This window comes from Kordiimonas sediminis, assembly GCF_014656395.1.
Classification (GTDB): domain Bacteria; phylum Pseudomonadota; class Alphaproteobacteria; order Sphingomonadales; family Kordiimonadaceae; genus Kordiimonas_A; species Kordiimonas_A sediminis.
On sequence record NZ_BNCI01000001.1, the window covers coordinates 634,388 to 692,058 of the forward strand.

A 57,671-nucleotide genomic window follows, 5' to 3' on the forward strand; every position below is an offset into this window, starting at 1 on the left:
CAGCCTTGTGTCGCTTGCCGGAATGCGGCAATTGATCGACAGTGACTGCAACATCTATCTATCACCAGAACCCTTTGATCATGCCAAACTGATGGTTGTTGACAAAAGCTGGGTCCTGTTTGGCTCCAGCAATTGGGATGCCCGTTCGCTACGGCTGAATTTTGAATTTAATGTTGAATGTTACGGTGGTGTGTTTGCAGAGACCATGGATAACATCGCAGCAGCCAGAATTCAGGAAAGTACAAAACTGGACCTTAAGTCCTTGAAGAAAAGGCCAGGCTGGAAACGCATGCTTGGCAGGGTTTTATGGCTTGCCAGTCCCTATCTATAATCTCGCATCCTGACTGCGCCGTATCATACGTCAGCGACCACTTGGTAAATATAAAAAGGAGTGATAGGCTGCATCCATGCACCCCATACGCGCACTAGCATGAGTAAACGGGTGCCGTGGGGGAGTAAGTATATCATGGGACTGTATGAAAATCATATTCTGCCAAAGGTGATCAATTTCACCTGCGGACTGAAGCCAATCCGGTATCAGCGCAAGAAAGTCGTCCCGCACGCATCAGGAAAAGTCCTGGAAATCGGCATGGGAACCGGACTTAACATGCCCTATTATACCAAAGACAGCGTTGAGAGAATTTTTGGCCTGGAACCTAATCTGAAGTCCAGAGAGCTGGCTGAAGCCCCCATTCGAGACGCGGGTATTCCTGTCGACATGATTGGCTTGGACGGTCAGGACATCCCCCTTGATGACAACAGTGTCGATACGGTTGTTTTAACGTATACCTTATGCACCATACCGGACGCCGAGCGTGCAATGCGCGAGATGCGCCGCGTTTTAAAACCCGGTGGACGTTTGCTGTTCTCTGAACACGGCAAGGCGCCAGATGAAGCCGTCAGGAAATGGCAGGACCGTATCAATCCTGTCTGGAAAGCCCTGGCAGGTGGGTGCAATCTAAACCGGGACATACCAAGCCTGATTATCGCCGGGGGCTTTTCGATGGAAAAACTGGACCAGCAATATATTCCCGGCCCGAAATTCGCAAACTACACTTATTGGGGATCTGCAACATGATCAAAGCATACCTTTCTAAATCATTTTCTGTCCTTCTTTCCATTATTCTGATTACAGGTTTTGCCGTCACCAGTCTGCAGGCAGACGACAAAGAAGCGGTCCAGACACTGTATCTTGTTCGCCATGCCGAGAAAGTTGCGGACGGCTCACGGGACCCTGCACTAACTAAACTGGGCCAAACCCGTGCCAAATGGTTGGCGATGTATTTTGCCGGCAAAAAACTGGATGCTGTTTACAGCAGCAACACTACACGGACACGGGAAACAGCTGCCCCCACAGCAGAGCTCAAAAATCTGACTATTGAACTATATAACCCGGCTGACCTAAAAGGCATTGCGCAAACGGTGACTAAGGCCGGTCACACGGCGCTTATTGTCGGGCACAGCAACACCACCCCAATTCTGGCAAACCATTTGACAGGGGCGGTTCTTGAAGAGCTGGATGAGCGTACTTATTCCCTGATCTTTGTTGTCACACGATACAGTGACGGCACAGCAGGCATCAGAATTGATGAAAGCCAGCCATAAAGACAACCGTGCAACCGCGTTTACAGTGTCTCGACCATCTGGGCCGCTTATCTGCGGCCTTATGCGTATCGCAGATCAACGATGACAGCTAAGCTCCGAAAATATACAGGCGGACGGTCTCTGATTTGCCTAGCTCTCTGCCTGGTTTTTCCGCCCCGTCTATCTGCTGGCCCACCATCAGACATGCCACAGCCCTGCCTCACAGGTATTGTTTCAACTGTAATATCCGGGGACAGACTGGTACTTGACGGCAAAACCGTTCAACTGTTGGACATAAAGGCGCCAGAGTATCATGAACCTGATACCGCCTATACAACATGGCCCCACGGCGCCCAGTCAAGAGCTGCGCTGGCTGACATCACAAACGGGAAAACCGTCACCGCGCTCTGTCATGAAAAAGCATTGTTGCCAGACGGCACGCCTGTGGTCTCTCTCTTCACCGAGGACGATACCGGGAACACTGTCCATATTCAGCAGTTTCTGATCAAGAGCGGCCATGCTTTCGTCTGGCCATCCTCAAGAAATCAGGTGCAACTCGCCGTCCTCTACAGGCTGGAAGAAGAAGCACGATTGCAGAAGAAAGGCCTGTGGGCCTCAGAGCACTACCATCCCCGACAAGTACCAGATGACTTTCTGCAAGCGGGGCGTTTTATGCTGGTGCATGGCACCGTTCAGTCCAGCCAAACGGTAAAAGCGACCCATTATCTGAATTTTGGGGCAGACTGGCGCAAGGATTTCACCGCGGAACTTCCCAGAAGGATTTGGCAGGACATTCCAGACGGCGAGTCGTTCACAGGAAAAAATATCGAGGTACGCGGCTGGGTTGACCTGCGTGGAGGCCCCCGCATTCTGGTGCGCAACCCCTATCAAATACGATTACTGAATCAACCGGCGAACATTGAAGCAAAACCGGACTAGGACAAGCTAACCATCAATACGACGGAACATTCACATTCAGCAGAGCATCTTTCAGTTTTCTCAGGGCCTGATTCTCCAGTTGTCGGACCCGTTCCTTGGAAACCCCCAGACGTTCACCCAGCGCAGACAATGTCTGGGTTTCATCACATAACCGTCTATTTTCGATGATATAGCTTTCCCGTTCATTCAAACTGGACATGGCCTTTTCAAGCATCTGTTTTACCTTTGATGCATCCATGCTTTTTTCAATGATTTCATCCGGACGCGGTGCGTCTGATACCAGCAAATCCTGCCATTCCTGTGTGCGCTCACCCGCAATCATTGTGTTGAGGGAGCTGTCGACGCCGGACAAGCGGCCATCCATCATTTCCACATCCAGCACCCGAACGCCAATTTCCGACGCAACTTTCTGTCGGTCTTCCAAGGACATAGGGGCATCCTTATGCAGGCCCAGTTTTGTCTTCAACCTGCGCAGATTGAAAAACAGCGCCTTGTGGGCGGCTGTTGTGCCAGTGCGGACAATCGACCAGTTCCGTAGCACATAATCCTGGATTGATGCCCGAACCCACCAGGTAGCATAGGTGGAAAAACGGACGTCTCTTGCTGGATCAAACCGGCGGGCCGCTTCGAGAAGACCAACCGTACCTTCCTGAATCAAGTCGGCCTGCGGCAATCCATAATGCCGAAACTTTCTGGCAATCGAAATGGATAATCGAAGATATGCCTCGGTTAAATCCTTCAAGGCTTGTGGGTCGCCGTAATCATGCCAACGCGTCGCAAGATCCAGTTCCCGTTCCTTTGTTAGCAAATCGGTATTCATCGCATGCCGGACAACTTTGCGCTCATACCCATTCAGTGCGTTGTGTGCTGTCATACCCATTCCCACCCATCCTTTATATTGCGTGAAATGTACCTTATGGATTTCTTACGGACGCAACAGGTTAACGGATTATTAACAAGTCCAACAATTATTACTGATATAGTCAAGTATAAAGTTTCATTGGGAAAATAAAAAAGCCCACAGCAACGCTATGGGCTTTAAAACAGTAAATCTGCTTGGATCAGGCTTAGGCAGCCAGTTCCTTTTCAAGACGTGTGATCGCAGCTGCTTCATCAATATCTTCTACGGCAGCGACTTCACGGGCAAGACGGCCCAGTGCTGCTTCATAGATCTGACGCTCGCTGTAGGATTGCTCTGGCTGATCATCACCGCGGTGCAAGTCACGAACAACTTCTGCAATAGAAACCAGATCACCACTGTTGATCTTTGCTTCATATTCCTGGGCACGACGGCTCCACATTGTTCTTTTAACTTTGGCTTTGCCTTTCAGCGTAGTGAATGCCTGCTGCATAGTTGATTCGTTAGAAAGACGACGCATGCCGCTACCTTCTGCCTTATTGATTGGCACACGAAGAGTCATACGCTCTTTCTCAAAACGAATAACGTACAGCTCAAGCTTCAGGCCAGCAATTTCCTGAGCTTCAATTTCAGTGATACGGCCAACGCCGTGCTTGGGATAAACAATATAATCATCTACAGCGAAAGTCATTTTTTTAGATTGTTTTGCCATACCTGGTATAAATCCTTTTTGGTCCTGCTAGCCATCCCTCTGGAACGATGGCGTCATACAAACTGTCCCTAATTGCTGACAGTAAAAGGCGAACTGAATCGTGCACTCATTGACATGAGGCAGGAAGAAGTTCACCTTTAGGCATATCGTGACTGTGCCGCCGGAAAATCGGGCACATCACGCGCTTATGGGATACACCATAACATATTTTACGTGTTTATTACAGCCCTGTTGCCATAATTTTTTCTAACTCCACTGGGGTCATGCTGTTTCACCCAAAGTCATCAGGCAACAAAAAAAGCCGGGGAAAACCCGGCTTTTCGATAATACTTGATTTATCAATCAGTTAGTCGCCTGAACCTGGATTTTCAGACAGTAGCTCTTTCTTGCCTTCTTTGTCTTTCCAGTCATCCGCATCATCAGGCTGCGTACCCTTAACGGTAATATTTGGCCAGGTTTCAGAAAATTTCGTGTTAATTTCCAGCCATTCTTCAAGACCATCTTCTGTATCAGGAAGAATCGCTTCTGCTGGGCATTCAGGCTCACACACACCACAATCGATACACTCGTTCGGATTGATCACGAGCATATTTTCGCCTTCATAGAAGCAGTCAACAGGACATACTTCGACACAATCCATATATTTACAGTTAATGCAGGCTTCCGTGACCACGTATGTCATGGGTGTCTCCTCTTGGATTTCTACTGGAAATCACATTCCAAAAATTTTTAGTACTATATGCCCAATAGTGGGCATGCTGGCAACGATTTTTCTAATTAATACCGACTTATTCCCTTGATCTTAGTTTGTCGAATGCGCGTCGGTCAGCTTTGGTGGGTCTGCCCATCCCCTTTGGGCGTGCCGGTGCCTTTCCAGTGGCACCCTCTTCCGCCTCTGATGACGCCGTCGGCGGGGCAAGGTCTTCAAACAACAGGGCTGCTTCTGACGCAGGACCCCGCCGCACACCCAGATCAAGGATTTTAATCACGCGTATATGCCCGGCTTTCGGGAAGGTAAGTACATCGCCAACCCGCACAGTAGCGCTGGCTTTGGCGATAATTGTACCATTGATACGGATTTTCCGCCCTTTGCATTCCTTGGTCGCAATCGAACGGGTTTTAAAAAAACGGGCGAACCACAGCCATTTATCCAGCCGTATTTGTTCGCCCGCTTCAGACATATGTCTGTCCTATTTTTTTGAACTGGACAGAGATTCTTTCAACCCGGCAAGAGCTGCGAACGGAGAATCAGGGTCCATTTGCTTTTCTTTCTTGGGTGGACGCGCCTTATAGCTTGTCGCTTGCTTCGGACCTCGTGACTGACCTTTGGCGCCTTTGCGCTGTTTATTAGCCGGACCCGGTTTACGACCGCGATCAGCAGCGTCTGGTGCAGGCCGTCTTTTTGGTGACCAGCGGAAGAAGTAGCGTTCCACCAGCTCAGGTGTTGCCGCCTCATCCGTTGACGCATCCTCAGCCTCGGTCGAAGCTTCACCGGCCTCTACCGCTGGCTCGGACGCCTCTTCTGGTGCCTCTTCTGCAGTTACCTGTGCCGGCGCATCCTCTGCAACTGCGGCATCAGTTGCTGGTGTCGGCTCGGTAGCCTCAGTCTCTGCAGCCGCTACCTCTTCAGTAGAAGCCTCTGTCGCAGCAGCTTCCTCAGCAACAGGTGCAGGCTTAGCATTTTCTACCTGACGTGCCTCATAGCTATAGCCAATTGCAGACATGACAGCGGCAAAGTCTTCACCAGACAGCCCCACAAGGCCCATAATTTCTGGTGTTACTTCAAACCAGTCACCCCCTTGACCAAGCGGGCGTACCGTATCCGCCAGACGTTCTGACATATCCATACGCACTGCTTTTTTGCCAGCAAGGCGGAACCCTGCGAGCGCGTAAAAATCGCGCGGTGCATTGCGGTCCGCATCGGTCCAAACCATTCCAGGTGTTGGAATGTCAGGAAGATCTGTCAGATCATTGTCCATCGCCCACATCATCAGGCGCAGCTCAGTTGCATGCGGCTTCAGAATCAGCGGCATGTAAAGGTTTGCTGCACCAATACGGATACCAAAACGGCGTAACCCCTTGCGGGCTTCCTGATCCAACTGGCGTAATTCCTTGGCAACCTTGGCGCGCGGCAATACGCCGTAATGTTCAACAAGTTGATAGGCAACCCCGCGCGTAATGCCGGAAAGCGCTTCCGCTCCTTCAGGGGCTTCAATCTCGCCGTTCAGTTCCTGAGCAAGACGTACAAGCGGTTCCAGCTTTTCAGCGATGCGCGTATCCAGCCATTCCTGAGCGCGCGTCAGCACCAGTTCCGCATTCTCACCGTCTAGAAGCGTGTTCGCTGCCAGCTTGACCCGCGGCGCCAAAAAGGCACCGGTTTTATGGATCGTTGCAATAACAGTATCGTCCCACATCATTTTTGGAAAGGCGAGACCGTCTTCAAAATTCAGGGTAACGTTTTTATGGCCAATGTTATTAAACAACTTCGCCCGACGGGTGATCTCTGCCTTCAGGGCTGATTCAGCCGCTGACTTGAGAGTTTTCTGGTCGTCCCGAGCTGCTCCTGCCTCAACCTGAAAGGAGAAGCCTTTAAGCTCGCCAATTGTGTGGCCTTCTACTGCCACCTGATTAGTATCATTATCGATGCTCACGCTGAGTGTGTCCCTTTGCCTGAGCGAGCGCATGAGGACCGCCGTCCGGCGATCCACAAATCTCTGTGTTAACTTTTCATGCAATGCATCAGACAATTTGTCTTCTACACCACGCGTTACATGTGCCCAATGGGCAGCATCCTCCAGCCACCTGCTTCGGTGGGAAATATAGGTCCACACGCGAATACTGGCAATCCGGGTCGCCAAGGTATCTATATCACCGTGGGTGTTGTCAAGACGCTTTACCTGCGAAGCAATCCAGTCATGAGAGATCGTTCCAGATTTACCACACAGTTCGGTAAACAGACGGCGCAGCATAGCATGATGATCGTTTACCGAAAGTTTCCTGAAATCCGGCACACTGCAGACATCCCACAAGGTCTGAACATCCGACGGATTAACCACAAGGTCTTGAATTTCCGTATCTTTTGACAATGCAACAAGTGCTGCCATATCAACAGCATCACGCGTACGGTGAAGACCCGGCAGCGTTGCCGGCATTTCCAAAGACCGGATCAAGCGGGGGATAGTGGCAAAATCCAGCCGATTATTACGCCACTGAATATTTTTTACGGAATCAAAAGCATGCTCTTCAATTGCTTCAATCATTTCGCCAGGCATGGGTTCAGAATCACCCCCAAGTGTCGAAAAACTTCCATCCCTTTTATAGCGTCCGGCACGACCTGCGATCTGCCCTGCCTCTGCTGCCGTTAAATTTCGAAAAACCCGACCATCAAATTTGGACAATCCCGCGAAAGCCACGTGATCAATGTCCATATTCAGGCCCATGCCGATTGCATCGGTTGCAACCAGATATTCAACCTCACCACTTTGATACATTTCGACCTGGGCATTTCGGGTACGGGGGCTTAAGGCACCCATAACAATTGCGACACCGCCTTTTTGCCGACGCATCAATTCAGCCAAACCGTACACATCCGCAGAGGAAAAACCAACGATGGCACTGCGCCGCGCTAGTCTGGACAACTTTTTAGGACGACTATAAGAAAGGTTGGAAAATCGTGGTCTGGTAAGGACTTCCACATCTGGAACAAGCCTTCTGATCACAGCTTCCATGGTCGAAGATCCGAGAAGCAGCGTTTCGTAGCGCCCGCGGGTATGTAGCAAATGCTCCGTAAACACATGCCCTCTTTGCAGATCGGCTGCCATCTGCACCTCATCCAGGGCCACAAATTCTACATTTGCCTGCCGGGGCATGGCTTCTGCCGTGCAAAGAAAATATCTGGCACCTTCTGGTACGATTCGTTCTTCGCCGGTTAAAAGCGCAACTTGCCGTTTTCCCTTCACCGCTACGACGCGGTCATAGACTTCCCGTGCAAGAAGCCTGAGCGGAAACCCCATGACCCCGCTGGTGTAGGCCAGCATCCTCTCAACCGCATAGTGGGTCTTGCCAGTATTGGTGGGCCCAAGCACGGCCTTTACTTTACTCATGGATCACTTTGTCTCTGCTCATTCAAGGGCTATACAGCTACTTCAACCAGCGTACGCACAGGCTGCCTTGCTACTTTACGTCTAACACCTCCTTCATATAGGCCACATACCTGCCCCGCACTAGATTTAATCTTATTTTTGCATGCCTGACGCAGGGCAATAACGGTGACAATCAAAAACAGTCCCCAAAAAAATACGGTAAAGTATTGATATTATTATAAGTCCTTTATCAATACTTACGAATACATTGTCGGTTTCAGATAATTTTCGGGTCGTATTTCCCTGAATTTTGCTGATTCTGCGTGCCCCTGAGGACCAAAGATAAAAACAACTTTTTAGCACAACTTTATATCGGGTGACCAATTTCACCCGCCAGTCAAAGACTATGTCGAAAGTTTTTTGCGCGGGACAGGGCAGGAGGCCCTTGGAAACTACCCAGCAGCAGTACGCCCACGTTTTGTCAAACCCTGAAACACATGGATTAAGCCTCGCCTCAACCAGAACTACCCATAGCTTGAGATGTGACCGGCCCAAAACCTAATCTTTCCGCGGTTTTCAGCCACAAAGAGTCTTGACCAACGTGCGCTTTTCGCCTATACGGCGCGCTTACACCCGCTGTTGGGTGTAGCTGATCGAAAGATTCCCGGAAATAATTCCGGCAGAAAAACAAGGATAATGATCATGGCTCGCGTATGTGAACTAACTGGCAAGCGTGTAATGACTGGTAACAACGTGTCTCACGCACACAATAAAACCCGTCGTCGCTTCCTGCCAAACCTGACTAAAGCTACATTGATTTCTGACACACTTGGTCGTTCTGTCAGCCTGCGTATTTCAACACAGGCACTGCGCTCTGTTGAGCACAATGACGGTCTTGACAACTTCCTTCTGAAAGCTCGCGACGCGAACCTTTCTGCTGCGGCGCTGAAGCTGAAGAAAGAAATCAAAAAGAAAAAAGAAGCAGCTGCATAAGCAAGTTTCTTACACTACAGAATTCAGACGTCGCAATCACACCAGTTGCGGCGTCTTTTTATTTGGGCGTTACACCGTCCGGAGCATAGTCAAAAATCATCAGGAGCGTTCGCTGTAGCCTGCTCAGATTATTATCGGACATTAGATACAGACGCACACGGCCATCCGCCAGCACCTCGATATCCAGCCCTTCCATATTATCGACAGTTATTGGGCTTTCCAAAGTCGCCACATCTTCACCAACCAGTGTAGCACCGGGTAAGATTGTCTCTGCTGGAATACGTTGCAGCTTGGCCCCCGCACCTTCCACCAATGAGAATCGACGCAATAATACAAGTATGTCGCCACTGGGTAATGTTTTGGCATCGGTCGGGTAAAAGTTCTGCGGCGGCTTGAACCATAAATTGTCTGATGTACGGTCCGATTTTAAAATCCATGCCTTTAACCGTCCTTTGATATCTTTTGCCCGCTCTGCAAACGCAAGAATTGAATTTCCGCCGAACCAGGTCATCGCTTCAACACCGCCGTTTGGCGTCAAACCCCTGAAATCAACAGCAGAGGAGATATCAGAAGTGAAAGCCCACCCGCCAGGTTCCGTCACCTGTTCGAATCTGTGAAACTGCTCATACCCTACAAGGTAACCATAAGGTAACTTCAGCACACTTTCGATGTCGGTCACCTTTTTCATATCATTGTCATACTTCCTTGGAACCTGCCACGTCAGTGTCGCGTTTGAAAACGGTTCCTCAGCATCAGCATCAAAAGATGCCTGAAGCCATAACCCGAGGTCACTAACCGATATAATACCGCGCTGCGTTTTCAGGAACGTTGAAAATCCGCCAAACTGATGATGATCGGACGTAAGGGACCAGCCCTGAATATATTTAAGTTGCCCCAAACTACTTTGTGATAAGTCATCTTCATTCAGCGGAACAGGGTCAGCAAATACCTGTAATTTTTGGTCAAAATCCTTGGTTACAGAAGCTTTTCTGTCCTGTTCTGAAATCATACCTTCGGGCATAGCTGAGGCAGCTGTCACACATAGAAAAATAGCTGCAGCAGTGATGGTTAGTCTGGCAATTAGTCTTCGCATTGACCCCCCCACTGAAATGAACCTATCGGCGCATAGCCCCGCGCGGCGTTGGCAAAGTATCTTCAAACAACCCTGCAAGCTGTTCTGTCATCGCACCACCAAGCTGTTCGGCATCCAATATAGTCACTGCTCGCTTGTAATAGCGTGTAACGTCATGGCCAATGCCAATGGCGATCAATTCCACAGGGGATTTATTCTCGATCCAGCCAATAACCTGCCGCAGGTGGTTTTCCAGATAGGTGCCCGAGTTCACTGACAGCGTACTATCGTCCACAGGTGCACCGTCGGAGATCACCATCAAAATACGGCGCTCTTCCGGGCGGGCAATAAGACGGTTGTGCGCCCACAAAAGCGCCTCGCCATCAATATTCTCTTTCAAAAGGCCTTCCCGCATCATCAATCCAAGGTTTCTGCGCGCCCGGCGCCACGGTGCATCCCCTGTTTTATAGATAATGTGCCGTAAATCGTTCAGGCGCCCCGGGTTTTTCGGCCTTCCAGCCTGCAACCACTTTTCCCGACAGGAGCCGCCTTTCCAGGCCTTGGTAGTAAACCCGAGGATTTCCACCTTCACACCGCACCGTTCCAGGGTTCTAGCCAATATGTCTGCGGAAATTGCGGCAATGGATATCGGCCGGCCGCGCATGGAGCCGGAATTGTCCAAGAGCAGCGTAACAACCGTATCTTTGAAATCTGTATCAGATTCGAGTTTATAAGACAGGGGCTGCGTTGGGCTGGTCACAACCCGTGCGAGCCTGCCAGCATCCAGCACCCCTTCTTCCAGATCGAAATTCCAGTGCCGGCGCTGCTGTGCCAACAGGCGCCGCTGCAACCGGTTGGCAAGCTTGGATACCGCCCCTGTCAGGTGGGCCATCTGCTGATCCAGATATTTGCGCAGGCGCTCCAGCTCTTCAGCTTCGCACAGGTCCTCCGCCTTGACGATTTCGTCGAACTCTTCGGTAAAGATGCTGTAAAACGGCGTATCCGTCAGGGCTTCGAGCGGTCTGTTCGGACGCCACGGGATGGTCCCTTCGCTGTCACTGTCGCCCGCTTCGGCTTCGGTATCATCAAAGTCTTCTACCGCTGCCTCTGAAGACAGGTCATCCTCTGCCGTTTCCTGATCAGACTGTTCCGACCCTTCTGCGCCGCTTGAATCTTCGCTTTCGTCCTGCCCTTCACCCGGGTCAGTCTCAGATCCAGCGTCTCCGGATGCGTCGTCTTCGGACCCTTCATTTTCTTCCCGGTCCATATCCTTACCGGGGTCAGAGCCAATTAGTTCCGCAATCATAGACCGTGTGACAACGGCCAGCCCCCGCTGGTCTCCGGTCTTTTCCTCCAACTGGTCCATGTAATGACCAATGGTTTCAGTCAACCATTTACGCTGGCTTTCAACCGCAAGGGTCGCACTATCCGGGGCCGCGGCCCCTGTCAGACGTTCGCGCACCAGCATGCCAATGACCTGCGCCATACGGCCCTTTTCATCATCAGAAGGTCGCGCCAGCCCGGCTTCCGCCGCCCGCTTTTCAGAAAGAATGGCCAGATTGTCTTTCACCCCCGGCATGGCATTGGCGCCAATAGCTTCATACCGCGCCAGTTCAACCGCATCGAAAATATCCCGTGCCAATCCCCCGGCCGGTGCCAGACGAGCATGCAGCGCTGTATCATGATAACGGTGCCGCAAGGCATCCGTATCCGCCTGCCCCCGCAATGTGGCAATATCAGTAGCTGTGACAGAATGCGGTAAATGGGGCAGTGTAATCTCGTCCTGTGTAGACGGTGCACCATTCGCGCTGTAGCGAACCGTGACATTTTTGTCAGCCGCTACCGCGCGGGTAGCTGCTGCTACCGCTTCTTCAAAGATCTCTCTGGATTTGGGATCTGATCCCATGGCTTACCCTGCGATCAGATTACTGGCTGATTCTGGCAGGTCGGTACCGAAACACCGCTGATAATATTCCGCCACGATCGCGCGTTCTGCCTCGTCACACTTATTCAGGAAAGACACCCGGAATGCAAAGCCGACATCCTTGAAAATACGAGTATTCTGCACCCAGGACAAGACTGTACGCGGGCTCATAACCGTAGAGATATCACCTGCGATAAATCCAGCGCGCGACAAGTCCGCGACCTGTACCATGCTAGAGACCATTTTGGAGCCTTCTTCTGTATTAAACTCAGGCTCTTTCGCCAGCATGATCGCAAGCTCGGTATCATGGGGTAGATAATTCAGCGTTGCGACAATATTCCAGCGGTCCATCTGGCCTTGGTTGATCTGCTGAGTACCGTGATACAGCCCTGTCGTATCACCCAGCCCAATAGTGTTTGAGGTAGCAAACACCCGAAATGCCGGATGCGGGCGAATAACCCGGTTCTGATCAAGCAAGGTCAGCTTGCCTTCAACTTCCAGCACACGCTGGATCACAAACATAACATCCGGGCGGCCTGCATCATATTCATCAAAGACAATAGCCGTCGGGCTTTGCAGTGCCCACGGCAGAATACCTTCCTGAAACTCTGTTACCTGTTTGCCGTCTTTCAGGACAATCGCATCCTTGCCTACAAGATCGATCCGGCTGATATGACTATCCAGATTGACCCGCACGGTTGGCCAGTTCAGACGCGCTGCAACCTGTTCAATATGAGTAGATTTACCGGTGCCGTGATAGCCCTGGATCATAACCCGCCGGTTAAAGGCAAACCCTGCCAGAATGGCCAGCGTTGTATCATGGTCAAAGACATAGCTGGTGTCTATATCAGGGACATGTTCGGACCGTTCTGCAAAGGCAGGTACTTCCATATCAAGATCCAGACCAAAAATGTCCCGCACAGAAACTGTATGATCAGGTTGGGATAAATTGGGGATGGTATCTTTGTGGGCCGATGTCATAAAAACCTCTCGCAGTGAACTAACTGATATAAACCTTTTGGCAGCCGGGGCCTTTCGCGCTAAGAAAGACACGAAGGAAGCGCTGTTACAAGTCTTTCCTGATAGAAAAATGTAAATTCTTCGGCATTGGGAACACATTAATGGGCAAACTTGCTGCACTTATAGAGACTAAACTACAATCGGCCCTTGCGCCCATTACCCTCGAGGTAATAGACGACAGCGCAAGCCACGCCGGGCATGTCGGCAATCCCGGTGGTGACAGAGAGTCCCACTTCCATGTCAATATCGTATCCGAGGCTTTCACGGGTCAATCCAGAGTGTCCAGACAGCGCATGGTCAACAAAGCACTGGCCGAAGAGCTGAAAGGCCCTATTCATGCACTAAGCATGACAACGCGCGCCCCGGACGAGGCATAATTTTCCGGAAATAATCACATACAGCCCAGATCACACACTGGTGATTGGCAGTTGAACTTTCGAACAACTATGATCAAGCCATGATGAAGCGATTTTTTGTATTTTTGAGTGTCTTATGTCTGTCCTCACTGGCCACCGCCCAGGAGGCAGAGCGTCCTGCATCCCCTGAACGCCTGACTGTCATTGAACTATTCACCAGTCAGGGCTGCAGCAGCTGCCCGCCTGCGGATGCCGCACTGCGGACAATGCGGGACCGTCCGGGGGTCCTTGCCCTATCATGGCCCGTAGACTATTGGGACCGATTGGGGTGGGAAGATACTTTCGCGGATCCGTATAATGCGCAGCGACAGGCGGCCTACAACAAACGGCTGGGCCGAGGCGGCGTCTTCACCCCGCAGATGATATTTGATGGCAGGTTCGAATGTGTTGGCTCCCGCAAGGAAGAAGTCAGTGAAAAAATACAGTTTGCCCGTACGCTTGACCGTCCCGAATACACAATCGGTCTGGACAAAGCAGGCGACCAGATAACCCTGTCTTTACCACAGTCCATAGTGAATGCGACTATTTCCGTACGTGTCGTCTGGTACCAGGCAGATGCAACCGTCGAAATTGGTGATGGCGAAAATCGTGGCCGGCGTCTGCACTATACCAATGTGGTTCGCGACTTTAAAATGCTCGACGACTGGAACGGGGATGCTGTGACACATGAAATCAACACAGCAGAAGCGCCGGAAAATGTCACGCACATCGCGGTATTACTGCAGGAAGAATACGGACACGGCCCCATTGTAGGTGCTGCCACACTTTCACTGCGCGACTAGATTTACCGCAAGAAATGCGGTGTAAAGCAGGGCCAAAGACGCGTAAGGCGGTAAAATACCCTGCGGTCTGCGGACGGTTTCCCTTGACATTCCTCCAGATAAACGGCATATGCCGCGCGCAGGCAGTCTCCCGCGTTGGAGTTCCTGCACAGTTTCCATGGTGGAAACAAGAGATCGAGCGAGATTTCCGCACTGACGTCAGTGCAGGCCATAAAGACACTTCATCAGTATCTGGGTCCGGGGAAAAGCGTTTCGGTTTTTCTTTGGATTATATAGACGGCGACTTCCTGATATGGAGGGACGCCTATTTGGATATTGCATGACACAAACATTTTCTGACCTTGGTCTTAACGACGGCTTGATGCGTACGCTTGAAGAGCAGGGCTATTCAACCCCCACCCCAATTCAAAACAAAGCGATCCCGTTTCTAATGGGTGGCGGCGACATGATCGGTGTTGCCCAAACAGGTAGCGGTAAGACGGCTGCTTTTGTACTGCCAATTCTAAACCAGCTTGCCAAAATTGACAGTAAACCAAAGCCTGGCATGCCGCGCGCTCTGTTTCTGGCACCAACACGCGAACTTGCCATGCAGATTGGTGAATGCGTGAAGGATATGGCGCGTTTCCTCAAGCTGAAGCAGTGCACGGTTTTCGGCGGCGCCCCATACAAGACACAGATCCACATCCTGAACCGCGGTGTTGATGTTCTGGTTGCTACACCGGGTCGTCTGCTTGATCACATCAAACAGGGTAATATTTATCTGGATGAAACCAGTTTCTTTGTTCTTGATGAAGCCGACCGCATGCTGGACATGGGCTTCATTGATGATGTTACCAAAATCGGCCGGAAACTGATTTCCCCGCATCAGTCGATCATGTTCTCGGCAACATTCGAGCCACGTATCCGCCAGTTGGCTGAAACCCTGCTTGATTCACCTGAGCTGATTGAAATCGAACAAAAGCAGGGCGTTGCTGATAATATCGACCACAGAGTTCTCTTTACCTATAAGGATGAAAAGAAGAACCTGCTGTTACATATGCTCGAAGAAATAAACCCCGGCAGAAGTATTATCTTTGTCCGTACCCGCCGCGATGCAGACGATGTTGCCTGGTTACTTAATAAAAACAAATATAAAGCAGACGCCATCCACGGTGATAAAAATCAGCGTGTTCGTCAGCGTATGATCAATAATTTCAAGGCAGGCAAGTTTGACTTCCTTGTCGCGACCGATGTTGCGGCCCGCGGTATCGATGTAAAAGACATTACCCATGTCTTTAATATGGATGTACCAGTTGAGGCAGAAAACTATATCCACCGTGTTGGCCGAACTGCCCGTGGTGGCGGCGAAGGCACAGCCTTTACGTTCTGTGACCGCGGTGAACTGCACCAGTTACGCACCATCGAACGACTGATCAAAAGCACGATTGATGTTATCGAAGATCACCCGTTCCCAATGCCGGAACCAGTGAAAAAGCCACGGCCAAAAAGACGGAGAGAAGCCGACAGCCGGTCCCGCAAACGCCCAAGCACCGGTAAAGTGCGCCGTACAAGTGACGCTGGCCTTAGCCGCGGCGCTGGCCCTGCCCGCAGCAAACCCACCCGCACACGCGCCAAAGGCGACTGGGATCCAACCAAAGTCGACACCGGTGACGCAGTTGCACCGCGTACCAGACAGGATGCAGCAGAGCAGGAGCCACAGCGTGATCGCCGTAAACCGAAGGCAAAACGCCCCGGCGCGACCAGCAAGCCGCACCGTAAAGGCAGAAGCGCGACCGCAAAACCTGGCAAGCCCGGCAAACCAGCCCGCAAGCGTTCTGAAAAATCAGCGGCTGGTGACCGGTCCCAAAAGCCTGCACGCGCAGCCAAAGGTGGCCGCGGCGGCAAGCGTAAAAGCAATGATGGGGGTGGAAGTCCTCTGACCCGTGCAGCGCGCTAGTAGTAGCTGCAATCAAAATATTTTATGATCAGGGCGCGATATTTTCGCGCCCTTTTCATATCAAACTCAAAAAAGCAGCTAGTCTTGCAACCGCTTCTGTGCCCAGCAGGCCGTTTCAGCAACCACGGGATCCGGGTCAGCACACAATCGCTCAATCTTCGGCAAAAGTGACCGATCCCCGCTATTGCCGGCAGCCACAAGTACATTGCGAATAAATCGGTTGCGGCCAATGCGTTTAATTGGACTGCCCGAGAAAACTGTCCGGAAGTCTGCGTCTTCCAGATCAAGCAGGTCCTTGATCGGCGGTGCCCCAAGCTCGGCGCGCGCATGAAATCCACTTTCACTTGCCCGCTTAGCAAACTTGTTCCAGGGGCAGGCCGCTAAACAATCATCACAGCCATATATTCTGTTACCCATCTGCTCCATAAAAGACGGGTCAATCATGCCTTTATGTTCAATCGTCAGATAGGAAATACAGCGCCTGGCATCAATTTTTCGTTCGGCGGTGAAAGCATTTGTCGGACATATATCCAGGCACGCCCTGCAGGATCCGCACTGGTCCCGGTGGGGAGTATCCGGATCAAGTGCGAGTGTTGTATAAATAGCCCCCAGAAAAAGCCAGCTTCCAAAGTCAGGCGAGACAACATTAGTATGTTTGCCTTGCCACCCAAGACCCGCCTGTGCTGCCAGCGGCTTTTCCGGCACCGGGGCCGTATCAACAAAAACTTTCAGATCACAGGTGAACTCCTGCGCCATCCAGCGGCCAAGGGCTTTCAGCTTCTTTTTAACAATATCATGATAGTCCTTACCCCGCGCATAAACCGATATATTGGCATAGTCAGGATAGTCCAGAAGGGTTAACGGGTCGTGGGACGGCCCATAATTCAGCCCAAGTGCAATAACAGAAACAGCGTCCGGCCAAAGATTTTGGGGCTGTTCCCGGTGGTGGCGCCGTTCCGCCATCCACTGCATATCTCCGTATCGTTCCTCCGCGATAAATTCGCGCAGACCCGTTACATGCCCGTCACCCATGCGGGCCACAGTGAACCCGACGGTATCAAAGCCCAGCTCTTTCGCTTTTTCTGTAATTCGGCTTTTGTACTGCGCCGCAGACATTCAGAAATCTACATTATCATAGTGCACAGGCGGCCGGATACCAGGGACGCGGTCTTGCAGAAGGGACCGCATCGACCGGCGCGACTTTACCCGCATGTACCAGTCTTTTACCTCTGGCCAGTCAGACCAGTGCACATCCCCAAAATAGTCAATCACAGATAAATGCGCAGCTGCAGCCGCATCTGCCATGGTGAAGTATTTCCCAGTCAGATAGTTACGGTCTGCCACCAGATAGGTGATGTATTTCATGTGCGTTTTCAAATTGTGGGCCGCACAGCGTACGGCGGTCGAATCAGGTACGCCAATGCCGTAAATCCGTTTATGCAGCTTTTCGCTAACCAGAAGCCGCGTTACTTCCGTACCGATCTTCGTATGAAACCACCCTATCAATCTACGAATTTCATACCGCTCATCCACTGATCCAATCAACAGTGCCGGTTCCGGGATCGCTTCTTCGAGATATTCTGCGATTGCCTTGGTGCCTGAATAGGCTTTGCCGTCATCCATAACCAGCACAGGCACTTCGCCCGCAGGGTTTAAAGCCAGAAAAGCAGGCCTGCGTTCCCATTCCCGTTCTTCGCGCAAATCAATATCAACGCGTTTTTCTGCAAGAATAACACGGATAAAACGGGCGGCAGGACTAAGCCAATGGTGATACAGTGTAGGCATGGTAGCTTTTTACCGATATTGCATCAGAAAAGCTACCATGTGTTTACACTTATTACGCGGAAAGTGCTTCGGCGTCCGCCTCTACCGTTACCGGATGTTCCAAACGGGCAAGCATTTCCCGTGGAACCACCTGCCAGAAGTTGCCAAGTTTGGCATCCCAGTTAGACAGAATAGTTGCCCCCCAGCGGGAGCCGGTCTCCTGTACATGGCGTTCAATCTCTGTGCGCAGTGTTTCTGTCCAGTGCCCAGGCTCTGGCCGGATATAGATGACCGTGTCATCATTTACCTTAGATGCGAAACTGTTATTTTCGTCATAGATAAACGCCATGCCCCCGGTCATGCCGGCACCAAAGTTTTCACCAACATCGCCCAGAATAACCGCAAGACCGCCCGTCATATATTCACAGCCGTTGGCCCCGCACCCTTCGACGACAACGGTTGCGCCGGAATTACGAACCGCAAATCGCTCGCCCGCTTGTCCCGCCGCATACAGATATCCTGACGTAGCCCCGTAAAGAACCGTATTACCGATAATGGTGTTATAGCGTGCCGTGATCCCAGACCGGTTACTGGGGCGTACAACAATTGTACCACCCGACAGGCCCTTGCCGACATAATCATTGGCATCACCGGCCACAACCAGCTTCAGACCCTGTACCGCAAAGGCACCGAGCGACTGTCCGGCCGAGCCACGAAGACGAACCGTCACATGATCGGGTTTCAGCCCTGTCATGCCGAATCTGTTGGTTATCTCAGACGAGAACCGGGTCCCAACCGCACGCTGCGTATTCTGAATGCTGTAGGTCAACTGCATCTTTTCACCGCGGCTAAAGACGGCTTTTGCGTCCAGAAGCATCTGTGCATCCAGCGAATCCGGTACTTCATTACGACCCTCAAGCGTACAGATTGCCTGATGGTTCCGGCCACCCACCTGCACAAGAAGCGGGTTCAAGTCAAGATCATCCAGATGATCCGCACCGCGGCTGACCTGATGCAACAAGTCGGTCCGGCCAACAATTTCATTCAGGCTGCTCGCGCCCAACTCGGCAAGGATTTCACGTACCTCTTCTGCGATAAAACTAAAGAGATTCACTACCTTGTCTGCTGTGCCCGTAAACTTCTTCCGAAGTGCCTCGTCCTGCGTACATACACCGACCGGACATGTGTTTGAATGACATTGCCGCACCATAATGCAGCCCATCGCCACCAAAGAGGCAGTACCAACGCCAAATTCTTCTGCGCCGAGTATGGCCCCGACCACCACGTCGCGGCCCGTACGGATTCCGCCGTCTGTACGCAGAGTTACACGGTGCCGTAATCCATTCAAAGTCAGAACCTGGTTAACCTCGGCAAGGCCAATTTCCCACGGGGTACCTGCATATTTGATGCTGGTTTGCGGGCTTGCGCCTGTGCCGCCTGAATGCCCTGATATCAGGATCACATCCGCATGGGCTTTCGCAACACCTGCTGCAATCGTGCCAATCCCGGCAGAGGAAACAAGCTTGACGCATACTTTCGCCCGCGGATTGATCTGTTTCAGATCATAGATAAGCTGGGCCAGATCCTCGATTGAATAAATATCATGGTGCGGCGGCGGTGAAATCAGCGTCACACCCGGTGTAGAGTGCCGCAACCGTGCAATCATATCCGTAACCTTAAAACCGGGAAGCTGGCCACCTTCACCCGGTTTCGCACCCTGTGCGACCTTGATTTCCAGTTCTTCGCAGGCATTCAGATATTCTGCCGTCACGCCAAACCGCCCAGAGGCAACCTGCTTGATCGGACTATTGGCATTGTCACCATTTTCATACGGCGTGAAACGTTTAGTGTCTTCGCCGCCTTCACCAGAGACTGATTTCGCCCCAATACGGTTCATGGCAATGGCCAGCGTTTCGTGAGCTTCAACCGACAAAGCGCCAAGAGACATGCCCGGCGTGATAAAGCGTTTCCGGATTTCCGTGATCGATTCCACCTCTTCAAGCGGCAAGGGTTCATCAGGCCGTTTGAAATCCAAAAGGTCCCGCAAATTAACTGGCGGCAGGCTATGTAGCCCCTTTGAATAGGTTAGATATTTGGCATAATTGTCACTGCCAACTGCGGTTTGCAGCATATGAATCAACTGGCCGTCAAACGCATGAACCTCTTCATTCCGACGGAACCGGTACAAGCCGCCGATCGGCAATGAAACCACCTCTGATTTAAATGCCTTCTCATGCTGCTCCAGAATTTTCTGCTGCACACCCGCAAGACCAATGCCGGAAATCTTGGACGGCATGCCCGGGAAAAATTCCGCAACAAGTGCGCGCGACAGACCAAGCGCCTCGAAATTATAACCGCCACGATAACTGGAGATTACCGAGATACCCATTTTACTGAGGATCTTCAAAAGGCCCTGATCAATGGCTTCACGGGCCCGAATGATCGCGGCCTCAAGCGATATATCCCCAAACAGACCTTTTGCATGACGGTCTGCAATGGCGTCCTGCGTCAAATACGCATTAACAGTCGTAGCACCCGCCCCGATCAGGACGGCATAATAATGGGTATCCATACATTCCGCAGACCGCACATTCAGGCTGGTAAAGGTACGCAGACCCCGCGACACCAGATGCGTATGCACACCGCCCGTTGCCAGAATCATGGGGATAGGCGCACGGTCATCATTTATGCATTCGTCCGTCAGGAACAAATGGCGTCTGCCTTCCCGAACGGCGTCTTCTGCCTCGCTTTTGATCCGGTCCAGCGCTTCCCTGAGCGCCATCTGACCGCCACCCACGTCAAAGGTACAGTCAATAACCTGCGATTCTGCCCCAAAATGCTGCTGCAACGCACCCCATTCACGATTGGTCAGTACCGGGCTTTCAAACACAAGTGCGTCCGCCTGGGTATGACCTTCGTCCAACACGTTTGCGAAGTTACCAAAACGTGTTTTCAGGCTCATGACCCTGTGTTCCCGCAGGCTATCAATCGGCGGATTTGTCACCTGCGAGAAATTCTGCCGGAAATAGTGGCTAAGGTTCCGGTATTTCTTCGACAGAACCGCAAGCGGCGTATCATCGCCCATGGAACCAATGGCTTCTTTGGCTGTGGCGACCTGCGGATGCAAGATCATTTCCAAATCTTCATTGGTAATCCCGGCGACTGTCTGCCGTCTGCGTAGTTCTTCGGCTTTAAAGGTCTGCTGTTCCGGGCCACGGTAATTGGGCAGGTCTTCAATGGACTTGATATCGTCTACCCATTCCTCAAATGGTTGGGATGCAGCCAGCTTATCCTTGATAGCGCGGTCATGATAAAACTGCCCTTCCTGCAGATCGAGGGCAATCATCTGCCCCGGCCCAAGACGGCCTTTCTCCCGAACCCGTTCTTCATCAATGACAACCATACCCGTCTCTGATCCGACAATCAGCAAGCCGTCCGTTGTCAGGGTAAAGCGCATCGGACGCAAACCGTTACGGTCCAGCCCCGCAATGATCCAGCGGCCATCCGTAGCAGCAAGCGCCGCAGGACCATCCCACGGTTCCATCACACTGTTTGTATAGGTGTACATTGCCTCGTGCGCGGGCGGCAGTGTGCTTTTCTTCGACCATGCCTCTGGCACAAGCAGTGTTTTAACCATGGGCGCAGACCGGCCTGCGCGGACCATCACTTCAAACACGGCATCAAGGGCCGCACTGTCTGATGCACCGTTTGGAATAACCGGCTTAATATCCTCTGACCGGTCCCCGAACGCGATCGACGCCATTCTAATCTGATGGCTTTTCATCCAGTTGGAATTGCCGCGAATGGTATTGATTTCCCCATTATGGGCAAGCATGCGAAACGGCTGTGCTAACCACCACTGTGGGAAGGTATTTGTCGAATAGCGCTGATGATAAATCGCAAAGCTGGACACAAATCCTTCATCCTGCAAATCCGGATAAAAGGTCGATAACTGTTCTGCCAAAAACAGACCTTTGTAGATCACACTGCGGCTGGAGAAGGAACAAATATAAAAGCCGCCTACCTGTGCCGCGATGACAGCCTTCTCTACCCGGCGTCGGATGATATAAAGCTCCCGTTCGAAGGTTTCATCATCAACCCCCTTGGAGTTCGCAATCATGATTTGCTCAATCTCCGGGCGGGTTGCCTCGGCCTTCTCACCGATCACAGAAATATCAACCGGTACCTGACGCCAGCCGTAGATCGTATAGCCAAACTGTAGAATTTCCCCTTCTACAATTGTACGGCATGTTTCCTGTGCAGCCAGATCAACACGGGGCAGAAAAACCATGCCAACGGCCAGACGTCCGGCTATGGGTTCGTGCCCGGTTGCTCGCACATGCTGCTTGAAGAACTCTTGCGGGATTTCAACATGTATCCCTGCACCGTCACCGGTTTTGCCGTCAGCATCCACCGCACCGCGGTGCCAGATTGCCTTCAGTGCTTCAATCCCCTTCAGGACAACTTCCCGTGTAGGTCTGCCGTCAATGGCAGCAACAAGTCCTACACCGCAGGCATCACGCTCTTCATCCGGGGAATATAAACCAACAGGTCCAGGAATATGGTCGTTTTGAAATGTCATTGTCTTCTACTCATTCATAATAATTATCTAAGGAGAGTGGCGCTGCCTGATACAAAAGGGCTCAGGCGCTGTCGTTTATTCAGCCGCTTCCATATCGGCGACTTCTGCACTCTCTGACGATTTAGTATTCAGATAGCTTGTGATCTGCTCTGCTGCGTCCCGACCATCCCGGATGGCCCACACCACAAGGGAGGCTCCGCGAACAATATCACCCGCGGCAAATACACCCGGCAGATTGGTCATCAGGGTCGAATGATCTGCCATGACCGTACCCCAGCGGGTTACACGCAATTCCGGTGCACCGAACAAGGCAGGCAGATCTTCCGGCTCAAACCCAAGCGCCAGAATGGCAAGGTCCGCTGGTAGATCAAAAGAACTATCCGGCACTGGCTCTGGCGCCTGTCTGCCTGTTGCATCGGGGGCACCAAGCTGCATTCTATAGGCACGGACTTTCTCTACTGTCTCATCGCCAATAAACGCCTCTGGACCGCATAGCCATTCAAAATCAACGCCCTCTTCCTCGGCGTTTTTCACTTCGCGGACGGACCCGGGCATATTGTCCCTGTCACGTCGGTAAAGACATTTAACCGACTTTGCCCCCTGCCGAACGGCGGTGCGCACACAGTCCATGGCAGTATCACCACCGCCAATGACGACAACATTCTTTCCGGCCGCATTCAGGGAGCCATTTTCATAGGCCGCAACCGTATCGCCCATACCGACCTTGTTCGACGTGATAAGATAGTCCAGTGCTTCATGAATACCGCGCAAACCAACGCCCGGTGCCTTCAGTGAACGGGCACGGTACACACCGGTCGCAATCAAAAGCGCGCTATGCTTCTCCCGCAACTCGCCAAGGGTTGCATCTCTGCCGACTTCAAAATCCAGATGAAAGGTAATACCTGACTGTTCAAGCCGCCCTGTGCGGCGCCCTACCACTGTCTTCTCTAGCTTGAAGCCAGGGATACCGTACACCAAAAGGCCGCCCGCACGGTCATGCCTGTCATATATATGTACCTGAAAGCCTGCCTTACGCAGTTCCTCTGCTGCCGCAAGCCCTGCAGGGCCAGCGCCAATGATGCCAACGCTTTCTGCTCTTTCCTGCTTTGGCGTGATTGGCTTCACCCAGCCATTATCCCACGCGGTATCGACGATATATTTTTCGACACTACCAATGGTGACAGAATTGAAATCCTTTTCAATAACGCAGTTGCCCTCGCACAGACGGTCCTGTGGGCAAATACGGCCACAAATTTCCGGCATATTATTGGTTGATGTAGCCAGTTCATATGCTTCTTCGAGACGATCTTCAGCCGTCAGGCGCAACCAGTCCGGAATGTTATTCCCCAGAGGGCAATGAATATGACAGTAGGGAACGCCGCACTGCGAACACCTGCTTGCCTGCTCTTTTGCAGCAGCAGGGATAAATTCGTCATAAATTTCGGAAAAATCCTGCACCCGGTCCTGAGACGAACGCTTGTCAGGCATTTTTTGCTCGATAGAGACGAATTTAAGCATGTCATCAGCCATAGGAACTTCCTTCATTCTAATATCGCACGTAGCTATTCGATTACCGCATATGTCTTTCAGAGTATCTGGCAGCGTATCTGGATCAGAAATCGCCTGTCCTTGTCTGGATATGACGAACCACAGCAGTAAACTTCGGCGACTATAGGGGAGAAAAAAATGGATTTCATCAAAAATATTCAAAGTAAGTCAGTAATACTGCCACATTAAATGCGATAAAACCTTTTCCTCAGAAGATCATGGAAGAAAAACTCTTCTTTTTAGTACTATAACTGTACTTTATTGCATCTATCTGTTCAGAATCAGGTCTGGTATAGGAAAGACACACCGTTTGTGATGCATTTGGGGAGAATCAGTCTGTGGGCATTATTCAGATAATCTTGTTATCGCTGATTCAGGGCATAACAGAGTTTCTTCCCATCAGTTCATCAGGACATTTGATCCTGCTCCCTACCCTGACGGGCATGGAAGATCAGGGCACGCTGATGGATGTTGCCGTCCATATGGGCACACTGGTTGCTGTTCTTGCCTATTTTTTCAAAGACACAAAAGGTCTTACGCTGGCCACGCTGGGGGCAGTAGGAATTACGCCGGCGCGCCGCGCGGTGGAAGGGTCTGAGTATCCCCGTATGCTGTGGTTACTGATCCTGGCAACAATCCCGGTCATTATTGCGGGCTTTATATTATCCTCAACGGGCGCCATTCAGCACCTAAGAAGCGCGACAGTCATTGCGACCACATCCATTGTATTTGGCGTTCTTCTATACTGGGCAGACACGAAATTTCCTCATGATCGCGACCTTTCTGATCTGAAGCTCAGAGGCGCTCTCATTATCGGGCTGAGCCAGATACTGGCCCTGATCCCAGGCACCAGCAGATCTGGCATTACCATGACAGCCGCGCGCGGGCTAGGTTTTAAACGCACAGATGCCGCCCGGTTTTCCATGCTTTTATCAATCCCGACGATCACCGGGGCAGGAACCCTAGCCGTCAAGGACATGATCGATGCTGGCGATGCTGTCTTATGGGGTGATGCCCTTATAGCTGGCGGATTATCCTGTATTGCAGCCCTCGCAGCTATACATTTTCTGATGCGCTGGCTTGCCACCGCCAGTATGACCATCTTCGTGGTTTACCGCGTGGGTCTTGGCCTTTTGCTTTTTGGCCTGATTGGTGCTGGCGTCATTTAATCATCTCACCACTACCACACGATCATCTCCCCTGATTAGACCCTCTTGATTTTTTTACATGCCATGTTATATATCAAGGTATGTAAATGGAGTATGGATATGCCCGCCGACCTGATACGCGACTTTGGATACCTAACCCTTGGCACCCGCCTGAAACGCCTTGGCGACAAACTGCAGTCGGATGTTCAACTGGCAATAGATGTATTAAATCTGCCTGTTACATCAGCCCAGTATCCTCTTCTGGCCGCACTGGACCGGGACGGCGATATGACCATTGGCGCATTGGTTGACGCCATCGGCATATCCCAGCCCGGTGTCACCCGCATGGTTACCAAGCTGGAAAAAACAGGGCTGGTGTCCATCAAAACAGGCACAGCCGATCAGCGTCAGAAATTCGTCACCCTTACAAAAGATGGGGAGCACCTTATCGCAACATCCAAGGAAACGCTGTGGCGACATATTGAAAAAGGGGTGCGGGACATCTGCACAGAAGGCGATCCAACCACCGATATCCTGATCGCCCTTGATAGAATTGAACAAAATATCGAAGCATCAAGCCTATTTGCCAGAATGAACAAACACCCCCTGGATAAGGCACCGTCATGACCAACGATACCCCCATGAACCGCCTGATCTGGCACAGTCTGCAGACATGTCATGCCCGCTTTGCAGAAGGATCAGAATTAGCTCTGACCTTTCAGGAAGATGTCTCCCCCTTCATTGCAAGCAAAGATGATAGTGCGGCAAGCCTGAATGCCCTCAGCCAATTGGTGAATTCCCACCCACACAGAAAGTTCCTTTTGATGCAAAAGGACCCCATTCACCTGCCGGACACCGTCTTTACCGAGAAAACCGACACTGGTGTTCAGATGATACTGGATGGAGAAGCCTCACTGAACACCCGTGCATCATCTGAGATTATACCGCTCACGACCTCTGACGCGGCTGAGATGCTAGCACTCGCTACACTGACGGAACCTGGGCCGTTCTTCACCCGAACACATGAAATGGGCAACTTTTGCGGTATCAAACGTGACGGTAAGCTAATTGCCATGGCAGGAGAACGTTTGAAAATACCGGGCATGAGCGAAATAACTGCCGTCTGCACGCATCCGGACTATCGGGGTCAGGGCCTTGCTACGCACCTGATAAAACATGCGGCACAGCAAATGCAGCAAAGGGGAGAGACACCTTTTCTGCACACCTATGCATCCAATACCGGGGCGATCAGCCTTTATAAGCATCTTGGCTTTAGACTGCGCTGTGACGTTAATCTGGCTGTCATCACTGCCTGTTAGGCATCGCGATAATATTTTGCCGGAATACCAAACCAGACTTCATTGTCAGGGACATCTTTGCGGACCTGGGAGCAGGCACCGATCTCGGCATTTGCACCGATTTTCACGGACGGCATGATCACAACACTTGCCCCGAACTTGCTGTTATCACCAAGGCAACCGACTGATTTTTCATCGTTTTTATTCAGATCCGGGGTGTCCGTGACTACAAAGGCGTACTTCATGACAACGTCATTCCCAACGACCGTACCCGCAGAAAGCGTTCCCCGGCTGCCCATGGTCACCCTGTCCCCTAGCTTACAGTCATCCCGTATTTCACAAAAAGATGTGAAGGAACAATCCTGCCCCATTCGCACATTCTTACCAACCTTTGTATAGGTGCCAATTTTTGACCCTGCGCCAATTACAGAACCAGCCTGCACCATGGCATAATCTTCTAGAACGACATTATCCCCAAGCGTCACACCGTCTTCAACGATGCAAAATCTGCCAATTTTAACCCCGGCACCCAGTGTTGCTGTTTCTGCAATAATTGAATTTGTCATTGTCCTATGCCTTTATTTGCTTATCGCCCTGATTTTGCGGCACGCCGCTTAGACGCTGTTTCTTTTGTTCCTGCCTTTTGGCGGGGACCCCGACCCATACTCCGTCCGGCTCATCTGTATGGCTGGCAAGAACAGCCCCTGCGCCTAGAATAGTCCCGCTATGCATACGAACTTGCGGCCTGATCACTGACCCCGCACCCAAAAAGCTTTGGTCGCCAATGTCCACATTCCCGGCAATCGAGATATTATTGGCCATATGCACATCATTTCCAATCCGGCAGCCATGACCAATTTTGCTGCCGTGGGCAATAACGCAGTTTTCACCCACTACCGTATCTTCATTGACCGAACCGCGCACAACAGACACATCGCTGCCAAGAAAACTACCGGCACCTATGATCACACCACCGATTTGCGGCTGCCGAACCCGTGTGTTCGTCTCTGCATCCCAGGCCCAGGCCACGCCGGTTGCTCCAATCGTCGAATGGGGTTCAATCGTCACGCCGTCTTCAAGAACAGACCCATCAAAAATCGTCACATGCGAATGTAAATTCACACCCGCCCCAACATGTGCTCTGCCAATCACGCAGTAAGGCCCAATATACGCGGCCGGATGAATGACAGCATCCGGGTCAACAATCGCAGTGGGGTGGATGCCGGACGAGGCATCGCCGGACGCATAGAAAAACCGCATCAACTGGTAAAAACGAAGCTGCGGATTATCAACCACCAGCGCCGCCCCGCCTGCCGTATCATAGTCGGCGGACCGGACAAGAAATAATGAGCCACTGGCCTCTGACGGGGGCGTGATACCATCCAGAAAATATATTCCGTTGGCTACCGGGTTTCTGATACTAGCAAACACACGCGGGATGTCATCGCGGTCGCCAACAACCTGATATGCATGACCCATTGTGTCCATTGCCTGCAGAACGTCTGACAAACGAAAACTTCTTTGTTGAATAGGATTTGTCACAATTGCCCAGTGCCCCTGTTCGCGTTTCAGCTGAGATGATACCAAAGTATAAAGACCGCGCAACAGTTGCGGAGATACGTAAACTTCACAAGCAAGTTTTATAGGGTTTCTTTGATAGATCAAGGCACGGCAGGAAAATTTGAAAAACTGACAATCCTGTGCTTGACGCAGTGCAGGCAACAGGGTATACCCCGCTCACTAATTTTCGGTTGCCCAGATGGCGGAATTGGTAGACGCGCTAGCTTCAGGTGCTAGTTCTCGTATGGGAGTGGAGGTTCGAGTCCTCTTCTGGGCACCATATATCACAAGTCACTGAAATCATTGATATTGTAGGGTTTTCTGACCACATGGTACACAAATCGGGTACACATACGGGGTCAGATATAGTGGCTGAAAAGCAATACCTAAAGCGCTCCACCAATGGCAAGATCGTCTACAGAAGGCGATATCCTACAGGTCTCTCAGGCTTCACCGTAGGCGAAAGCTTCAAACGTTCCACTGGCACAGATGATATGCAACGGGCAGAGCGCAAGGCGCTACTGATTGCACAAGAGTATTATGACAAGGTTGATCAAGCCAGACATGCCAAGGCGCAAGCTGAAGCGAATCAGCCTGTAGACCTGACCCCAGAGCATATAAGCATGCTTGCAGGGAAATGGGCGCATGATAGCGCAGACCTCTACCAGATGAATGTGAAGCCCTTAGGTCACTCTGAAGCACAGCACAGCGCCTTCCTAGCGGACATCCAGAAGTCACTCGACAGTAAATATAGTTGTCTAGGAAGAAATGATTACTCCACAGTCAAGCCTATTATCAATGGTCTACTCAGACGTAACGGCTTCAAGGTCTCCCCTGATACCGACACTTACTACCGCCTTAGTCAGACTATCCTCAGAGCATGGATAGCAAGGGAAGAGGAAGTAGTGGCTAGGCTCAAGGGCAGCTTCAAGGCTCCTGAGGACACCATCTTGACCGAGCTACTAGCTACCCAGCAGACCATTCAAGCGGCGTCAGCTTCAGTGGATACAGCTAGTGGCACGACTACCAAGACGACACTTGGTAAAGCCATTCAGCAGTATAAGGACGACCACAAAGACAACTGGACCAAATCCACTGTTAACTCTGTAAACGCTGCTCTGGACTTCCTTGTTTTTGCCTTTGGAGAAAGTCAGCCTGTAGCGGAGATTACGGGACAAATGGCAAGGGAGGTCTTTGGCTTGCTGCAAGGATTGCCTCAGAACAGAAAGAAACTCAAAGTGCTGAGAGGTCTGACCCTTGCTGAATGTGTGGAGACAGCAGAGGAACTGAACTTGCCAACGCTTGCCTCAGCAACAGTGAACAAGTCCTACCTCAGCACCATCAAGCCCTTCTTTGATATGTGTGTGTCAGATGGCCTGATAAGGTTTAACCCGTTCAAGAACAGGTCCGACAACAGAGGCTTTGGTGGCGACCCCAGAGAGCCCTTTACAGCAGCAGACCTACAGACACTCTTTAAGCAAGCCCCTTGGAGTACACCTAGCAGCCTCCCTGAAAAGCCCTCATACTTCTGGGCTCCTCTGATTGCTTTGTTCCAAGGCTTCAGACGCTCAGAAGCTTGCGGCATCCGTGTCACTGACATCAAAGACCTTGATGGCACTCCCTCTATCACCTTTGAGGCAGATGAAGGGGAAGACAGACGCTTCAAGACCAAGAACCGAAAGCAGCCTGTACCTGTCCACCCTGAACTCATCCGTATGGGCTTCCTGAAGTTTGCAGCCAAGCAGAGGGCAGCAGGAGAGATAATGCTGTTCCCAGAGTCGAAGCAGGATGCTAACGGCAAATATGGTGACTATCTGTCTGACTGGTTTATGCCACATCTAGAAGCCATAGGCATCAAGCGTAACGGGCTGAAGTTCCATTCTTTCAGGCATACGTTTCAAGATGCGCTAAGACACGCAGGATTGCATGGTACCGCTGAAGCACAGGCGTTAGGTGGTCGGGCAGCAGACTACAGAGCAGCTAACCTTAACGCTGATGACGTAGCCGACACCTACGGCTCAGGCTTCAAGACCAGCTACCTATTGCCCCACCTTGCAAAGGTTCAGTATCCAGACATAGACCTGAGCCACCTGTACATAGCAGATTAACCCCCACCCTAAGCACTCCCGCAGTGGATGCCCGAGAGCTTCATGAGAAACTTGGTGTGAAGGAATACTTCACGACATGGGCCAAGCGAAACATCCTTGAAGTCCCCGGCTTTACTGAGGGTTTCGATTTTCTTCCCCGGAGGGAAAAATTAAAGGACGGGGACGTCCCCGTCAGGACTACCTACTGACCTTAGACACGGCTAAGCACATCGCCATGATGTCCGGCACTGAGCGGGGCCATGAAATCAGAAGGTATTTTATTGAAGTCGAAAAAGGGTTTCGTGAGCGTGTTGCTGAGGAACGTGGCGTTGATAACCTACCAGACACTTTTGCGAAAGCACTTGGTCTGGGCCTACTCCCCACACAGTAGACGCAAGGGAGCTTCATGAGGCTCTTGGTGTAGGCGCTTCCTTCAACGACTGGATCGGTCGTCGTCTTGAGAACCACACTTTTGAAGAGGGTTTCGACTTTCACTCATTTCTGAGTAAAAATGGAGGCAGGGGCCGACCACGTAAAGACTACGCCCTCACCTTAGACATAGCTAATTGACTATAAAGAAACAGAAATTAGACAATCTTTCAATTCCACCGCGCCCTAGGGGAGGAAGCATCAAAATAGGATATCCTATAAGACATCTTATAAGTCATCAATTGGATGATTATAATAAACCTATGGGAGACCATGAGGAAGGGGATAGGTTTCATTAGTGTTTAATGCTTCTTCATACCCCCCACCCCTATTCCTAATAGAGGATTGTAGTTGTAGGTGTTATCAGGGGTGACTGTTATGATGCTGAGCAGGGTAGCCCTGATGAGACCCTACAGGATTAGCTTATAGGTATAGACATTGATTAAGATGTCTATTCCTATGGTCTGTATTCTATGGACCCTGTGCAGGAAAGTATGTGCATATTGGTCGGCTAAGGCCGTCTCTTCATTTCCCTATCTTCAAGTCATTCGGTCAGGATATTGAGACTGTTCATATGTGGTGACCGTCAGTTCTCAGAACCTTGGCCCTGCCATGACAGTTGAGCTTCGGATGGGTTTCTCCCTCTCCTTGACCATCCTAAGCGGCTCCTGTCATGGCCCCATTTTTTTGATAAAAAAATCCGAAGTGGCATCTAAACGACATCACGCCGGATTTCCCCCCAGACGGGGGTGATTTTCGGCTAACAGGAGTGGGACAGGACTGTATAGCCCTGCCCCTAACCCTCTCAACAGGTGAAGTAGTTTGCGTCAAAGTCTCCGTCATGCTTGTGATAAGCTGCCTCTATCTCCAGACAATGAATGAAGAAACTCCAGTTCCAACTTCCACGCTCTGAACCGTGGTCAATAACTGACAGCCATTTCTTCCTTTGATGTTCTGTTAAGTCCTTCCATTTGATCCACCACCTTAAATAGACCGAGAACTGCCAGCCGCAGACATTTAGGTCTACCAATGCCCCAGTTCAGGACCGTACGGAAAACCCCTCTGAAACTGACACCGTGTACCCCGCATAAATCCTAATCCCTGCCTTACTGATTTTTTCGTACGTTAAACATGTGTTTTCCGTATTTATTCTTGACAGTTGACTCCGACTGACTCATGACTATGCGAAACCACGGGGAGATAGCTATGAGAGCTGCAATGTATTTGAGGGTGTCCACTGAGGGCCAGAACACACAGAACCAAAGGATGGAGCTGGAGAAGACTGCCAAGCACCGGGACTGGGAGATAGTCGAAGTCTATGAAGACGCTGGCATCAGCGGTGCCAAGGGTCGGAACAAGCGCCCTGCTCTGGATGCCCTAATGAAAGACGCTGTCAGGGGTAAGTTCGATATTGTCATGGTCTGGTCTGTTGACCGACTGGGTAGAAGCCTGCAAGACCTCGTAGGAACCCTGCATGACCTCCACGCGGTCAAGGTTGACCTATTCATGCATCAGCAGGCCATAGATACCTCCACGTCAGCGGGGAAAGCCTTGTATCAGATGTGCGGGGTCTTCGCTGAGTTTGAGCGGTCTATGATACAGGAGCGGGTTAAAGCGGGTCTCGAACGTGCCAAGGCGAATGGCAAGACGTTGGGCAGGCGCAAGGTTGGAGAGCACAAGGAAGCCGCTATTCTGGAATACAGGGCGGAAGGTTTGAGTTACCATAAGATTGCCAAGGCTGTTGGTGTCGGTGTGTCAGTGGTCCAGAGGGTATTAAAAGAAGCAGCGTAGGAATAAGTCATTGGTTGAAAACTTGAAATCATCAAACTTACTTGTAATCAAAGGTGTCCAGAAAGCTATCACAAAAGAAGTCATTGTATTTGCGTTTCTTTCGACACTTATATCCTTTATTTTTACAGGTGACTTTTCGTTCTTAGGAGTAATGTCTTCGTTGCTGATAGCTATAGTAGTTTCATTAGCGTTAAACGCTGCCTTGATCTTTATTCTGTTCAGTTGGCACTGGATTAAGTCTGTCAATAAAGACTACGTATACTTATATGTTTCCAAAACGACTGAAGGCAAAGTCAGGCTGATTACTGCTCCCTTGAAACTTTTCGACAACATTTTCTAAAGAGCCCCCGACCCCACCTATTTTTCGGAGTTAAGAGTGTCAGATCAACCAATACCAGCCCCTAAGGACGCCCAAAAGGCTCCTCGTAGCACTCCCAACGACCTCACACAGCTAGAGAACGTGTCTCAGTCAGACAAACCTGCTGGGAAGGAATATATCCGGGACCGTTGGGTCAGCTTTGACCGTGACTACTGGCTGGACCGAGAAAAAATGGACATAGTTGCAGACCACTTTGAGACCGAGATAGATGCCTGTCAGGACCGCAAGCGGAAACGCAAGGGTGCAGACCGTGAGAAGTTCAGGGCAACGCTGAAGGCAATCCTCTTGGACCTGTTGGTCTCCTATCAGGCCAACCCGCAGACATGGTTGATCCATTCCCGAAGAAAGGCTTGGTACACCGAGCGGGGACCAATGGGAACGCTAGCGCGTTACCATAACCCGCTTGTAGCCTATCAGCCTGTGATCAGCATTATGGACGGCTTACAAACGCTGGAACTGGTTTCCTACAAACTGGGCTTTAATGACCGTAGAGAAGGCGGCACGGGCAGGCATTCACGGGTGCGCCCGAAGAAGGCGCTGATAGACCAATTGCTTGGCTTTGGACTCTATACCAACGCCGTAAGCTTCAGGGACGACCGAGAAACCCTAATCCTCCGTAGCAAGAAGGAACGTGTGGGTGGTCATTATGTGAAAGAAGACCTGCCTTACGATGATAATGACTACACGGTCAGAATGAGAGATAACCTCAGACGTATTAACAACAAGCTGGCTCAGACCAAGATTACCCTCAACATTCCTGAAGCAGACCTGAAGACACTGAAGCGAGAGCATCAAAAGAAGCAACAAGAAGACTTCGAGGTTGGCGAGACCCAGCGCCCTGACTTTGATCTGACAAGTACTAGACTTAGGCGCATATTCAGTCACGGAAGCTTTGACCTTGGGGGCCGCTTCTATGGCGCTTGGTGGATGCAGTTCAGCGAAGACAAGCGGTCAAAGATAATGATCAATGACACCTACACTGTTGAGTTGGACTTCAAGTCAATGCATCCCCGGATGTTGTATGACCGCATCAAAACTGAGCCGCCTATGGAAGACCTGTATGACCTGCCTGAGGTTCTGCCCAGCGCGTCCCCGAAAGATCGCCGCAGGATGATTAAGACTTACTTCCAGAAGCTTCTTAATGGCAAGGACCTGTCCCGTATGAACTTCGACAGCTTGATCGACAGGGTTATCTCCTTAGAGGACTACCCTGACTTCGTGTCCTTTGCTCAGGCGATTATGGACCAGCATCCACACCTGAAGCCTTTCTTCCTGTCTCGTGTTGGCCTTGAGCTTCAGAGGATTGACAGTAACATTGCTGAACGGGTGATGCTGACTATGCTGGATGGTTACGGGCAGACGGTCCTACCAATCCATGACAGCTTCATTGTCGATCATGAATATGCTCAGGACCTCAAGGATAGCATGATGGAAGCCTATTATCACTTCACAGGCTGGACCCCAGTTATCTCCTAAGGTTTACTTCTATAGGGAAGGGGAAGGGAGCAGCAGCGGCTGTCGGTCACCTATAGCAAACCTTCAGGTATAACTGGGTCGCATAAGGATGTTCGCATCTACAACCGTTACTCTACCAGCGTTTCAACTCTTTATGACCACCCGGAACAGACAGTACAACGCCTGCCCCGGCATGGCCTGAGGACGAACGCAAGCGGATCAGCAAGTGCACCAAGGAAGCACGGGCAATGGCTAAAAAGCGAGGCACGAAACTGGGCAACCCTAACGGAGCCAACGCCCTCAGACTTACAGCCAAGGGCAATGCGGATGCACTGAAGGTCATTCAGGGAGGTATGAGGTTACACCCTGAAGCTGAAGCCTGTGATAGAGGAGTTAAGAGCACCCGGTGTGACGACCTTAAGTACCATTGCGGAGGCCCTGACGGAGAGACACATCACGACCAGAAGGAGCGGCAAGTGGCACCCGGCCGCTGTTAAGAACCTATTGAACAGACTGGATGGTGATGCTGCATAGTCTGTACCCAATACTTGTTGGTCTTTACTCCTGAAAGCTGGACGGAAAGCGTGTCCGCTTCCCATCACTTTTTTTTCAGAATGAAAATCTGATGCTCCAATCTACTTCACCAATCTCAAGTGAGCACGCTTAGCGGATAGTTTCGGAGTTTCCTCGACCAAAAGAACATTTGATAAGCCAAAGACTAAACTATCAATCTCTTCAGGGTATACATGAAGCTTCTCTGCCAGTTCTTGCCTTGTAACTCGCTCCTCACTCATGGACGCGAATATCTTACGAAAAAGCAAAGATATTTCCATAGGCAAACCATCAGGTTCTTTAGTGCGATCACCAGCTTTAGACATATTGACCATTAATCTTTGATAATGCCAATCCGTTAAAAGGCCAAGCTTATGCAATCTTACTGCTAAGCCAACAGCAGACACCCCCCAGCGTTTTTTAATTTTTATTATCTGAGTTCTGCTTAATATATTTTTAGCCCTTGCATAAACATCTGATCTGGGCATGAGAAATGCTGATGCAAAAGCATCCGCTTCCCGTTCAATAGTTCGTAAATCAATATCATCAGATAAAAGTTCTCTATGGAGAACGAGATGACCCAGTTCATGCGCCAGAGTAAATCTAGAATGCTCGGCAGATTTATTATTATTTAAGAAAATATACGGCGTCTCATTATGCCATTGAGAATAAGCAGACACCCTCTTTGAATCTTCCATAAGTGAGAAAATACGAACACCTTTAGCTTCAAGTAAGTGCATCATATTTGAAATAGGCTTATCCCCTAAACCCCAATACACACGAAGGCTCTGAGCAGCATCCTCGGGCTCTTCTCCTGCAAAATCTGGAAGGTCTTCAGTGGGAAGCGTATAAAGCTTATCTAACAACTCACTGAGGGCAAAAGCCAAAGCCCCGGCAGCAAAAACCTTATGCTTCTTATTAGCTTGCAAACTATACATAGACCTGAAGCTAGCCGTTTCAATCGTAGGCGTATCCACGCTTTCCCCATAAAAAAACTCAACAGGGAAGTTCAGAGCTTCCGCTAGGCTAGCCACCGTTTCTTGCTTAGGATCATAATCCAGCTTATTCTCATAATTAGAAAGAGCACGAACACTTAGACCAACACTTTCTGCAAGAATCCTCTTAGTAAGCCCGCGCCTCTCCCGCGCGAGCTTTAATCTATCTGAATTAAACATTTTTTTGCCTATGTACGCTTCTTAATAGAGAAATCAATAGGTTCAGGCGATTCTTCATCAAAGTTATTATCCAGTGCAACAGAGACACTTGGTAACGGTATGCGAACTAGCCAACCATCAGGCTTACATTTTATATCTGAGAAAGAACCCGGTAAAGAGAGCTCCGCATTAATCTTTTCACCATCGTAATCATATAATAAAAACCATGTTTTAATTTCTGCTTGAACTTCATTATCCCCATCAGGGAGAAGCCCCGGTATAAGCTCTTGACCACTAATCTGGTTTTTATAAATAGCAGAAAGTGTTTTAGGGCCACGCTTGGAGCGAGTAGAAATAATTGCATCTTCCAGAACAGTTCCAACAGGGCCAATTCCTCTACAACATGCAATCTGATAGCTCCCATCTGGCGCGACCAATGTACAAAAGTTCTCATGATCTGAATAGCTAAAGCCTTTAGGAATACATCTTTGACGTAGCTCAGTTACTACCGCTGAATAAAAATTAGTACCCGCCGTAGTTGGCGGAGACAAAGCAGGGGTATCGTCAAAAACAGCAGCTCCCGCCTTAAGTACCTCATGAAGGTCATCTATTGATAAGCCAAGAGAAGATAAAACATCTTCAACCTCATCAAGCTTGATTACTGTATTTTCCATTAAGACAAAGCTCCATTGATACATTTCTTCCTGTTTTGTAACATAAAATTATTTTAAAAACAAGAAGAAATAAGGAACAAATAGAGAATAGATGTGACGACCCAAAGTAACTTCAGTTCAAGATCAACTTGACACAGTACACCCTGAAAAGGTACACATTCAGCATACAGTGGTCACATCAAACCATTATAGATCAATGAATTAGCACTATGATTTCGGTTTCCTCTTCTGGGCACCATTACTAAAATTATGCTATTTTATAGTTTATTATTTTAGTAATGGAGCAGAAAAATATAATTTTTTCTATAAAATACCAAAAATACGAAATAAAATTCTTGTTTGTGCACTGCCCGTATCAGGCCTGCACCAGTGATGCACCTTCCTGGTTATGCATCTCATATGTATTAGGGATACCAAGAATAGGCATCTTTTCCCGAGCTCCAAGATTTTGCGATCTAGCATTAATCCATTGCATATAAGAAGTAATCTTGCCTTCTACTTTCCCATCAATATATTTGAATTGTGTGCTATCTGAACAAAAAGAAAATGATTTTTGCCATCCAAATAATTTTTTCCCAATAATATCTATTGTCGCCGTCTGGGATTTTTTGGAGTCAATTACTTTACCTCTTTCTATGTACTCCTTAATCGCACATTTGGAATCCGAGATCGCCTCATCTACCTGTTTTAATATACTCTTCACTGATGTTGTACTTGGCACACACCTATTAGGCTGAATAGTACAGCCAAGAAAAGTCAGAGAATTTTCGCACTTTCCTGTTGATGCCTTTTCAGAAGTGATGGGGTACAAATCAAAGCCATGCTGCGATAATTGAGCGGAAGCATATTTGATTGCAGCTTGAAGGTCATTATTCTCTTTTGCAATAACCACCAAATCATCAATGTATCGCACCGCTGTAACACCCATCTCATTTAAACTATGATCTAGGTCATATAAGAGAACATTACCTGCAAAAGTAGATAGTGAGGAACCCTGCGCCACACCAATTCCATTAGCAGGAAAAATTTTAGCGTAACTTATATGTGCACCCGTATCTGCGAGATTAATTTTAAGTGCCTCAGCAAAAAGATTAGTTAGCTTTTCATCTTGGGTCGCTTTGAGTATTTTCTCCACAACCTCAGAGGTTCGTATTTTTGTAAAAAAGGATTTAATATCAGACTGATAGTAGAACCTTCCTCCTTTGGACATAGCATCCAACACAATCTTGATTCCAGGTTGAACACCTCCATACGGTGCCATCAATCCACCCACTCCATAACTGGAGCAATTAATGAGATTTAACTTTCCAAGTCTTGGGTCATGGACTGGTATAAATCTAGAATAAACATCCTGTGCGTTCTTGACTTTCCTCGGTTGCAAAACTTGAAGAATCGCACGCTCTACAATTCGATCCTTAATTGTCCTTACAACAATGGGCCTAGGATCCTTACCCTTAGCTTTACGCTTCTTTATGTCGGCTGGATACCCTGTAGCCATATCAAACTTAAATCGGCCCTCTCGTAATTGCGCTGCAATTCGTTTCAGATGACGTTGATGATTATGTTCAAATTCTGATGCTTTGCCACGAATAGTAGGCTCTTTGGAACCAAGGGCTTTCCGCTTAACATGACGCCAAGCAGAAAAAAGGTTCTTCTCTGATCTCAATTCTTCGTAAAGAGTTTTCATAGGTTCTTCGTTCGGGCCCCTACATAAAATACAAATCCCGACCGTTGACAGGACCCATCCACTGCGCACGGACATGCCGCGTCTACAGACACCATTGCAGCAAATGCCACTTCGGTGTGATCGCTTCGAACGTAAAGAGACATTGATAAGTTCAACTTCTCAATGCATTCCGAAGTTATCATGAACGCTGCGACCGAGAGACAAACTACCCAGCCGGTTACTTGACCCATTCGGATCAGTTTTTGAAAGCAAGATCAAACATTTCCCTATACTCCATTCTAAATGGTTTTTGGTAAGGTCAACTCTTTTCTTGCCTGGCCCGACCACCCGACGGCATAAATGCTTACTAGCTGCTGTTAGGCTGTCAAATGACTGTGTATTCACAGCTTTATAAGCACCGGTCGGAATTGGGCCATCCACTGCGCACGGACATGCCGCGTCTACAGACACCATTGCAGCAAATGCCACTTCGGTGTGATCGCTTCGAACGTAAAGAGACATTGATAAGTTCAACTTCTCAATGCATTCCGAAGCAACCGGACTTCATTAATATGGATACTCTCAACTCTTATTACAAGTCTATACCTGAGCATTGTATGGTGCCTTATGAGGGACTCGAACAATGTTTGGTATATTTGCGTCTAAATCAAATTTGTATATAAGAAAGAATGTTAAGTAGCGAAAAACTGTTAAGTTTGAATAGCCTTATAAAAACGATTAAGTGATTGAAATTACTATGTTTTTTCCAAATCACCACTGCACCAGCTTTGCACCATTTATGACGTAAGCTATTGAATATAAAGGATTATTCTATGCTTCTTCTGGGCACCAATCAAAAAGGCCTTGCTTCTTAATTGAAGCAGGCCTTTTTAATTCCATTAAATGACTACATCTACTCCGCTTCTCATTGAAAATCGTGCACGTCCTATCCAAATATTGAAGGACTCTCTTAAATATAGCCTTCCAGATCTGACTCAGAACGGTACTCACGGGGTATATCAATCCAGAATGTAGAGCCACCTTCCGCACGGTTTTCAAAATCAATATCACCGCCCATGGCCTGCATCAGTGTCTTGCAGATACTAAGACCAAGTCCGACCCCTTCTTCACCCAGGGATTCCTGCCCCGCCCGCAAAAATGGTTCAAAAATCTCGGATTTATGTTTTGCGGAAATTCCGGGCCCCTGGTCCTGGACACTAAGACGTACAACATCCGGCCGAGTCTCCACCGTGACGGTAATAACGCCGCCACGGGGGCCGTATTTGGCCGCATTGGTCACCAAATTCAGGATTACCTGCTGCAACCGGATTTTATCAGCGCACACGGGGAATTGCTCTTTTGACTTGAAGTCCGTGACAAGCTTGCAGGACTTTTTCGTCAGGATGCTGTCCAGCATTGGAATAGTCTCTGCCACCAGCTGTGTAAGATCAAATGCCTCAGCCCGGATTGAAACTTTGTTTTCCTTCAGGGTCGTAAAATTCAGGACATCATTGATCAATCGCAGAAGCACTTCACCGCTGCTGTGAATATAGCCGAGATATTCCTGCTGTTTTTCATTAACGGGGCCTGCTATCCCGGCCTGTATAGTATCGGCAAAACCGATAATGGCATTAAGCGGTGTACGCAGTTCGTGGGATACACTGGCCATGAACCGGGATTTGGATTCATTGGCTTCCTGCACTTTCTGCAAGGACGAAAGCGCATTCATCTCTGCATCGTAACGAGCACGAATTTCATCTTCAAGCCGCTGATGCTTGAACGCTGTGATCATCAGATGAATGCTCATTAAAATACAGGCATTGGTCACCACAAGTGTAAGCGAAGTCCAGCTATCAACCACGTCTGGATTAAAATTAAATGTCACGCTGGCTGCGTTAACATAAACCCGCACGATAAAAGCAAGGAGATGTATGGCCAAGCAGGCCATCAGGAAATTTTTCTCGGTTTTACTTCTGAACCCATTCCAGCGCCACAGAATTATGATCGAATAGAGCATCGACCCAATGATCACCGACATGGCAAAACTGACCCGTATCAAGGTCGGAACCTGGGTAAAGTAAGAAAGCAGTCCTGTTCCGACGATAAACAGGCTTATGTATAATAACAGCTTCTTCGGAAGCCTTGAGCGGGTGAAGTGCACGCAGCCGACCATCAAAAACATATAGCCAAAAAGAATGACCGCGTTGCCAACATGCACAAAATCAGAAAACCGGCGCAAATCATTATCAAGCGCAATGGTTGCCTCGCCAAAAATAAGCGCAGTAAACAGAACCCAGGACAATGTCCCCGGAACATCCTTATGCTTTTGCCTGATCAATAATAATAAAATCAGAAATGCTGCATAATATATAAAGGCGACCCATCTGAGGGTTACCAAATCCAGAACCGCCATTAGAAATCTCTATTTCCACAAACAGTCATTAAAAAAATCTGTCCGCAGGATACAGGGCTGAAAGTTAATTTAGTCTTTATAGCGGTGAGAGTATCTTATTCAGTGAAATAAGCCACCCATGATCGGAATTTCCGTGTGCAAACAGTCGACCCGGGCGGGTCGCCAAGGATAACGTGCTCAGAACAAAGTGGAACTTTTTTGAAGCTATTACTCGGCAATGCCGCTTTCGCGCGCCACCGTTTCAACATGGCCCATAACGCGCAGCAGATTTTCACCCCAAAGTTTTTGAATAGCTGCACGGCTATATCCTCGCCGCAGTAACCCCTTGGTAACATTCAGGCTTTCGCCAGCATGGTCCCAACCCAGGACGCCGCCACCACCATCAAAGTCAGAGGCAATTCCCACATGATCTATCCCGGCTATTTTCACAGCGTGGTCAACATGATCCAAAAAATCATCCAGTGTTACTCGACGCCACTTGGGTAAAATTTCAGCCTCAAGTCTTTTTTGGTACTCCGCTACAATTTCAGGATCAATGATGGCCATATATTCAAGATCAAGAATGCCCATCTCGCGTCTAAGCGCAAAAATCTCCCGCCACATCTCGGACGGTTGATCCAACAGAAATTCATCAACCGCTGTTACCTGAATAACACCGCCCTTTGCCGCGATGGCACGCAACTGTTCATCATCAAGATTGCGACTGTGTGAGCGTACACTGGCTACACCCGAATGGGATGCAATCACGGGGGCCGCTGATAATGCCACCGCCTCCATGACAGTTTCCTTCGCCGTGTGGGAGACGTCAACCATAATGCCAAGCCGGTTCATTTCCATGATAACACTTCGACCAAAATCGCTTAAACCGCCATGCTCTGACCGCTGATCTGAAAATCGTGCCTTGGGGTCTGAACTATCCGCGATATCATTATGACCCATATGAGTAAGCGTCATATACCGCGCCCCCAGGTCATAATATTCCTTCAGCCGCCCAATATCCTTGCCAATCACAAATCCATTTTCGATCCCGATCAAGGCAATTTTCTTTTTCTGGTCGTAGAGCGCACGGACGTCTGCAACCGACTGTGCAAAGCCGATCGTCTCCGAATTCTGCTGCACCATGCGGTGAATAGCCCTGAATTTATTCAGCGCGGCGTCATGTGCCGCCTTATATTCCCAATCATTTCGGTAATTTTGGCCCACATAAACAATAAAGAATGCCGCATCGAGACCGCCTTCCTTCATCTTGACAAGATCAACTTGTTGCCGGTCACGCCGGGCCGGATCAACAACATCTGTGGCGAAATTCTCTGGTATATCGACATGACTGTCGAGTGTTAACAAACTATCATGAAACTGCCGGATTTCAGCAAGGGACATTTCCCGACTATTAGAGGCGGGGTCTGCATATCCGCTGGCCGTAAACATGCTGGCCACTATCAGACCATATAGACTTTTTCGGGAAATAGATATTTTCATCATTCTCATTCCTAAATCGGCGATCCGGGCGGCATTTGCGCCAATTCATTCCGTGCAGGTACATACTCCCCTGCGAAAAAGCTTTGTAAGCGTCCACGCTGAAACGCGACATGTGGTGCACGCAGCGGACCGGGTTTTTCCTGATTAAAGCGGGCCTCTACTCGGTGTAGTTCAGACCGCAGGTACGCCCTGACTGGTGCTGAAACCGCTCTATCGGAGGCATGCTGCATCAACAGGTGCAGATACACATGTTCAATACTGCGTGCGACCGCACCCGCCATCCCCTTCTGACCTCGTTTGGCAAAGACATGCGCCGAGATTTTACCAAGATACTCAGGCAATGACATCTGCGCATCATCCCGCAGGGAAAACTCTGAAACCCTGGCCAGGCGCGCCGGATGTAATAACAGCGAAACCAGATGATTTGACGCTGCCTCTGAAGCCGCCAGCGGGTCAATTGTCAGATACAGGCCGTTTTTGCGTGGCATGCTCTCTCTGTCTGGTGCATCGCCCAGTGCCTTTGGCGGAATCAGATCAAGGATATGATCGGGGATTTCAAGTGTCTCAGGCGTTAAAACGGCCAATAGGGCAGACAAGGCACGTTCCTGACCCTCGGCGGGCACAATGTCATTCAGTTGTTGCCCCTCTGCGCGTCTGACAGCATATTCATAATTTCTGCCCCCAATATGCTTGGCAACTGCTTCAACCTGATACCTAAAATAATAATAAAGCGTGGCAAAACTGTCCTCCAATGTCGACAGACTTGCACCAACCGGCACTGACTTTTCCGAGAAATTCGCCAAAGCAATGGACCGGACCTTAAGTATCGTACCAAGTTCCAAAACAATATCTTCACCCACATCCCAGATATGGGAGTGTGTGTGACCATTGACGACCGATCTGTCATAAATCCCGCCGTGGTGGGAGAAAAACCGCAATCCCTGTGCTCTGGCTTTCTCCAGAATACCGGCAAGCGCCGCATTTTCATCTGAACCTTCTGGGAAATCAGAATAGCCGTAGGCAATCGAGACTTTGTCCCAGGCGCCAACCTTGTTGAAATATGCCTCTGAAAAATCAAGTGCACCGTCTGCGCGAATTTTCACCATCGGAAACGGATCATCCATCGCAGAAGCCCTTCCCAAGGGGCTGGTGCTTGCAATGCTGTTATGCGCAAGACCAAGGGAATGACCGATTTCGTGCGCAGACAATTGCCGCTGTCGTGCGAGCGCAAAATCAATTGCTTCCTGCCCATCAGATGCAGCCGTCTCATAAGGTCCCATAAGAGCCGTAGCCATCAGCATATTTTGCCGCACCCGCAAAGACCCTATGGTCACCGTAGCCTTCAGAATTTCTCCGGTTCTGGGGTCAGAAACATAACTACCCGTCGAATATCCACGTGTTTCCCGGTGTACCCAATTAATGACATTATAGCGGGCATCAAGGGGGTCCATATCTTCTGGCATTAACCTGATCTGGAAGGCGTTCTTATAGCCTGCTGCCTCAAACGCCGAATTCCACCACATGCCCCCTTCCATAATTGCAGAGCGAACAGGCTCCGGCATGCCGCGATCAATATAATAAATGATCGGCTTCACCGCTTCACTGATTGGTGCCTCTGGATTTTTCTTTTCCAGTCTAAAGCGCCGAATATAAGCCCGGTCCAAACTGTCAGTCAGGCCAACGCTATAATCACGAAAACGCTCAGGAGTAAAACTGCTATCTGCATGATAGGCACGCGGCTTGTATCCGTCATCTGGCAGTGCCACGAAACTGATGTGCTGGCGCACCGTCAAAGCTATTGGCGGCGCCGCAACCGATCTGATGTGGGGGCTGTTAGCCTCCCCTGTAAAGGTAAGCAGTGTTTCAAATTCACTGTTTTTAGGGAAAAACTTTGTCCGTGGGCCATAAATCGCAGATCTGGACAGATCAATCTGGTAACTACTTTTCCCGCGGGATCGCAGCCGTGCCTGAATTCCTGCCTGATCCGCCAATAGAAAGTCTGTCAGATCAACTGTGTAGCTAGTGGCATTTTCTGTCTGAACCTCAAAGCCCCAAAGAATTGAGTCTGCAAATGACTCGTCCACCGTCCGTGCCTCAGAGACATTTCCAAACTCGGCCCTGAATTTCATATTGAGATGGCGCAGAAAGACCTTAGGGCCAAGGCGCTCAAACTGTACGAGCTTGCTACGACCCGGGATTTGCCGATCAATTCCGATGGGGTTTGCACCCAGGCCCGTTGCCGTCCCGGCCTGCATGATAAACGGACCCGACCGGGCTGGTATCTCCATTAGGACTCGGCCAGTTTGGGCATCATAGGTGAAGGGTAAGAAGCTTTCCTCTGCTGCCACAGTCTGCGCCGTAACTGGCTGGACAGTCACCATCCAGACAAACACAAGCAACCCAAGAAGCGGTTTAATGCCATTCACACCCCGACGGACCAAATGATCACTTGCTCCTGCCTTATTCATAAAATCCCCCTGCGTGCCCAGATTATCAATGGTCCCCAAAAAGTCTTAGTGCACCTTGTGGTCGATCAGGATATCCAGCACCTTTTCAGCAAAGCCGTGGTAGGACATCTCGGCTGTATTGCTCATCATTACAAAACCAATATCTAGGGCAGGGATGAAAGCCACATACGCCTTAAAACCATCATTGCCGCCATGCCGGATAATAGTCTGACCCTTCTGAACCCCACGGTGCCAGCCGAAACCGACATTTTCAAATTTGCCCATTGCAGGTGCGTACATGTCATTAAGCAAGTCTTCATCTAACAGAACTTCGCTGCCGTGACGGCCACCATTTAGTTTCATCTGCACATAGGGAATCATATCCGCAAGGCTGGAGATCAGGGTCGAGCTGGGGCCATGCATACGGTTATACGGATACACATCAGCAACCCGACGTTTACCGTCTTTTAGAATGTGCAGGGAATTAAGTTTGGCCATATCAGCATCGCGGATCAGGAACGTGCTTTGTTCCATACCAAGCGGCGCCAGTATATTATCCTGTACATACTGTTCAAAAGTCATGCCGGACACTTTTGCTATCACATCTCCCAGCAGTTCATACCCTGTGTTACAATATTGGTATTTTGTCTCTGGTGCATGGGTCAGGAATTTGTGGGAAATAAAGTCCCTGACAAAACGCTCTAGCGCCTCTTCATCATAATCAGGATCATGCCACGGATCACTGTCAAAATCCGGCATCCCGGTAATATGACTGGCAAACTGGCGTACTGTCAGATCTTTATACCGGCCATCAACCAATACAAAATATGGGACATAGTCGACGACCGGCTTGTCCACATCCAACTTGCCTGCTTCATGCAGTTGCATCAATGCCGTTGCGACAAACGTCTTTGATACAGAAGCCATATGAAACAGCGACTGGCTGGTGACCGGCTCTTTGGTGTACATATTTTTAACGCCAAAGGTTTCTTCATACAATACCTGATCCTTGCTCACCACCGCGAGCGCCATCCCCTGAACATCAAACTTCTCTATTTCAGCCTGAATAAGATTTGTCACCTTGGTTTGCGGAAAGTCATCCGCAGATACACGCAGCGGCAACAACACCGTCAAAGATACCAATAAATATTTCAGAACAGACTTCATTCTATCCCCCTATGAATTAAGCGCAGCCTGCAAGCGTTTCAGACCTTCAAGAAGTGTTTTCTCAGAGCATGCGAGATTAACGCGGAAATAGCCGACGCCTTCGCCGCCAAAGTCCCGACCATCAGACAGCCGAACCCCGGCCCTGATCATTTTCCCGTAAAGTTCATCCTGGTCTTTACCGATATTCCGGAAATCTACCCAGCATAGATAGGTGCCTTCCGGGCGCGTAACGCGCAGCTGCGGCAAATTATCGGCCAGATACGTTTCCAGCGTCGCAAAATTGCGCTGAACATAAGCCATGACATCATCCAGCCAATCTTCACATTCATTGTAGGCGGCAATCATGGCAACCGACCCAAAAATGCTGTCCAGATTTAGCTGTGCCCTGTCCATATATGCGCGGACATCTGACCGTACCTGATCATTTTGGATAACCAGCGTTGACTGCGGAATACCTGATGTATTGAAAGACTTGCTTGGGGATATAACCGTCACCACACGGTCCCCTGCCCGTGCCAGGGACCCAAGCGGACAATGCCGGTAGCCATTATAAATCAGATCGGCATGCACCTCGTCAGAAATAACAAGAATATCGTTACGCCGGCATATATCCAACAACGCTTCCAGTTCACCAAGCGTCCACACTCGTCCCGTGGGGTTATGCGGGCTACACAATATAAGAATTCTGGTCCGGCCAGAGATAACAGATTCCAGATGATTGCTATCAAGGGTGAAACGGCCACTTTTGTTGTCCAACGGGTTTTCAATGACCTTACGGCCCTGTTTAGTCACAACATCCGACAGCGGCTGATACCCGGGTGTTTGCAAAATGACCTCGTCACCTGGCTCGGAAAACAGCGTGATCATACTATCAATCGCATGGATTGCACCGGGCGGCGCGGGCACCAACCAGTCTGGTTTCACTGCCCACTGAAAGCGCCGGTCAAGCCAGCCGGTTATTGCTTCCGTATGGTCCCGTGACCCCGCCGTATAACCATACACCGGATGGGCCAACCGCCGCTGCAAAGCAATGGTAATTGGCTCAGGGCACGGGAAGTCCATATCCGCAACCCACAGGGGGACCACGTCCGCGTCACACGTGTCCCATTTAAAGGAATGCGTCCCCCTGCGGTCGGGGGTTTTGTCGAAAATATATGACATAAACCCTCCTAAACAATCAGATACAATAGGAAACTTACCCCGGCGACGGTAAGAGCGTAAGGAAGCTGGGTAATGACGTGATCCATATGATCACTACCCGCACCGGCTGATGACAGCACTGAAGTATCCGATACCGGTGACGCATGGTCACCAAATATGCCGCCACCCGCAACCGCCGCGATTGTCTTGAAAACAAGCGGATCAATCTGATTGCCGGTGAAACTATAGGCCACGGGCAGTGCAATCGGCACCATCAGGGCATAGGCGCCCCAACTTGTCCCCGTGGAAAAAGAAATGAAAGCTGTCAGCATGAACGTCACTGCAACCAGAAGCGCCGGGGTTAACAGGCCTTCGGTCTGTGAAATCAGAAAGTTCGCTGCCCCAAGCTCCTTGGTCACCACATTGATACAGTAAGCAAGGGCAATAATTATAAGAGCCGGAACAACATCCTTAATCCCGCGCGTTGCAATCGTCACCAGATGATCAACACTGGTGATCTGACGCCGGATCAACATCGCGACAGAAAGGTATGTTACCGCGCCCATAAAGGCTTCGGCGATCATAACTTCGCGCACTGTTATGTAGCTTACAATTGCCGTACCAAACAGGATGATTGCCGGCATAGCCAAGCCCCAAAACAGGGATACTTTTTCGTCCTTAGCTTCAACAAGTGTATCGCTTTCGGCACTGATAAGCGGCATTGCGCCTTCACGGAGCAGGGCGCCAGTTTCCTCAACCCTTTTTTCCGCCTTACGCATCGGACCAAAGTCAGGAATGATTTTCAGGCAAATGCCCAGCGCAAAAATCAACAATAGTATGGAATAAAAATTATACGGGATTGAGTTTACAAAAATCTGCATCGCCTGTTCAGCGGTCTCAACCGGACCACCCTGTGCGACAATCAATCCAACAATATAGGCTGCCCACGCTGTGAACGGCACCAAAATGCAAACGGACGCTGTTGTAGAGTCTAGAATAAAGGCAAGCTTTTCCCGCGGGATTTTTACCCTGTCTGTCAACGGGCGCATGACAGCGCCTGTCATCAGGGGGCTGAAATAATCATCCACAATGAAAAAGCCCATACCCCAGGTGGTCAGCGCAACACCCTTCTGGCTTTTTCTTTTAGCGGAAAGCTTGTTAGCAAAGGTTGCGATTGCCCCTGAATCTTTCAACAACACAAAAAGAATGCCGATGAGACTGATAATCAGACACAGCCGAATAAATTCACCGTTCCCAAGGGCAGACTGAAACAATTCACTGAGCCCTGTGGCCGGGTCTGTGCCCAGCATAACCACACCAACAGCCGACCCCAGCAACAGGGAAAAAGCAGCAGAACGTGTTTTAAATGCAATTACAAGCGCGATTACAAGCGGGGCCAGCGACCATATCCCCCAAGTCATAGTTTCTTCCATTTTACCACCAAGTCTTATTTATCCGGGCCAAACCAAAATACTGAAATAGCATGAGCAGGGGCGCATAACACCCCTGCTTATACTGCGAGGCCTAGAAGCGGAATCCAAGCTTGGAATAAATAAACCGTCCTTCAAAACCAAATCCGGTGCTGTAACGGAAGGATTCGATCCGGTCCCAGGTAGAACATCCGTTGGCCGGACACTCAGGATTATCTTTCTTCGGATACTGATCAAAGAGGTTCATCGCACCGACAGACAGATACATACCATTCTCGAAGGTATAGGTTACATCTAGATCGTAAATGATCGCAGCGCTGTAACGCTGTTCATTTTCCTGAATTTGCTGAGGCTGCAATTCTGCACCGTACCGGGTTCCGGCAAACCGTGCAGACAGACCATTGCGCTGCCAGGAAATACTGGCATTCAACTTGTGTGGCGGGTTGGCATTTTCCACCGCCGTTACCCGCGCAGGATCAGAGCTGAACAGCTCCAGCGGATCACCACTGCCGTCAAACTTGCCGCGCAGTATTTCTGGAACATCCTTGATATTTTTGATCTTCAGGTCGTTATAGTTATAAACAGCGCTGAAATTGAAATCGCCCCAGTTTTCCGTCTCCCATGCGTAGGTAAGAACAAGGTCAAAGCCACGGACACGCTGGTCATAGACATTTGCCTGATACTGGAAATAGCTTGCCTGACTTGTCAGTCCCGCATCAGCCAGAATTTGATCCACGTCTGGGCCATTCAGGAAACGGCTGCGGCGGATCATATCCCGAATTTCAATATTATAGAAATCAAGACTGACCGTCAGACCATCGATTGGGGCAGCTGCCAGACCGACCGAAATATTGGTCGACTTAGTTGGCTTCAGACTGCGCGCTCCCAGCGCCTGCGCAATATCACTGGTCGTGGAAAACAGCGAGATATCAAAAAGAGTACCATCACTGATTTCTGTATTGGTTGACTGCGTATAGTTTTGCACCAGTGACGGCGCCATAAAGCCAGTACTGATCGCCCCGCGCAGATTCAAGCCTTCCTGAATTGTATAGCGTGTCGCAAATTTCCCATTAAACGTGGAACCGAAATCGCTATAATCTTCGTAACGGGCAGCAACGCCGATATTCCAGTCTTCTGTCAGATCGGTATCCAGATCAACATACGCCCCAAAACTGTTTCTTTTGCCCACAACTGCATTTTCAGGGCTGAAACCAGGCAGTACCTGTGACCCGCCTGGGTATGAGTAAGTCACCTGGGGATTGCCGTCACCGTCCAATACCAGGTTACCATCACCGTCACGCAGATAGGCTGGCGAACCATCCGCGTTGCGATCAAAATCAGTATGCCAGCTTTGCTTCTCACCCGGCTCAATCTCGAAACGTTCGTCCCGGTACGTACCGCCAAAGGCAACGTTCAGATCGCGGCCAAAAAATGCGCCTTCTAGAAGCTTTGCAGAATTAAAACTGAGATACCAATCTCGCTGTTTCTGAACACCGTTGAAGAGGTCAGTTTTACTGTGAACACCATAAGACCTATTCAGCGTATTCTTAATCCAGGTAGTAATATGGCTTTTACCGTAATAGAAGCTAAGATCAGACTCCCAGCCATCAATCTCACCCTTAAGGCCGTTATTGGCAAACCAGTCTGTGATTTCAACATTGATGCGCGGTGTATAACCCTCAGGATAAATTTCGCTGACATTCCGGCTGTCATTCGGACGGCGTGTGTAGCCCCAACTTAGACTGTCTTGCTTATAATATTTACCGATACTGAAGAAACGCAGATTTTCAGAAATCGGCACTTCCGAATTATACAGCACGCTACCGCTTTCAAGCTCAGACTGGCCGTAACGCATGCGGAACCGCTCTACCGTTTCCTCACGGGGGTCAAAAATCATTTCGCCAGTTACAGGGTCTTCAATTTTGTCAAACATCTGACGTGCGTCAAAACCACCACGGTTTGAATGGTTCTGGTTTTTATACGCCGCACTGATGTTAAAGAAGCCGCCGTCACCAACACCAAGCCCGTAGTTAGCATCAACGGTGACAGTGCCGCCGTCATTGATTTTCATCTCTTCGCCGGTACCAGTGAATTCTAACTGGCCGGTTTCATTGTTTGCATGAACACTTGCCAGATCTTCAATACCGGTTACCGACGTATGATACATGCCGTAATTGACCTGGATCTGCCCCCCTTCAGACGCATCCTGCAGTTCAAAGTTTACAACGCCGCCAATGGCATCAGCACCGTACTGGGCTGCTGCACCGTCCCGCAGTACTTCAACACGTTTAATCGCGAAACCCGGTATCGTATCAAGGTTGACACCGTTGGTACCGCCAGCCTGACCCCAAATAGACATCATGGCGCTAGGATGATGGCGCTGCTTATTCAAAAGCACCAGTGACATGCCCGGCGGCAGACCCCGCATTGTAATGGGACGCTGGTGATCCAACGTATCAGTCCCGGTGGTTTTACGGAAATTCACGCTTGGGACCAGACGTTCAATCATACTGTTTGTGTCTGTATAGCCTGTCACCCGAAGCTTTTCCCCGCCGATAACATCGACAGGTACATTACTTTCAAGCTCAGTCCGGCCTTTTACGCGAGACCCAATGATCACTACTTCTTCAAGATCAGCGGCTTCGTCTGCTGCGTAAGCGGTACTTACAGTCCCGACAGGGGCCAGCGCAGTCAACACAAAGCCTGCTACGCCCATCTTTAGTGAAATCAATCTTTGTCTTTTAGAAACTTTAAATAAATCCATATCCGACATGTCGTTTATCCTCCCAGATATCTATCCCATTACCGTGCTTTCCCTTGAAATATGGTCCGCACGCCCGCTCCACGTTCTTGCTCGTTTAAATAATTTTTATATTCATTGAAATTTTTAATGCTATAAATTTTTAACGTTGTCAAATCATATTGGGCTAGGTAAAAACGTCGGAACAATAGATATACTTGACATCCATCGGTGATTTATTTGACGGATAATGTTTTTTAAAATATTGTATTTGTTGAATTTTTTGATTTTTGCCTCCTATAGACATAAAGATTGTGCGGACAACAGGTCGCCATTCATACGCAGTCAAAAAGGCATATTAAATTTTTTAATAGATGAAATTTAAAGGATAGAACTTCAGTACAGTCACTCGCTTGACAGTGAAATTTGAATAAAGATCAGTGCCTTATTGAAAATCGGTAAACTTACTGTTTAGATGGCTGCATCAAGCACAAAACAGAATTAGATCCGATGATATTTAAGCTGCTGCAAAAGAATACAAATGAAGGGACAGGCATGAGTTCCAAGGACCTTGCAGCCAGCTTGGCTATTGGTGACCGCATACATAACCGACGCAAAGAGCTTGGCCTGACGCTGCAATTACTTGCAAAAACTTCCGGCCTATCAGCATCTTTTATCTCACTGGCTGAACGGAACAAGACCGTACCATCGTTAATGTCCTTGATGACACTGTCGAAGGCACTTGGTGTTTCAATTGAATATTTTACCGAAGCAATCACAGCGCCCAACCCAATTAAAAAAGCCGACGACCCCCAAGTGCTTGAAGACACGGCACAGCTGACAGTTACTCAGCTTAGTAATGAAATTGAGTTTGGACAAAATCTGGATGTCCTGAAAGTACGGCTGGCACCGAAAGAGCCATTACCAATCGCCCCAAAAGAAGGCGAAATTTTCCTTTATGTACTTGACGGATCTGTAAGGTTTGAAAACAGCGACCTTCAGGAAACCCTGACCGTGGGCGATTCGTTTCATATTGATGCACGGGTGACGCACACAGTCGTCAACGCCGAACAGGACAAAGACACAGTTCTATTGTATGCCTGCACACCAAGCAGGATACAGCGTTAGGACATCATACTGTTCAGCGAAATTGCGCAATTACCACAGGCAGCAAACCATCAAAGTCGGACATCAACAGTATCCAGAACCTTACGGAATGACTGGCGGAAAACATCCAGAAAGTGCCGGGACGGGTTAGAAAGAGTTCTGCCGCCCGGAAAAATCGCAGTCACGGAGACCTGCGGCGCAGAGGGCAGTGGAATAATCCGGGCACGTTTGGCGTCTGGCGACTGCAGTAATTTATGAACCGTCAACGAATCAGCAATGGTAAAACCCGCATCCCGCATCACCAGATCCACAGCCAACTGGTGCGAATGCGCATTAACAACAGGGACCGGATTTACCTGTATGGACCGTAAATACGTCCCAACAGCCTGCCCAAGCGGCGTGCTTTGAAACGCAGCAATATAGGGCTTTTTATCTTCAAACAGGCGCTGTACCGTCTTTTGGTGTGACACCGGCCAACTGGCAGGAATAATAGCGTATAAACCAATTTTCCCGATCAATGTGGACGACACCCCTTCAAGCGTTCCCGTGCCGAAGGTAAAGCCAATATGATAGGTACCTGACCGCGCGCTTAGTCGGCGCAGAATTTCGTCTGTATTATAGGTCGACACATCCACTGTGTAATTCGAATAACTGTGTGTGAACTCAACCAAAGCATCTGGCATTACTTCCAGTGACAGAGATGATGTTGCTGCTATCCTGACGTGGCCTGCCAGCCCTTCGCGCAACTTGTTGGATAAACGGTCCAGCGCAAACAGCGCATCATGGGCTCTTTCCGCTTCTTCAAAAAGGATCCGTCCCTCTGATGTCGGAATTAAACGGCCACCTTCCCGCTCAAAAAGCCGAAAACCCAGTGTTTTTTCTGCCTGTTTAATCGTTGTCGTGACGGATGGCTGGGAAATACCCAAACTCTTGGCAGCAGCTGTAATACTACCTTCCACCATGACAGCGTAAAACACTTCCGTCTGCCGAAAATTCACCGTTCTCTCCTTTTTATATGTACGGTCTTGTCCCTGTTCGATTGCACCATGGTATATAAATATTCCCTATGCAAACAACAAAACTATCAATTTGCCGGTGCCTTAGGCCGGGCGTATGGTTTTCCTACACCAAAATGGTTGAACAAACTTTCGGACCTTAAAGAAATGACATCAGTTTTATACCGCTCTCCGGTTACTGGCTATCCGGTTGCTACTCAGTCTTCTGGTATGTTTATCAGGGATGCACACGACAAAGCCTGGCTGGATATGAGCGGCGGTGCCGCTGTTTCCCTTGTTGGACACAGCCACCCCCATGTGCTTGGCCGTATGCATGCACAGCTTGATAGCATGGCATTTGCTCACACAGCCTTTTTTACCAATGAACCGCAGGAGCAATTGGCAGAAAAGCTGGCGGCGCGCTTTACCGAGAAGAACGCACGGGTCTATTTCACCTCTGGTGGGTCCGAAGCCAACGAAGCAGCCATCAAATTAACATGGCAATATTGGGCAGCACGTGATCAGGCATCCAAGAAAATCATCATAAGCCGTGAAAACAGCTATCACGGCAACACCCTTGCCACCCTCTCCATCAGTGGTAACCCGGATCGCCGGGTGGCCAGCGCAGCACCTCTCCTGGACTGGCCACGGGTATCCCCTTGTTATGCATACAGAAACCAGGAAACTGGGGAAACTGATGCAGCCTATGTGGCGAAACTGGCACAAGAACTCGAAGACACCATCTGCAAAACCGGTGCGGACAATATCGCGGCTTTCATATGCGAACCTATTGTCGGTGCGTCTCTGGGGGTTGTTCCCTATGTCCCGGGCTATCTGAAAGCCGTCCGGGCGCTCTGCGATAAATATGATATTCTGATGATCTCTGACGAAATCATGTGCGGCAGTGGACGTACCGGCAAGTTTTTTGCCCACGAAGATGAAGGTGTCGTACCTGATATTGTAACCTTGGCAAAGGGCATAGCCGGCGGATACGCGCCACTTGCCGCCACCATTGTCAGGCAGAAAATACCCGAAGCAATGGCCCACAAACACTTTGAACATGGCCATACCTATGTCGGACACGCCCTGTCCTGCGCCGCCGGCATGGCTGTTCAGGAAGTCATTGATGCTGAGAACCTTCTCTCTGGCACGCTTGAAAAAGAAGTCATGCTTAAAAATGCTCTCGTAGAAGCAACCGCTGACTGCGCCCATATAGGCAACATTCGGGGCAAAGGCTTTTTCTACGGTGTTGAATTTGTCAGCGACACAGAAACCAAGAGCGGTTTTGAAAATGGTGCCGCGATCGCTAAACAACTGAAGGCCGAGGCTATGAAAGCAGGACTGATCTGCTATCCCGGTACCGCCAAAATAGGCACAGAGTCTGTGCCGCACATTCTGTTTGCACCGCCGCTGATTGCAGAAGCCAATGACTTCAGCCTCTTGGCAGAAAAGCTGCAAACAATCGTCAAGGCCGTGTTTCCATGAGCATGACTAATATACATTCAAAAACGCCCCTGATGGTCATGAGCGCCCCAAACGGCGCTCGCCTGCAAAAGGCAGATCACGCTGGTCTGCCGATTTCACCGACTGAATTGGCAGAGGAAGCCAAAAACCTTCTTGAAGCCGGGGTCTCCGTCCTGCATTTGCATGTCCGGGACGCGGATAATCAGCATAGCCTGGATGCCGATCTGTACCGCGCTGCACTGTCTGCCATCAAACAAGCTGTTGGCGACAAACTGGTGTTACAGGTCACGACAGAAGCCGTGGGCATGTATGACCGCCACCAGCAAATGGCCCTTGTGAACGATCTGAAGCCAGAAGCGGTATCGCTGGCACTTAGGGAGCTCTGCCCCGACGATAGTTGCCTGTCTGAGGCATCCGCTTTCTTCTCGAACCTTCGGTCCTTTGATTGTTGGCCACAATATATTCTCTATTCACCTGAAGACGTTATCCGCTTTGACACGTACCGCAAGGACGGCGTTTTCGGCGATGATACACCGTCAGCCTTGTTTGTACTGGGCCGTTACAGCAGTTCCTTAACCGGTGATCCGGGCGAACTTGATGCGTTCCTGCAAGCGTGCCCGTCCACCGACTTTCCCTGGTCTGTTTGCTGTTTCGGCAAAACCGAACATCAGGCAGCACTGCGCGCGGTACAAAACTTTGGGCATGTACGCCTGGGGTTTGAAAATAATCGCTGGCTGCCGTCGGGCGAACTGGCCCCCACCAATGCTATGCTGATCACGGAAACAATCAAGTCCATCTCCGCAGCACTGCCGGAAGATGCTATGCGTCCGCTGGCAAATGCAGACTGGGTAAGAGCACACTTCGCTGCATCATAGAGGCACAGTTAAAAAAGGGTTCCCGGCTAGGTCATATGCCGGGGGTCCAGAAGATCCTGTAATCTATCTCTTGGAATGTCTGTTTCCTCTGCGGCCACATCCAGCACAGGTCGGTTTTCCTTATATGCTTTTTTGGCAATCTCTGCGGCCTTCAAATAGCCAATTTCCTTATTCAGCGCAGTCACCAGGATAGGATTACGCCCTAATTGATCCGTAACACGTTCTTCGTTCACAACAAAGGTTGCGATTGCCTTATCGGCAAGGGCGCTGCATGCACCAGATAGCAGGGTCTGTGCCTCTAAAAGGTTATTCGCCAGCAGCGGCAACATGACATTCAGTTCAAAATTCCCGCTTTGCCCCGCAATGGTATTGGACGTATGCAGGCCCATCGTTTGGGCGGCGACCATGGCAACGGCCTCTGGGACAACGGGGTTTACCTTTCCTGGCATAATGGACGACCCCGGCTGCAAAGCCTCCAGTGTTATTTCGCCAAGCCCTGCATTAGGACCAGAATTCATCCAGCGCAAATCATTTGCAATCTTCATCAGGGCAACCGAAAGCGTATTAAACGCCCCTGATAAAGCCACGGCGCGGTCCTGGGCACCGATCAGCTCAAACGGATGGGGGCTGGCCCGGAACTCAATTCCGGTTTCCGTGTGCAGCCCCTCGGCCACCAAACGCGCAAAATCTTTATGGCAGTTCACCCCTGTGCCGACCGCCGTGCCGCCAATAGCCAGTTCCTGCATTTCACCCGCCGTGAACAAAATCTGTCGCCGGGCATGGTCAATCTGACCACACCAGGCATGAAGTATCTGATCAAACCGAACGGGCAGGGCGTCCATCAAATGGGTTCTGCCGGTTTTGGTAATATGCGCCAAAGACGCAGCTTTCTCCTCAAGCACCACTATCAGATGGTCAAGCGCAGGCAGCAGATGCCGCTGTAGCTCAATCAGACAGCTTACATGCAGCGTTGTCGGCGTAACATCATTACTGCTTTGCCCCATATTTACATGATCATTGGGGTGCACCTTCAGCCCTGAATTTTGACGTGCGACATAGGCCAAAACTTCATTCGCATTCATATTGGTGCTGGTCGCCGACCCGGTTTGATACCGGTCGATCGGGAAATGCGCCGCAATCGCCGCATCCGTGACGCACTGTGTATAAGCACCTGAAATTGCATCAGCGACGCTTGTGTCAAGCTCCCCCAGCGCACCATTTACCTGTGCGGCCACTTTTTTTATCAACAGTAAAGTCCGGATATAAGAAGGGTCCATCGGACGCCCGCTGATCGCGAAATTCTGCCGTGCGCGTTCTGTCTGGGCACCATACCATGCCGACCCAGGTACTGTGACGGTGCCCATACTGTCTGATTCCTGACGGTCCTTCATGATATTCCTTTCTTCTGTGGACTATTGACTGGTTTATCAAACTTCTGCTGTTGCTGCGGATACTGTACAAAAACCTGCCCTAATTGCCATTTCACTAAGTTTAACACGCCGTCCCCATAATGCATCCTGCAATTCCTCTTGCGGGATACCACTGTGCCAGATACAATTATGCCGTGAGCACACTTTCAAACATTAAAGCACTCTGTAGCGTAAACACCCGTTTACGTTTGTTCTGGAACTATTTTGAAACGCTCAGTGGCAACTGGCAAACACTGCCAATAGAGAAATCCGCCTTTAATCCCATGGACGTAGCACCCTGTTTGACAGGCGTTGTCCTGACCGAAACCAACATGCCTGATGAAGTCACCCTAAGGCTTATTGGCAGTGATATGGAAATCCTCTTTGGCCGCGGTGCCACGGGTAAAAACGTGCTCACTCTCGTGTCAGAGAAAGAAGCCCCAGGCGTTCGGTGGTTCTATAAGTCATTATATGACAAGCCCTCTATAAGCTATCAGGACAGTATTCTTGAACTGGAAACCGGCAAAGGTATAAGGACAAAAACTCTTGGATTTCCGTTGTGGAATAAAAACGGCGCCCCAGTTTACCGTATTACCTGC

Annotated in this window: 47 protein-coding genes, 1 tRNA gene and 1 pseudogene (2 of these 49 running past the window's edge); 22 read left to right on the forward strand and 27 right to left on the reverse strand. The window is 49.8% G+C overall.

Annotated elements, in window-relative coordinates; translation table 11 throughout:
* The 4 genes from IE181_RS02830 to IE181_RS02845 all read left to right on the forward strand — a co-directional run.
* Nucleotides 1-331: the final stretch of a phospholipase D-like domain-containing protein gene (locus IE181_RS02830; protein ID WP_191250032.1), read on the forward strand. 1,139 nt of this gene lie to the left of the window's left edge; 331 of the gene's 1,470 nt are visible here — the last part of the coding sequence; its start codon lies off the left edge, out of view; it ends in the stop codon at nt 329-331.
* 135 nt (nt 332-466) lie between these two features.
* Complete coding sequence (locus IE181_RS02835; protein ID WP_191250033.1) at nt 467-1,078, forward strand: class I SAM-dependent methyltransferase; 612 nt, start codon at nt 467-469, stop codon at nt 1,076-1,078.
* On the forward strand, nt 1,075-1,605 hold the full coding sequence (locus IE181_RS02840) for a SixA phosphatase family protein (protein ID WP_191250034.1): 531 nt from the start codon (nt 1,075-1,077) through the stop codon (nt 1,603-1,605). Before IE181_RS02835 ends, IE181_RS02840 begins: the two co-directional genes overlap by 4 nt.
* 81 nt (nt 1,606-1,686) lie before the next feature.
* Nucleotides 1,687-2,523: a thermonuclease family protein gene (locus IE181_RS02845; protein WP_191250035.1), complete on the forward strand. Its 837-nt coding sequence runs from the start codon at nt 1,687-1,689 to the stop codon at nt 2,521-2,523.
* A 13-nt stretch (nt 2,524-2,536) separates the two neighbouring features.
* On the opposite strand, the gene IE181_RS02850 is transcribed toward IE181_RS02845, so the two are convergent.
* From IE181_RS02850 to IE181_RS02870, 5 genes are all read right to left on the reverse strand, one after another.
* Nucleotides 2,537-3,397 (reverse strand): RNA polymerase factor sigma-32, encoded by an 861-nt coding sequence (locus tag IE181_RS02850; protein ID WP_191250036.1) that lies wholly within the window; start codon nt 3,395-3,397, stop codon nt 2,537-2,539.
* 193 nt (nt 3,398-3,590) lie between these two features.
* On the reverse strand, nt 3,591-4,094 hold the full coding sequence (locus IE181_RS02855; RefSeq protein WP_191250037.1) for a CarD family transcriptional regulator: 504 nt from the start codon (nt 4,092-4,094) through the stop codon (nt 3,591-3,593).
* Nucleotides 4,095-4,440: 346 nt separating this feature from the next.
* On the reverse strand, nt 4,441-4,776 hold the full coding sequence (gene fdxA, locus IE181_RS02860) for a ferredoxin FdxA (RefSeq protein WP_191250038.1): 336 nt from the start codon (nt 4,774-4,776) through the stop codon (nt 4,441-4,443).
* Nucleotides 4,777-4,882: 106 nt separating this feature from the next.
* Entirely contained in the window at nt 4,883-5,275 is a 393-nt protein-coding gene (locus IE181_RS02865) for an RNA-binding S4 domain-containing protein (protein WP_191250039.1), read from the reverse strand.
* Nucleotides 5,276-5,284: 9 nt separating this feature from the next.
* Nucleotides 5,285-8,197 carry a helicase-related protein gene (locus IE181_RS02870; RefSeq protein ID WP_191250040.1) on the reverse strand — a complete coding sequence of 971 codons (2,913 nt, stop codon included), beginning with the start codon at nt 8,195-8,197 and terminating at the stop codon, nt 5,285-5,287.
* Nucleotides 8,198-8,878: 681 nt separating this feature from the next.
* Between IE181_RS02870 and rpmB the strand changes: the two genes are divergently transcribed.
* Nucleotides 8,879-9,169, forward strand: a complete 291-nt coding sequence (gene rpmB, locus IE181_RS02875; RefSeq protein ID WP_191250041.1) for a 50S ribosomal protein L28 — start codon at nt 8,879-8,881, stop codon at nt 9,167-9,169.
* Nucleotides 9,170-9,227: 58 nt separating this feature from the next.
* Here rpmB and IE181_RS02880 read toward each other — a convergent pair whose 3' ends face one another.
* From IE181_RS02880 to cobS, 3 genes are read right to left on the reverse strand one after another with little or no spacing between them, the layout of a single operon-like run.
* Nucleotides 9,228-10,262, reverse strand: a complete 1,035-nt coding sequence (locus IE181_RS02880; RefSeq protein WP_191250042.1) for an esterase-like activity of phytase family protein — start codon at nt 10,260-10,262, stop codon at nt 9,228-9,230.
* Nucleotides 10,263-10,284: 22 nt separating this feature from the next.
* Nucleotides 10,285-12,147: a cobaltochelatase subunit CobT gene (cobT, locus tag IE181_RS02885; protein ID WP_191250043.1), complete on the reverse strand. Its 1,863-nt coding sequence runs from the start codon at nt 12,145-12,147 to the stop codon at nt 10,285-10,287.
* Nucleotides 12,148-12,150: 3 nt separating this feature from the next.
* A complete protein-coding gene (gene cobS, locus IE181_RS02890) occupies nt 12,151-13,146 on the reverse strand; it encodes a cobaltochelatase subunit CobS (RefSeq protein WP_191250044.1) in 996 nt (331 codons plus the stop codon).
* A gap of 140 nt (nt 13,147-13,286) precedes the next feature.
* On the opposite strand from cobS, the gene IE181_RS02895 reads away from it, so the two are divergent.
* The 3 genes from IE181_RS02895 (at nt 13,287) to IE181_RS02905 (ending at nt 16,319) form a co-directional block, all read left to right on the forward strand.
* Complete coding sequence (locus tag IE181_RS02895) at nt 13,287-13,562, forward strand: BolA family protein (protein ID WP_191250045.1); 276 nt, start codon at nt 13,287-13,289, stop codon at nt 13,560-13,562.
* A gap of 80 nt (nt 13,563-13,642) precedes the next feature.
* A complete protein-coding gene (locus IE181_RS02900; protein WP_191250046.1) occupies nt 13,643-14,383 on the forward strand; it encodes a DUF1223 domain-containing protein in 741 nt (246 codons plus the stop codon).
* Nucleotides 14,384-14,702: 319 nt separating this feature from the next.
* Nucleotides 14,703-16,319 carry a DEAD/DEAH box helicase gene (locus IE181_RS02905; protein WP_191250047.1) on the forward strand — a complete coding sequence of 539 codons (1,617 nt, stop codon included), beginning with the start codon at nt 14,703-14,705 and terminating at the stop codon, nt 16,317-16,319.
* A 78-nt stretch (nt 16,320-16,397) separates the two neighbouring features.
* On the opposite strand, the gene queG is transcribed toward IE181_RS02905, so the two are convergent.
* The 4 genes from queG to IE181_RS02925 form a co-directional block, all read right to left on the reverse strand.
* The gene (gene queG / locus IE181_RS02910) at nt 16,398-17,435 is read right to left on the reverse strand and encodes a tRNA epoxyqueuosine(34) reductase QueG (protein ID WP_191250048.1); all 1,038 of its coding nucleotides are present in this window, start codon (nt 17,433-17,435) and stop codon (nt 16,398-16,400) included.
* Nucleotides 17,436-18,104, reverse strand: a complete 669-nt coding sequence (locus IE181_RS02915) for a glutathione S-transferase family protein (protein ID WP_191250049.1) — start codon at nt 18,102-18,104, stop codon at nt 17,436-17,438.
* A gap of 52 nt (nt 18,105-18,156) precedes the next feature.
* Nucleotides 18,157-22,665 (reverse strand): glutamate synthase large subunit, encoded by a 4,509-nt coding sequence (gene gltB, locus IE181_RS02920; protein WP_191250050.1) that lies wholly within the window; start codon nt 22,663-22,665, stop codon nt 18,157-18,159.
* A gap of 75 nt (nt 22,666-22,740) precedes the next feature.
* Nucleotides 22,741-24,195: an NAD(P)-dependent oxidoreductase gene (locus IE181_RS02925; RefSeq protein WP_191250051.1), complete on the reverse strand. Its 1,455-nt coding sequence runs from the start codon at nt 24,193-24,195 to the stop codon at nt 22,741-22,743.
* Nucleotides 24,196-24,551: 356 nt separating this feature from the next.
* Between IE181_RS02925 and IE181_RS02930 the strand changes: the two genes are divergently transcribed.
* The 3 genes from IE181_RS02930 (at nt 24,552) to IE181_RS02940 (ending at nt 26,680) form a co-directional block, all read left to right on the forward strand.
* Nucleotides 24,552-25,382: an undecaprenyl-diphosphate phosphatase gene (locus tag IE181_RS02930; protein WP_191250052.1), complete on the forward strand. Its 831-nt coding sequence runs from the start codon at nt 24,552-24,554 to the stop codon at nt 25,380-25,382.
* 99 nt (nt 25,383-25,481) lie between these two features.
* Nucleotides 25,482-25,988 (forward strand): MarR family winged helix-turn-helix transcriptional regulator, encoded by a 507-nt coding sequence (locus IE181_RS02935; RefSeq protein ID WP_191250053.1) that lies wholly within the window; start codon nt 25,482-25,484, stop codon nt 25,986-25,988.
* On the forward strand, nt 25,985-26,680 hold the full coding sequence (locus IE181_RS02940) for a GNAT family N-acetyltransferase (protein WP_191250054.1): 696 nt from the start codon (nt 25,985-25,987) through the stop codon (nt 26,678-26,680). The genes IE181_RS02935 and IE181_RS02940 overlap by 4 nt, the downstream gene beginning before the upstream one ends.
* On the opposite strand, the gene IE181_RS02945 is transcribed toward IE181_RS02940, so the two are convergent.
* Together IE181_RS02945 and IE181_RS02950 are read right to left on the reverse strand one after the other, a co-directional pair.
* Nucleotides 26,677-27,225: a DapH/DapD/GlmU-related protein gene (locus tag IE181_RS02945; RefSeq protein ID WP_191250055.1), complete on the reverse strand. Its 549-nt coding sequence runs from the start codon at nt 27,223-27,225 to the stop codon at nt 26,677-26,679. The genes IE181_RS02940 and IE181_RS02945 overlap by 4 nt on opposite strands.
* A gap of 4 nt (nt 27,226-27,229) precedes the next feature.
* Entirely contained in the window at nt 27,230-28,168 is a 939-nt protein-coding gene (locus IE181_RS02950) for a DapH/DapD/GlmU-related protein (RefSeq protein WP_191250056.1), read from the reverse strand.
* Nucleotides 28,169-28,412: 244 nt separating this feature from the next.
* Between IE181_RS02950 and IE181_RS02955 the strand changes: the two genes are divergently transcribed.
* The 7 genes and pseudogenes from IE181_RS02955 to IE181_RS02985 all read left to right on the forward strand — a co-directional run bounded on the left by IE181_RS02955 (nt 28,413) and on the right by IE181_RS02985 (nt 34,381).
* Nucleotides 28,413-28,499 (forward strand) — tRNA-Leu (locus tag IE181_RS02955).
* Nucleotides 28,500-28,587: 88 nt separating this feature from the next.
* Nucleotides 28,588-30,327, forward strand: a complete 1,740-nt coding sequence (locus tag IE181_RS02960) for a site-specific integrase (RefSeq protein ID WP_191250057.1) — start codon at nt 28,588-28,590, stop codon at nt 30,325-30,327.
* Nucleotides 30,328-30,383: 56 nt separating this feature from the next.
* Nucleotides 30,384-30,490, forward strand: a pseudogene (locus tag IE181_RS14730) (hypothetical protein); the annotation flags it as partial.
* 51 nt (nt 30,491-30,541) lie between these two features.
* Nucleotides 30,542-30,697: a hypothetical protein gene (locus tag IE181_RS02970; RefSeq protein ID WP_229819111.1), complete on the forward strand. Its 156-nt coding sequence runs from the start codon at nt 30,542-30,544 to the stop codon at nt 30,695-30,697.
* Nucleotides 30,698-30,750: 53 nt separating this feature from the next.
* Nucleotides 30,751-30,876 (forward strand): antA/AntB antirepressor family protein, encoded by a 126-nt coding sequence (locus IE181_RS14735; RefSeq protein ID WP_373308356.1) that lies wholly within the window; start codon nt 30,751-30,753, stop codon nt 30,874-30,876.
* A 1,065-nt stretch (nt 30,877-31,941) separates the two neighbouring features.
* Nucleotides 31,942-32,526: a recombinase family protein gene (locus IE181_RS02980; RefSeq protein ID WP_191250059.1), complete on the forward strand. Its 585-nt coding sequence runs from the start codon at nt 31,942-31,944 to the stop codon at nt 32,524-32,526.
* 376 nt (nt 32,527-32,902) lie between these two features.
* Nucleotides 32,903-34,381: a hypothetical protein gene (locus IE181_RS02985; RefSeq protein ID WP_191250060.1), complete on the forward strand. Its 1,479-nt coding sequence runs from the start codon at nt 32,903-32,905 to the stop codon at nt 34,379-34,381.
* A gap of 112 nt (nt 34,382-34,493) precedes the next feature.
* Here IE181_RS02985 and IE181_RS14675 read toward each other — a convergent pair whose 3' ends face one another.
* The 11 genes from IE181_RS14675 to IE181_RS03035 all read right to left on the reverse strand — a co-directional run bounded on the left by IE181_RS14675 (nt 34,494) and on the right by IE181_RS03035 (nt 51,255).
* Nucleotides 34,494-34,628, reverse strand: a complete 135-nt coding sequence (locus IE181_RS14675; protein ID WP_268245724.1) for a hypothetical protein — start codon at nt 34,626-34,628, stop codon at nt 34,494-34,496.
* Nucleotides 34,629-34,995: 367 nt separating this feature from the next.
* Nucleotides 34,996-36,087 carry a helix-turn-helix domain-containing protein gene (locus IE181_RS02990; RefSeq protein WP_191250061.1) on the reverse strand — a complete coding sequence of 364 codons (1,092 nt, stop codon included), beginning with the start codon at nt 36,085-36,087 and terminating at the stop codon, nt 34,996-34,998.
* 8 nt (nt 36,088-36,095) lie between these two features.
* On the reverse strand, nt 36,096-36,740 hold the full coding sequence (locus IE181_RS02995) for a hypothetical protein (protein WP_191250062.1): 645 nt from the start codon (nt 36,738-36,740) through the stop codon (nt 36,096-36,098).
* A 355-nt stretch (nt 36,741-37,095) separates the two neighbouring features.
* Nucleotides 37,096-38,427: a reverse transcriptase domain-containing protein gene (locus IE181_RS03000; RefSeq protein WP_191250063.1), complete on the reverse strand. Its 1,332-nt coding sequence runs from the start codon at nt 38,425-38,427 to the stop codon at nt 37,096-37,098.
* Between the two features lie 949 nt (nt 38,428-39,376).
* On the reverse strand, nt 39,377-40,819 hold the full coding sequence (locus tag IE181_RS03005) for a sensor histidine kinase (protein WP_191250064.1): 1,443 nt from the start codon (nt 40,817-40,819) through the stop codon (nt 39,377-39,379).
* A gap of 207 nt (nt 40,820-41,026) precedes the next feature.
* On the reverse strand, nt 41,027-42,301 hold the full coding sequence (locus IE181_RS03010; RefSeq protein ID WP_191250065.1) for a dipeptidase: 1,275 nt from the start codon (nt 42,299-42,301) through the stop codon (nt 41,027-41,029).
* Nucleotides 42,302-42,309: 8 nt separating this feature from the next.
* The gene (locus IE181_RS03015) at nt 42,310-44,766 is read right to left on the reverse strand and encodes a zinc-dependent metalloprotease (RefSeq protein ID WP_191250066.1); all 2,457 of its coding nucleotides are present in this window, start codon (nt 44,764-44,766) and stop codon (nt 42,310-42,312) included.
* Between the two features lie 45 nt (nt 44,767-44,811).
* Nucleotides 44,812-45,912, reverse strand: coding sequence for a serine hydrolase domain-containing protein (locus IE181_RS03020; RefSeq protein ID WP_191250067.1), 1,101 nt, complete (start codon nt 45,910-45,912; stop codon nt 44,812-44,814).
* 9 nt (nt 45,913-45,921) lie between these two features.
* Entirely contained in the window at nt 45,922-47,073 is a 1,152-nt protein-coding gene (locus IE181_RS03025; protein ID WP_191250068.1) for a MalY/PatB family protein, read from the reverse strand.
* An 8-nt stretch (nt 47,074-47,081) separates the two neighbouring features.
* Nucleotides 47,082-48,473 (reverse strand): Na+/H+ antiporter NhaC family protein, encoded by a 1,392-nt coding sequence (locus tag IE181_RS03030; RefSeq protein ID WP_191250069.1) that lies wholly within the window; start codon nt 48,471-48,473, stop codon nt 47,082-47,084.
* A 103-nt stretch (nt 48,474-48,576) separates the two neighbouring features.
* The gene (locus IE181_RS03035; protein ID WP_191250070.1) at nt 48,577-51,255 is read right to left on the reverse strand and encodes a TonB-dependent receptor plug domain-containing protein; all 2,679 of its coding nucleotides are present in this window, start codon (nt 51,253-51,255) and stop codon (nt 48,577-48,579) included.
* 522 nt (nt 51,256-51,777) lie between these two features.
* Here IE181_RS03035 and IE181_RS03040 point away from each other — a divergent pair.
* Complete coding sequence (locus tag IE181_RS03040) at nt 51,778-52,350, forward strand: helix-turn-helix domain-containing protein (RefSeq protein ID WP_191250071.1); 573 nt, start codon at nt 51,778-51,780, stop codon at nt 52,348-52,350.
* Nucleotides 52,351-52,400: 50 nt separating this feature from the next.
* Here IE181_RS03040 and IE181_RS03045 read toward each other — a convergent pair whose 3' ends face one another.
* On the reverse strand, nt 52,401-53,327 hold the full coding sequence (locus IE181_RS03045) for a LysR family transcriptional regulator (RefSeq protein ID WP_191250072.1): 927 nt from the start codon (nt 53,325-53,327) through the stop codon (nt 52,401-52,403).
* A 165-nt stretch (nt 53,328-53,492) separates the two neighbouring features.
* Here IE181_RS03045 and IE181_RS03050 point away from each other — a divergent pair, with 165 nt between their 5' ends.
* Both IE181_RS03050 and IE181_RS03055 read left to right on the forward strand, forming a co-directional pair.
* Complete coding sequence (locus IE181_RS03050) at nt 53,493-54,809, forward strand: aspartate aminotransferase family protein (RefSeq protein WP_191250073.1); 1,317 nt, start codon at nt 53,493-53,495, stop codon at nt 54,807-54,809.
* Nucleotides 54,806-55,663 (forward strand): beta-keto acid cleavage family enzyme, encoded by an 858-nt coding sequence (locus IE181_RS03055; protein ID WP_229819113.1) that lies wholly within the window; start codon nt 54,806-54,808, stop codon nt 55,661-55,663. Before IE181_RS03050 ends, IE181_RS03055 begins: the two co-directional genes overlap by 4 nt.
* A gap of 26 nt (nt 55,664-55,689) precedes the next feature.
* Here IE181_RS03055 and IE181_RS03060 read toward each other — a convergent pair whose 3' ends face one another.
* Nucleotides 55,690-57,054 carry a class II fumarate hydratase gene (locus tag IE181_RS03060; RefSeq protein WP_191250074.1) on the reverse strand — a complete coding sequence of 455 codons (1,365 nt, stop codon included), beginning with the start codon at nt 57,052-57,054 and terminating at the stop codon, nt 55,690-55,692.
* Nucleotides 57,055-57,227: 173 nt separating this feature from the next.
* On the opposite strand from IE181_RS03060, the gene IE181_RS03065 reads away from it, so the two are divergent.
* Nucleotides 57,228-57,671, forward strand: partial view of a PAS domain-containing protein gene (locus IE181_RS03065; protein WP_191250075.1) — the 5' portion only. 138 nt of this gene lie beyond the right edge of the window; only the first 444 of its 582 coding nucleotides appear in the window; its start codon is at nt 57,228-57,230; its stop codon lies off the right edge, out of view.

Bases quoted from the DNA above. Each gene is read 5' to 3' on its own strand.
- IE181_RS02835 (WP_191250033.1), top strand. From the start codon at position 467: ATGGGACTGTATGAAAATCATATTCTGCCAAAGGTGATCAATTTCACC.
- IE181_RS02840 (WP_191250034.1), top strand. From the start codon at position 1,075: ATGATCAAAGCATACCTTTCTAAATCATTTTCTGTCCTTCTTTCCATT.
- IE181_RS02845 (WP_191250035.1), top strand. From the start codon at position 1,687: ATGACAGCTAAGCTCCGAAAATATACAGGCGGACGGTCTCTGATTTGC.
- IE181_RS02850 (WP_191250036.1), bottom strand. From the start codon at position 3,397: ATGACAGCACACAACGCACTGAATGGGTATGAGCGCAAAGTTGTCCGG.
- IE181_RS02855 (WP_191250037.1), bottom strand. From the start codon at position 4,094: ATGGCAAAACAATCTAAAAAAATGACTTTCGCTGTAGATGATTATATT.
- fdxA (WP_191250038.1), bottom strand. From the start codon at position 4,776: ATGACATACGTGGTCACGGAAGCCTGCATTAACTGTAAATATATGGAT.
- IE181_RS02865 (WP_191250039.1), bottom strand. From the start codon at position 5,275: ATGTCTGAAGCGGGCGAACAAATACGGCTGGATAAATGGCTGTGGTTC.
- IE181_RS02870 (WP_191250040.1), bottom strand. From the start codon at position 8,197: ATGAGTAAAGTAAAGGCCGTGCTTGGGCCCACCAATACTGGCAAGACC.
- rpmB (WP_191250041.1), top strand. From the start codon at position 8,879: ATGGCTCGCGTATGTGAACTAACTGGCAAGCGTGTAATGACTGGTAAC.
- IE181_RS02880 (WP_191250042.1), bottom strand. From the start codon at position 10,262: ATGCGAAGACTAATTGCCAGACTAACCATCACTGCTGCAGCTATTTTT.
- cobT (WP_191250043.1), bottom strand. From the start codon at position 12,147: ATGGGATCAGATCCCAAATCCAGAGAGATCTTTGAAGAAGCGGTAGCA.
- cobS (WP_191250044.1), bottom strand. From the start codon at position 13,146: ATGACATCGGCCCACAAAGATACCATCCCCAATTTATCCCAACCTGAT.
- IE181_RS02895 (WP_191250045.1), top strand. From the start codon at position 13,287: ATGGGCAAACTTGCTGCACTTATAGAGACTAAACTACAATCGGCCCTT.
- IE181_RS02900 (WP_191250046.1), top strand. From the start codon at position 13,643: ATGATGAAGCGATTTTTTGTATTTTTGAGTGTCTTATGTCTGTCCTCA.
- IE181_RS02905 (WP_191250047.1), top strand. From the start codon at position 14,703: ATGACACAAACATTTTCTGACCTTGGTCTTAACGACGGCTTGATGCGT.
- queG (WP_191250048.1), bottom strand. From the start codon at position 17,435: ATGTCTGCGGCGCAGTACAAAAGCCGAATTACAGAAAAAGCGAAAGAG.
- IE181_RS02915 (WP_191250049.1), bottom strand. From the start codon at position 18,104: ATGCCTACACTGTATCACCATTGGCTTAGTCCTGCCGCCCGTTTTATC.
- gltB (WP_191250050.1), bottom strand. From the start codon at position 22,665: ATGACATTTCAAAACGACCATATTCCTGGACCTGTTGGTTTATATTCC.
- IE181_RS02925 (WP_191250051.1), bottom strand. From the start codon at position 24,195: ATGGCTGATGACATGCTTAAATTCGTCTCTATCGAGCAAAAAATGCCT.
- IE181_RS02935 (WP_191250053.1), top strand. From the start codon at position 25,482: ATGCCCGCCGACCTGATACGCGACTTTGGATACCTAACCCTTGGCACC.
- IE181_RS02940 (WP_191250054.1), top strand. From the start codon at position 25,985: ATGACCAACGATACCCCCATGAACCGCCTGATCTGGCACAGTCTGCAG.
- IE181_RS02945 (WP_191250055.1), bottom strand. From the start codon at position 27,225: ATGACAAATTCAATTATTGCAGAAACAGCAACACTGGGTGCCGGGGTT.
- IE181_RS02970 (WP_229819111.1), top strand. From the start codon at position 30,542: ATGATGTCCGGCACTGAGCGGGGCCATGAAATCAGAAGGTATTTTATT.
- IE181_RS02980 (WP_191250059.1), top strand. From the start codon at position 31,942: ATGAGAGCTGCAATGTATTTGAGGGTGTCCACTGAGGGCCAGAACACA.
- IE181_RS02990 (WP_191250061.1), bottom strand. From the start codon at position 36,087: ATGTTTAATTCAGATAGATTAAAGCTCGCGCGGGAGAGGCGCGGGCTT.
- IE181_RS02995 (WP_191250062.1), bottom strand. From the start codon at position 36,740: ATGGAAAATACAGTAATCAAGCTTGATGAGGTTGAAGATGTTTTATCT.
- IE181_RS03000 (WP_191250063.1), bottom strand. From the start codon at position 38,427: ATGAAAACTCTTTACGAAGAATTGAGATCAGAGAAGAACCTTTTTTCT.
- IE181_RS03005 (WP_191250064.1), bottom strand. From the start codon at position 40,819: ATGGCGGTTCTGGATTTGGTAACCCTCAGATGGGTCGCCTTTATATAT.
- IE181_RS03010 (WP_191250065.1), bottom strand. From the start codon at position 42,301: ATGATGAAAATATCTATTTCCCGAAAAAGTCTATATGGTCTGATAGTG.
- IE181_RS03015 (WP_191250066.1), bottom strand. From the start codon at position 44,766: ATGAATAAGGCAGGAGCAAGTGATCATTTGGTCCGTCGGGGTGTGAAT.
- IE181_RS03020 (WP_191250067.1), bottom strand. From the start codon at position 45,912: ATGAAGTCTGTTCTGAAATATTTATTGGTATCTTTGACGGTGTTGTTG.
- IE181_RS03025 (WP_191250068.1), bottom strand. From the start codon at position 47,073: ATGTCATATATTTTCGACAAAACCCCCGACCGCAGGGGGACGCATTCC.
- IE181_RS03030 (WP_191250069.1), bottom strand. From the start codon at position 48,473: ATGACTTGGGGGATATGGTCGCTGGCCCCGCTTGTAATCGCGCTTGTA.
- IE181_RS03035 (WP_191250070.1), bottom strand. From the start codon at position 51,255: ATGTCGGATATGGATTTATTTAAAGTTTCTAAAAGACAAAGATTGATT.
- IE181_RS03040 (WP_191250071.1), top strand. From the start codon at position 51,778: ATGAGTTCCAAGGACCTTGCAGCCAGCTTGGCTATTGGTGACCGCATA.
- IE181_RS03050 (WP_191250073.1), top strand. From the start codon at position 53,493: ATGACATCAGTTTTATACCGCTCTCCGGTTACTGGCTATCCGGTTGCT.
- IE181_RS03055 (WP_229819113.1), top strand. From the start codon at position 54,806: ATGAGCATGACTAATATACATTCAAAAACGCCCCTGATGGTCATGAGC.
- IE181_RS03060 (WP_191250074.1), bottom strand. From the start codon at position 57,054: ATGAAGGACCGTCAGGAATCAGACAGTATGGGCACCGTCACAGTACCT.